This window comes from Allobosea sp. 05L423, assembly GCF_056397745.1.
The window spans coordinates 57,216-114,769 of the sequence record NZ_JBFTOA010000025.1 but is presented as its reverse complement, the minus strand read 5'-3'; the positions used below and the strand labels follow the sequence as shown (position 1 = coordinate 114,769).

52 protein-coding genes and 1 tRNA gene (2 of these 53 cut by a window edge) are annotated in these 57,554 nt (G+C 64.9%); 34 read left to right on the top strand and 19 right to left on the bottom strand.

All coding sequences use genetic code 11. The features are described 5' to 3' along the window. A protein-coding gene (locus AC1DNE_RS28075) for an N-6 DNA methylase (RefSeq protein ID WP_476766899.1) crosses the window boundary here: on the top strand, positions 1–1,344 show its 3' portion. Its footprint begins 225 nt before the window's first position; only the last 1,344 of its 1,569 coding nucleotides appear in the window; its start codon lies beyond the left edge, outside the window; the stop codon is at positions 1,342–1,344. 12 nt (positions 1,345–1,356) lie between these two features. Here the strand turns inward: AC1DNE_RS28075 and AC1DNE_RS28070 are convergent, their stop codons facing one another. From AC1DNE_RS28070 to AC1DNE_RS28055, 4 genes are all read right to left on the bottom strand, one after another. After that, entirely contained in the window at positions 1,357–2,025 is a 669-nt protein-coding gene (locus AC1DNE_RS28070; protein ID WP_476841322.1) for a hypothetical protein, read from the bottom strand. A gap of 3 nt (positions 2,026–2,028) precedes the next feature. Further along, a complete protein-coding gene (locus tag AC1DNE_RS28065; protein ID WP_476841321.1) occupies positions 2,029–3,168 on the bottom strand; it encodes a hypothetical protein in 1,140 nt (379 codons plus the stop codon). Further along, positions 3,165–5,444 carry an ATP-binding protein gene (locus tag AC1DNE_RS28060; RefSeq protein WP_476841320.1) on the bottom strand — a complete coding sequence of 760 codons (2,280 nt, stop codon included), beginning with the start codon at positions 5,442–5,444 and terminating at the stop codon, positions 3,165–3,167. Before AC1DNE_RS28060 ends, AC1DNE_RS28065 begins: the two co-directional genes overlap by 4 nt. 326 nt (positions 5,445–5,770) lie before the next feature. Then, a tRNA-Arg gene (locus AC1DNE_RS28055) sits at positions 5,771–5,847 on the bottom strand. 58 nt (positions 5,848–5,905) lie between these two features. Between AC1DNE_RS28055 and AC1DNE_RS28050 the strand changes: the two genes are divergently transcribed. From AC1DNE_RS28050 to AC1DNE_RS28040, 3 genes are all read left to right on the top strand, one after another. Further along, positions 5,906–6,646 (top strand): hypothetical protein, encoded by a 741-nt coding sequence (locus tag AC1DNE_RS28050; RefSeq protein WP_476766895.1) that lies wholly within the window; start codon positions 5,906–5,908, stop codon positions 6,644–6,646. A 4-nt stretch (positions 6,647–6,650) separates the two neighbouring features. Then, a complete protein-coding gene (locus AC1DNE_RS28045; protein WP_441472289.1) occupies positions 6,651–8,135 on the top strand; it encodes a M48 family metalloprotease in 1,485 nt (494 codons plus the stop codon). Between the two features lie 84 nt (positions 8,136–8,219). Beyond that, complete coding sequence (locus AC1DNE_RS28040) at positions 8,220–9,089, top strand: dienelactone hydrolase family protein (protein ID WP_441472288.1); 870 nt, start codon at positions 8,220–8,222, stop codon at positions 9,087–9,089. Positions 9,090–9,164: 75 nt separating this feature from the next. Here AC1DNE_RS28040 and AC1DNE_RS28035 read toward each other — a convergent pair whose 3' ends face one another. From AC1DNE_RS28035 to AC1DNE_RS28010, 6 genes are all read right to left on the bottom strand, one after another. Then, entirely contained in the window at positions 9,165–9,764 is a 600-nt protein-coding gene (locus tag AC1DNE_RS28035) for a CarD family transcriptional regulator (RefSeq protein ID WP_476766893.1), read from the bottom strand. Positions 9,765–10,139: 375 nt separating this feature from the next. Next, complete coding sequence (gene fdxA / locus AC1DNE_RS28030) at positions 10,140–10,475, bottom strand: ferredoxin FdxA (protein WP_441472286.1); 336 nt, start codon at positions 10,473–10,475, stop codon at positions 10,140–10,142. 169 nt (positions 10,476–10,644) lie between these two features. Then, positions 10,645–10,953, bottom strand: coding sequence for an RNA-binding S4 domain-containing protein (locus AC1DNE_RS28025; protein WP_441472285.1), 309 nt, complete (start codon positions 10,951–10,953; stop codon positions 10,645–10,647). A gap of 24 nt (positions 10,954–10,977) precedes the next feature. Continuing rightward, positions 10,978–14,322 carry a helicase-related protein gene (locus AC1DNE_RS28020; protein WP_476841319.1) on the bottom strand — a complete coding sequence of 1,115 codons (3,345 nt, stop codon included), beginning with the start codon at positions 14,320–14,322 and terminating at the stop codon, positions 10,978–10,980. 280 nt (positions 14,323–14,602) lie between these two features. Continuing rightward, complete coding sequence (locus AC1DNE_RS28015; protein ID WP_441472411.1) at positions 14,603–15,022, bottom strand: MerR family transcriptional regulator; 420 nt, start codon at positions 15,020–15,022, stop codon at positions 14,603–14,605. A gap of 193 nt (positions 15,023–15,215) precedes the next feature. Continuing rightward, entirely contained in the window at positions 15,216–16,187 is a 972-nt protein-coding gene (locus AC1DNE_RS28010; RefSeq protein ID WP_441472283.1) for a KpsF/GutQ family sugar-phosphate isomerase, read from the bottom strand. 259 nt (positions 16,188–16,446) lie between these two features. Here AC1DNE_RS28010 and AC1DNE_RS28005 point away from each other — a divergent pair, with 259 nt between their 5' ends. Further along, complete coding sequence (locus AC1DNE_RS28005) at positions 16,447–17,979, top strand: outer membrane beta-barrel protein (protein WP_476766891.1); 1,533 nt, start codon at positions 16,447–16,449, stop codon at positions 17,977–17,979. Between the two features lie 105 nt (positions 17,980–18,084). Here AC1DNE_RS28005 and AC1DNE_RS28000 read toward each other — a convergent pair whose 3' ends face one another. Then, entirely contained in the window at positions 18,085–19,938 is a 1,854-nt protein-coding gene (locus AC1DNE_RS28000) for a M3 family oligoendopeptidase (protein WP_476766890.1), read from the bottom strand. A 188-nt stretch (positions 19,939–20,126) separates the two neighbouring features. On the opposite strand from AC1DNE_RS28000, the gene AC1DNE_RS27995 reads away from it, so the two are divergent. The 3 genes from AC1DNE_RS27995 (at position 20,127) to AC1DNE_RS27985 (ending at position 25,727) form a co-directional block, all read left to right on the top strand. Then, a complete protein-coding gene (locus AC1DNE_RS27995; protein ID WP_441472280.1) occupies positions 20,127–21,623 on the top strand; it encodes a sigma-54-dependent transcriptional regulator in 1,497 nt (498 codons plus the stop codon). Between the two features lie 218 nt (positions 21,624–21,841). Then, a complete protein-coding gene (locus AC1DNE_RS27990; RefSeq protein ID WP_476766889.1) occupies positions 21,842–23,755 on the top strand; it encodes a L,D-transpeptidase family protein in 1,914 nt (637 codons plus the stop codon). 235 nt (positions 23,756–23,990) lie between these two features. Continuing rightward, on the top strand, positions 23,991–25,727 hold the full coding sequence (locus AC1DNE_RS27985) for a peptidoglycan L,D-endopeptidase MepK (protein ID WP_476766888.1): 1,737 nt from the start codon (positions 23,991–23,993) through the stop codon (positions 25,725–25,727). A gap of 119 nt (positions 25,728–25,846) precedes the next feature. Here the strand turns inward: AC1DNE_RS27985 and AC1DNE_RS27980 are convergent, their stop codons facing one another. Continuing rightward, positions 25,847–26,455, bottom strand: coding sequence for a glutathione S-transferase family protein (locus AC1DNE_RS27980; RefSeq protein WP_441472277.1), 609 nt, complete (start codon positions 26,453–26,455; stop codon positions 25,847–25,849). 78 nt (positions 26,456–26,533) lie between these two features. Beyond that, positions 26,534–27,526: a LysR family transcriptional regulator gene (locus AC1DNE_RS27975; protein WP_441472276.1), complete on the bottom strand. Its 993-nt coding sequence runs from the start codon at positions 27,524–27,526 to the stop codon at positions 26,534–26,536. Positions 27,527–27,640: 114 nt separating this feature from the next. Here AC1DNE_RS27975 and AC1DNE_RS27970 point away from each other — a divergent pair, with 114 nt between their 5' ends. Beyond that, entirely contained in the window at positions 27,641–28,246 is a 606-nt protein-coding gene (locus AC1DNE_RS27970; protein ID WP_441472275.1) for an FMN-dependent NADH-azoreductase, read from the top strand. A gap of 69 nt (positions 28,247–28,315) precedes the next feature. Here AC1DNE_RS27970 and AC1DNE_RS27965 read toward each other — a convergent pair whose 3' ends face one another. Next, positions 28,316–29,647 (bottom strand): aminotransferase-like domain-containing protein, encoded by a 1,332-nt coding sequence (locus AC1DNE_RS27965; RefSeq protein WP_441472274.1) that lies wholly within the window; start codon positions 29,645–29,647, stop codon positions 28,316–28,318. A gap of 97 nt (positions 29,648–29,744) precedes the next feature. Between AC1DNE_RS27965 and AC1DNE_RS27960 the strand changes: the two genes are divergently transcribed. The 11 genes from AC1DNE_RS27960 to AC1DNE_RS27910 all read left to right on the top strand — a co-directional run bounded on the left by AC1DNE_RS27960 (position 29,745) and on the right by AC1DNE_RS27910 (position 38,941). After that, positions 29,745–30,719, top strand: coding sequence for a substrate-binding domain-containing protein (locus AC1DNE_RS27960; protein ID WP_476766887.1), 975 nt, complete (start codon positions 29,745–29,747; stop codon positions 30,717–30,719). Between the two features lie 95 nt (positions 30,720–30,814). Then, complete coding sequence (locus AC1DNE_RS27955; RefSeq protein ID WP_441472410.1) at positions 30,815–31,660, top strand: ABC transporter substrate-binding protein; 846 nt, start codon at positions 30,815–30,817, stop codon at positions 31,658–31,660. 13 nt (positions 31,661–31,673) lie between these two features. Further along, a complete protein-coding gene (locus tag AC1DNE_RS27950) occupies positions 31,674–32,585 on the top strand; it encodes an amino acid ABC transporter permease (protein WP_441472272.1) in 912 nt (303 codons plus the stop codon). Further along, the gene (locus tag AC1DNE_RS27945; protein WP_441472271.1) at positions 32,582–33,382 is read left to right on the top strand and encodes an amino acid ABC transporter ATP-binding protein; all 801 of its coding nucleotides are present in this window, start codon (positions 32,582–32,584) and stop codon (positions 33,380–33,382) included. The genes AC1DNE_RS27950 and AC1DNE_RS27945 overlap by 4 nt, the downstream gene beginning before the upstream one ends. 272 nt (positions 33,383–33,654) lie before the next feature. Next, entirely contained in the window at positions 33,655–34,044 is a 390-nt protein-coding gene (locus AC1DNE_RS27940; protein WP_441472270.1) for a c-type cytochrome, read from the top strand. 149 nt (positions 34,045–34,193) lie between these two features. Then, the gene (locus AC1DNE_RS27935; RefSeq protein WP_476766886.1) at positions 34,194–34,517 is read left to right on the top strand and encodes a hypothetical protein; all 324 of its coding nucleotides are present in this window, start codon (positions 34,194–34,196) and stop codon (positions 34,515–34,517) included. Further along, a complete protein-coding gene (locus AC1DNE_RS27930) occupies positions 34,484–35,299 on the top strand; it encodes a cytochrome c oxidase subunit II (protein ID WP_476766885.1) in 816 nt (271 codons plus the stop codon). The genes AC1DNE_RS27935 and AC1DNE_RS27930 overlap by 34 nt, the downstream gene beginning before the upstream one ends. Before the next feature lie 62 nt (positions 35,300–35,361). Continuing rightward, a complete protein-coding gene (locus tag AC1DNE_RS27925) occupies positions 35,362–37,122 on the top strand; it encodes a cbb3-type cytochrome c oxidase subunit I (RefSeq protein WP_441472267.1) in 1,761 nt (586 codons plus the stop codon). Positions 37,123–37,134: 12 nt separating this feature from the next. Continuing rightward, positions 37,135–37,851 (top strand): cytochrome c oxidase subunit 3, encoded by a 717-nt coding sequence (locus AC1DNE_RS27920; protein ID WP_476766883.1) that lies wholly within the window; start codon positions 37,135–37,137, stop codon positions 37,849–37,851. A 22-nt stretch (positions 37,852–37,873) separates the two neighbouring features. Then, positions 37,874–38,596, top strand: a complete 723-nt coding sequence (locus AC1DNE_RS27915) for a heme-copper oxidase subunit III family protein (RefSeq protein WP_441472265.1) — start codon at positions 37,874–37,876, stop codon at positions 38,594–38,596. Positions 38,597–38,605: 9 nt separating this feature from the next. Then, positions 38,606–38,941: a cytochrome C oxidase subunit IV family protein gene (locus AC1DNE_RS27910; protein WP_476766882.1), complete on the top strand. Its 336-nt coding sequence runs from the start codon at positions 38,606–38,608 to the stop codon at positions 38,939–38,941. Between the two features lie 161 nt (positions 38,942–39,102). On the opposite strand, the gene AC1DNE_RS27905 is transcribed toward AC1DNE_RS27910, so the two are convergent. The 3 genes from AC1DNE_RS27905 to AC1DNE_RS27895 form a co-directional block, all read right to left on the bottom strand. Continuing rightward, positions 39,103–40,104: a D-cysteine desulfhydrase family protein gene (locus AC1DNE_RS27905; protein ID WP_441472263.1), complete on the bottom strand. Its 1,002-nt coding sequence runs from the start codon at positions 40,102–40,104 to the stop codon at positions 39,103–39,105. 213 nt (positions 40,105–40,317) lie between these two features. Beyond that, positions 40,318–41,193: a LysR family transcriptional regulator gene (locus AC1DNE_RS27900; protein WP_441472262.1), complete on the bottom strand. Its 876-nt coding sequence runs from the start codon at positions 41,191–41,193 to the stop codon at positions 40,318–40,320. Next, positions 41,190–42,143 (bottom strand): LysR family transcriptional regulator, encoded by a 954-nt coding sequence (locus AC1DNE_RS27895; protein WP_476766881.1) that lies wholly within the window; start codon positions 42,141–42,143, stop codon positions 41,190–41,192. The genes AC1DNE_RS27900 and AC1DNE_RS27895 overlap by 4 nt, the downstream gene beginning before the upstream one ends. 39 nt (positions 42,144–42,182) lie before the next feature. On the opposite strand from AC1DNE_RS27895, the gene AC1DNE_RS27890 reads away from it, so the two are divergent. The 10 genes from AC1DNE_RS27890 (at position 42,183) to AC1DNE_RS27845 (ending at position 51,225) form a co-directional block, all read left to right on the top strand. Next, positions 42,183–43,709, top strand: a complete 1,527-nt coding sequence (locus AC1DNE_RS27890; protein WP_441472260.1) for an ABC transporter substrate-binding protein — start codon at positions 42,183–42,185, stop codon at positions 43,707–43,709. 37 nt (positions 43,710–43,746) lie between these two features. Further along, positions 43,747–44,682 (top strand): ABC transporter permease, encoded by a 936-nt coding sequence (locus tag AC1DNE_RS27885; RefSeq protein ID WP_441472259.1) that lies wholly within the window; start codon positions 43,747–43,749, stop codon positions 44,680–44,682. A gap of 4 nt (positions 44,683–44,686) precedes the next feature. Then, the gene (locus AC1DNE_RS27880; protein WP_441472258.1) at positions 44,687–45,499 is read left to right on the top strand and encodes an ABC transporter permease; all 813 of its coding nucleotides are present in this window, start codon (positions 44,687–44,689) and stop codon (positions 45,497–45,499) included. A gap of 35 nt (positions 45,500–45,534) precedes the next feature. After that, complete coding sequence (locus tag AC1DNE_RS27875; protein WP_441472257.1) at positions 45,535–46,452, top strand: serine hydrolase; 918 nt, start codon at positions 45,535–45,537, stop codon at positions 46,450–46,452. A 92-nt stretch (positions 46,453–46,544) separates the two neighbouring features. Then, complete coding sequence (locus AC1DNE_RS27870; RefSeq protein ID WP_441472256.1) at positions 46,545–47,309, top strand: ABC transporter permease; 765 nt, start codon at positions 46,545–46,547, stop codon at positions 47,307–47,309. Further along, positions 47,302–48,078, top strand: a complete 777-nt coding sequence (locus tag AC1DNE_RS27865; RefSeq protein WP_441472255.1) for an ABC transporter ATP-binding protein — start codon at positions 47,302–47,304, stop codon at positions 48,076–48,078. Before AC1DNE_RS27870 ends, AC1DNE_RS27865 begins: the two co-directional genes overlap by 8 nt. Then, complete coding sequence (locus AC1DNE_RS27860) at positions 48,075–49,031, top strand: ABC transporter substrate-binding protein (protein ID WP_476766879.1); 957 nt, start codon at positions 48,075–48,077, stop codon at positions 49,029–49,031. The genes AC1DNE_RS27865 and AC1DNE_RS27860 overlap by 4 nt, the downstream gene beginning before the upstream one ends. Before the next feature lie 55 nt (positions 49,032–49,086). Further along, positions 49,087–50,109, top strand: coding sequence for an MsnO8 family LLM class oxidoreductase (locus AC1DNE_RS27855; RefSeq protein WP_441472253.1), 1,023 nt, complete (start codon positions 49,087–49,089; stop codon positions 50,107–50,109). Positions 50,110–50,356: 247 nt separating this feature from the next. Further along, positions 50,357–50,686, top strand: coding sequence for a hypothetical protein (locus tag AC1DNE_RS27850; RefSeq protein WP_441472252.1), 330 nt, complete (start codon positions 50,357–50,359; stop codon positions 50,684–50,686). Positions 50,687–50,742: 56 nt separating this feature from the next. Further along, complete coding sequence (locus AC1DNE_RS27845; protein WP_441472251.1) at positions 50,743–51,225, top strand: hypothetical protein; 483 nt, start codon at positions 50,743–50,745, stop codon at positions 51,223–51,225. A gap of 563 nt (positions 51,226–51,788) precedes the next feature. Here AC1DNE_RS27845 and AC1DNE_RS27840 read toward each other — a convergent pair. After that, positions 51,789–52,562 carry an IclR family transcriptional regulator gene (locus AC1DNE_RS27840; protein WP_476841318.1) on the bottom strand — a complete coding sequence of 258 codons (774 nt, stop codon included), beginning with the start codon at positions 52,560–52,562 and terminating at the stop codon, positions 51,789–51,791. Between the two features lie 144 nt (positions 52,563–52,706). Between AC1DNE_RS27840 and AC1DNE_RS27835 the strand changes: the two genes are divergently transcribed. The 3 genes from AC1DNE_RS27835 (at position 52,707) to AC1DNE_RS27825 (ending at position 55,688) form a co-directional block, all read left to right on the top strand. After that, positions 52,707–53,498 carry a transporter substrate-binding domain-containing protein gene (locus tag AC1DNE_RS27835; RefSeq protein ID WP_476841317.1) on the top strand — a complete coding sequence of 264 codons (792 nt, stop codon included), beginning with the start codon at positions 52,707–52,709 and terminating at the stop codon, positions 53,496–53,498. Between the two features lie 26 nt (positions 53,499–53,524). Beyond that, positions 53,525–54,679, top strand: a complete 1,155-nt coding sequence (locus AC1DNE_RS27830) for a M24 family metallopeptidase (RefSeq protein ID WP_476841316.1) — start codon at positions 53,525–53,527, stop codon at positions 54,677–54,679. A gap of 331 nt (positions 54,680–55,010) precedes the next feature. Next, complete coding sequence (locus AC1DNE_RS27825; protein ID WP_476841315.1) at positions 55,011–55,688, top strand: 3'-5' exonuclease; 678 nt, start codon at positions 55,011–55,013, stop codon at positions 55,686–55,688. A 136-nt stretch (positions 55,689–55,824) separates the two neighbouring features. Here the strand turns inward: AC1DNE_RS27825 and AC1DNE_RS27820 are convergent, their stop codons facing one another. Next, positions 55,825–56,217, bottom strand: a complete 393-nt coding sequence (locus AC1DNE_RS27820) for a hypothetical protein (RefSeq protein ID WP_476841314.1) — start codon at positions 56,215–56,217, stop codon at positions 55,825–55,827. Positions 56,218–56,286: 69 nt separating this feature from the next. Between AC1DNE_RS27820 and AC1DNE_RS27815 the strand changes: the two genes are divergently transcribed. Further along, positions 56,287–57,554 carry the 5' portion of a recombinase family protein gene (locus AC1DNE_RS27815; RefSeq protein ID WP_476841313.1) on the top strand. 304 nt of this gene lie beyond the right edge of the window, so 1,268 of the gene's 1,572 nt are visible here — the first part of the coding sequence; its start codon is at positions 56,287–56,289; its stop codon lies off the right edge, out of view.

Genomic DNA, 57,554 nt, shown 5'->3' with positions numbered 1-57,554 from the left:
CCCGAGGCCACTCGCGAACTCAAAACTTGGCTTCCGAGAGGAAACGAGGTCGTAACCGCCGATTTTCTCTCGATTGATCCTGCCTCTATGGACCGATTGGGCGCTGTTCTGGCAAACCCGCCGTTCATACGGAACCACTCTCTAGACCCACAGCGGCGATCTGAGCTGAGGAAGCGATTTGAGATCGACGGAGCTGCAGGCCTTTGGGTTCATTTCTTGCTGCATGCCTGCTCATTCTTGAAAATCGGAGGGCGGCTTGCGGCAATCGCGCCTGCCTCAGCGACATTCACCCGGTACGGTCAGATCGCAATAGAAAGAATCTGCCGGAAATTCTCACATGTCGAAATCAGGCAGATCATCGATAGGCCGGTATGGGTAAATGGGGCTGACGAGCGCGGAGTAATCATTCTAGCGTCGGGATATGGCGAAGGTTCGTGTTCCGATGCCTCTGTTTCGAAATGGTTATCTCTCGAAAAGCGATCCCCGAGCGCGTTTTTTAGCGGCTCAAGTTATCTGGATATTTTGTCACAAAGCGAGCCTCTGGCGAATTTTGCTAAACTTTCGATTGGCGCCGTTACCGGTTGCAATCGGGTATTCCTATTGAATGAACAAGAAAGATTAGCTGACCAAATAAACCAAGAAGACGTGTGTATCGCGGTATCGCGAGCGCGTCAGGTTCCGGGCCTTACTGTAACTCGCGCAGATTTGCGTGCTCTTGCTGAGTCAGGGGAGAAAACACTTCTTCTTGCGCCTGCAGATGTTAGCAGAGCGCGACCGGGCGTTAGGTCGAGATTGGCCCTCGTCAGTGCTCCCCAACGGCGAAGGACGATCTGGCTTAAGAAGCGAACACCGTGGTGGAAGGTAGATGCAGGCGAAGATTGCGATGCAATTTTTACGTATATGAATGATCGAGGTCCGCGAATAGTTCTGGCGGAGCCGGGGATCAAATGCACCAACACGCTTCACCGTGCGCGCTTTAGGGAGACGACATCTTCTTCCCAAAGAATTGCATGCGTACTGAGCATGATCTCCACGTTTGGGCAATTGGCAGCAGAAAGGGGGGGGCGCTCATATGGCGGCGGGATCTTAAAGTTTGAGCTCGGAAATGCACGTGAGCTGCCAATTTTACTCGCTTCGGGCGAACTTCGTTCGGACGATCTTAAAGCGGCAGATTTGGCGATTAGGAATGGCCGCTTCGACCTCGCCTGCGAGATAGCGGATAAAGTTTTCTTGCCAAGAATTGTTGGGCGGTTTTGGCAAAGCGCCGTAAATGAAATGCGTACCGAGCTACAACGCCTTAGGTTTGAGCGCACAGGGCGCATGCCGCAAAGCGACATCCGTTAAGCTGACCACTTTCTAGTGGTCAGAACCACATAGGCCCGGCCACAAAACACAAGAAACAGCGGGCTCCGTAGTAAGGGATTGATGTATGAAAGAAAAGAAAGGAGCCACAAACGAGGTTTGTGATTTATATAATATCCTCGGATAGCGGACGAAAGCAGCATCTTGCATTAATGATTTACGCTTGAGTCCGTTGAAGTGACCAAGAACAAAGTCAACAAGAAGTATTGGATCAAGAGGGTGATACGGAAACCGAGGTGATTGAAGCTGAAGAACGGTTCCGTATTGTTGACCTTCAAGTTTGTCGCCTCCTACCTGCCAATGGTATTGAGCATGTAGATCTGTTGAGGATTCTTCATGATCGTGACGATCAAAATGAAGCGCAAATTTGTATAATTCCGACTTGGAGTCCAATCCTTCGATTACAACTTGTGCACTACAAGCACGAATAGCATCAAAATCTTCACCGCCTTCTAGTTCTAGAAGCAATTCAATGTCCGCATCGGAAAAATCAACTCCGGTGGGTTTTGAGTGTTGCTCAGACCTGATTGCGATCCGTGCGGCAAATTCGATCCTTAAGCCGCCATTCGGAATTGTATAAACGTTAGTTCGCTCGCCACCCCGAAGAAGATCAGCACGACGCAAAAGTTCCTGAAGCTCGGCCAATGAGTGCTGAACTGTCACTGTCTATCCCTCTACCTTGGGACCGGGACGTGATAGCGCTGCTTGCAGGCGCCCACGGGCATCTTCCGTCAGACGAGGAGAGTTGCGGTTCCGTTTAGCTTGCTCAAAACACCATACAGGCTCATCGAGCCACGGGGCGGTTGGTGCGTTCAAAGGAAAAGCAAATTTTGGGTCAACGGGAAGACGCAATTCGGCATCATTTGATGCCGCCAACAACCAGGGATTCTCGCCCGGGGAGTAAGCACTTGGTCCGTACGGGGTCAGATCGCGAAACCCACGCTCGGCAAGCTTCGCCACGCGCTGCTCACTGGAGAGCTTGAACAGCGGGACCGGGCAAACTTCGGCCCATCGGCTCATTGCGAGGTCATTCCACCAGCGGGGAAATGCCTCGCTTCCGGCCCCCGAATATCGAGCCGGCGCAAAAAATTCACAAACATTCTGCCAACCCGGAGAACGAGGCGCATCGACGCCCAATCTGATCGACAGCAACTCTTCTCCTATCAGAATGCCGGGCGCATCAAGAAATTGTCGAAGCAGGAAGCCAACCGCCTCATGGGTCTTCCGGGTGAGTTCGGTTTCAAGCGCGCCTTTGAAACGCGAGTGCAAACGAGCGTATGTAGCTAAGTCGATCCCTAGCAGGCCCGACGCATGCACCGCGCTGCTATCTGCTCCTTCCACCGCCGCATAAATACCGGGCAACGCTGCTAACATCGCGCGCGCCTGACTCGCGAAATCACCAATAATCTCTTTGTCAAAACCCAAATCAAAAAGGTCGGCGGTGCTATTGTCGCCTGCCAAATAATCTTGAAATACCTGCGCTGCGCAAAGCCGAATTACAGGTCGCGGGCGCTGGCCTTTTTCAGCGCCGAGCGACTGCAGAAGTCGCAGATCTTGAGCGAGGCCTGCTCCAGTTCCAAGAAAGCGCTTGCCGGACGCATCGACTTGATCGCTCAAATTGATATCGAGGATGAAGCCGTCAATTTCACCATCAATATCTGCCTCAGGCGCGAGGAGTCTCTCCCGATTTGGCGGCATAAGGTCTACTTGCAGCTGGCCCGCTTTCTGAAGCAGACTCCGGTAGCGCTCTGCATCCCCCGCATCCCCAATGGCGTCATCTACAAATATGTATCTCGGGGCGGTCACACGTTTTCTCCAGCTGGTAGCTCAACGACCATGTTGGTGGAGTAGCCGAACTGCGTTGCGCCGATTACGACTGTGCCGCCCGCTCCTGTCACAATATCTCTGACAATCGCCAAGCCTAGCCCCGAGCCTATTGTGGTCTCGTCGTCCGACCCAAACGCTCCCCGCGCCGCTGTTGTCGTGACGAAGGGATCAAATAGGGTATTTCGAATCTCATCAGCGATACCATCACCATTGTCGAGGAATTCGATACGAGAGCCGCTGCCGTTAGGGCGCAATCCCAAGCGAATAGCTATGCGACCCGCCCGCCCCGCTCTTTTGATTGCTTTCACTGCGTTTGTCGTGAAATTCAAAAATATCGCGAATAATTCGCTGCGGTGCATAGCCGGGGAATTTATCTCGTTCCCATCATCTTCGATCTCAAGAACGACGCCGTTTCTCTCGAGAATCGTCCTCATAGCCGAATGAAAAGATGTCGCTACTTCATAGAGATCAAGCGGCTGGCGATCCCTCAGCGCGTTCTCCTCGGTCATCGACTTGAAAAGGCCGGTGAAATCACGGGCCTGATCAAGAAGGGTACGTATCGCTCTCGAAGCTTCATCACGTTCGTGCGCTGTGCGATCTGTCTCTAGAAGGACGGCCAAGCTCGCGCGCATGGCGCCGGACAAGGATGAGAACTCATGCGTAAACTGACCGATTGCCAGACCCATGCTAGCTAGGACGCGAAGTAAATCTATCTCTTTTAGTAGCGCATCGCTTTCTGATGCAAGCTTAACGACCAGTTCAGCTGATGTCTCCGCCCTCTTCAATGCAGTAGCAAGAGTAAGCGGAACGTTAGGTTGACCTTTTATTTCTGACTGAACATCTTGTATTGCTTGAGTCAGTTCGCGCGCTATTGTTGAATTCGATGGCTTATTCGCGTCGGTCTCATCCAATATCACGCGCGGCTTTTTACGATCTCGCTTTAGGTCGCGTCGATTTCGCTCAGCGTCGATCTCTCGCACGCCTGTCACTATGGCCGCGTGCATCGTAGCAACGAGCTCGTCTAGAGCTGGGCTCCCAATAAAGCCCTCGCGCGAAGACGTTTCTTCGAATAACCCCGAACTGTCTTCGATAGAGATCGAACCAAGGAAATTGCGATTCCGAACGGGTGCGAGGGTGCGACTACGCTGGGATGAAAGAAGGTCTAGACCCAGCCAGTCATCACCCTCTACGCCATAAGGCAAGACGCGGAACCCATTCCGGTAAACTCGCAATCCGCCGTTTCGAGATAGGTAATTTTGGACTGTCTTGAATACGGTAGCTGGAAAATATTCTTTCTGAAGCAGGTAATAATTCGCGACAAGTTTAACGCGACGAGCGTATTTTAGCTGAGCTGATTCGTTTTCACCAACCCGCAAGGGGCGGTTAGTATGCAGAATATCCAGACGGTGACATAGAAGGCTCCACGTCACCTTTCCTGATTCGTCGATTTCTGCTTCTATGGTGGCATACGCTTGATTGGAGACCTGCGTTCTGATGTCGAAGGTCTTATGTTCTTTTCCGTTTACGCTAAACGTCACTGTGAAATCTGCGCCGGTGTTGACGCCAGACTTTGTTTGATCTCCGAGGTCGATCAGTTCGGCGATGTGCTCAAAAGTGCGTTCAATTGTCGCTTGGGGCCAAGCGTCGCGCAGGCGCTCGATACGCAGCGTAGTGCCGTGCTTCCGAGGCTTTTCGATGGTCTCGATGGGTATTGAGACCGTCGAGAGATTTAGGCCGGGAGCAAATCGATCCCACTCGATTTTCATCCGCAGCGCTCGCTGCATGTCCTCCGTTGCAGTGGTCAGCACAAGTCTCGATCCGAGCCGCTCAACCGCGAAACGACCGACACCTTTACGCCCGGCACGGCGGCGGCGGCACTTGGGGGAGTAAGGATTCTCTAGCTTGTCCGTCGTCGCTAGGCGCATAAAGCCATCAACGAACGCCTGCTGAGTCATCCCAATTCCATCGTCCGCGATTTCGATATAGTCGCCTGCGCCCACTCCGCCTATTCGAACGGCGACTTTGGTTGCGTCAGCGTCGTATGCATTTTTGACTAGCTCTGACAGGGCCGTCTCATGACGGGCCATCAATTCCCGCCCAAGGCGGGCTAGCATGCCGGCATCCACCGAGAAGCGGGCACGCTCAGGATCGAACCTCGCCAAATCGGCGGCTAGCTCTGCAATTCGATCCGAGTCTGGCATTTTAGCGAGCAGTTCGCTCACTAATGCGCGGCGAAGCTCTTCAATATTGCTCACTCGATGCACATTCCGGCAGCCATCCCCGACACGCATTCCATTTAGGTGGCGTTTCTACACGACGTCAATCGAAGGAGACGCTGTCGGATCAGGGAGGTTGACTGCGGTCTATAAGGAGGAAGCGGGGCGCCTCGTATCCAAGCAATTTCACTTCCCGGCGAGGCGAATTCAGTCAAGGTCGCTTAGGGGTTAGGCAGGCTCCCGATGCAGGATATCCGTCCAAATCGGCCCAGCACCAACCATGGCAATTGTTAGGGTAAATGTTGGGGTAGCCATCATTCCCAAATAAAATACCGATTATAAATCAATATCTTATGAGAACTTAATGGCGTCCCGGAAGGGATTCGAACCCCTGACCTACGGTTTAGGAAACCGTTGCTCTATCCTGCTGAGCTACCGGGACGCACGGAACTTCGTGTAGCATAATCGCGATGCGGGTGAAGTCCCTTCTTGCAACTGTCATGATCGCGACCCTGCCCGGCGTGCCGGCCGCGGCAGCGTCGAACTGCACGGCGGCACCGCCGGTGGCAACCGCGGCTGTTCGGCTCGCCGATCTCAACCCTGCCGGCGACCCGGTCCTGAGCGATGGCAGGACGCTGCGCCTGGTCGGGCTGGCGCCGCGCCAGAACGGCGAGGAGGCCGCCCGCTTTCGTGCCGGCCTGGAACCCTTCCGCGATCGCTCGCTCGATCTCGCCATCCTCGGTGAGCCGGACCGCTGGGGGCGCTGGCCATCGAAGCTCTTCGTCCCCGCGGATAGCCCGGGCGGCGAGCCGCAGGAGTTGGTCCTCATCCTCCAGCGCAATGGCGCGGCCCTCCCGCTGCCCGAGCCACTGGCGCCGCCCTGCCGCGCCGCCCCCGTTCAGGCAACGTTAAGTTCCACCCCCTCACCCTCCCGGCCAGTGGCCACCGACGGCCATGATCTCGCCGCTGTAAAGGCGCAGGAAGGACGCTACGTCATGCTGGAAGGCCGGATCGCCTCGGTCGGCGAACGCTCCCAGCGGACCTATCTGAACTTCTCTCGCCGCCCTGGGGAGGCTGCTTCGATCGTCGTCTCGCGGGTCCTGTGGCGGGAATTGAAGGGCGCCGGCTGGACCGCAGCCAGCCTCAGCGGTAAACGCGTGCGCGCCTATGGCGTCCTCTCGGGACGCGACGGCCTCCTGCTGGAGGCGACATCCCGTGCGGCGCTGGAATTGATCGACTGAGGATATGCTGAAGCTCTGGCGGACATCGCTCTCGCGGCATTCGAAGCGGCTGGCGGCCATCGTGCTGCCCGGCCTGCTGCTCGTCGGCTGCCTGGGCGACCAGAGCCCGCTCATGCCGGCGGGCACGAGCTCGAGCGACGAGATCGCCCCGCGCATCAACACCATCCAGCGCGCTTCGGATCAGGAGCATCAGCGCCTGCTCTCCGCCTTCGGCGGCGAATATCGCGCGCCCAAGGCCCGCGCGGCGCTGGACGAGGTCGTCCAGAGGCTCGCGAAGGCCGGCGAGGGCCAGATCGGCCACTATGAGATCACCATCCTGAACTCGCCGGTGGTCAATGCCTTCGCCCTGCCCAATGGCCGGCTCTACGTCACCCGCGGCCTGCTCGTGCTCGCCAACGACACCTCAGAGATCGCGTCGGTGCTGGCGCATGAGATCGCCCATGTCACCGCCCAGCACGCCGTCGAGCGCGCCGAGAAGGAGGCGGAATCGGCGCTGGTGAGCCAGGTCGTCTCACAGGTCCTCAAGGACCCTTCCCAGGGTGCTGCCGTGAAGGCCGGCTCGAAGCTCTCGCTCGCCCGGTTCTCGCGCCAGCAGGAGCTCACCGCCGACCAGATCAGCGTGCGCAACATCGCGCGGGCCGGCTACGATCCCTATGGCGCCAGCCGCTTCCTGGCGACGCTCGGCCGCAACACCGCCTTCCGCAACAGCGGCCAGAACCAGAGCGCCGACGACAAGCGGCTCGACATCCTCTCCAGCCACCCGCAGACGCCCGAGCGCATCGCCGCCGTGACCAATGCGGCGCGCCAGATCGGCGCCCCCGGCATCGGCGAGCACGATGCCAATCGCTGGCTCAACGCGATCGAGGGCCTGGCCTATGGCGACGACCCGCGCGACGGCGTGGTGCGCGGCCGGCGCTACCTCAACAGCACCCTGCGCATCGGCTTCACCGCGCCCGAGGGCTTCAGCCTGGAAGCGGCGCAGGACATGGTGATCGGCGTCAGCGCCAGCGGCTCCCAGGCGCTGCGCTTCGACTCGGTGACGTTGAAGAGCGGCCAGACGCTGGAATCCTACGTCGCCGCCGGCTGGATCGAGGGGGTCGTGACGACCGGCATCGAGAAGATCGAGATCGCCGGGCAGCCGGCCGTGATCGCCCATGGCAAGGGCACGGACTGGATGTTCCGCCTCGCCGCCGTGCAGGTCGGCGAGCGCGTCTACCGCTTCATCCTCGCCGCACGCGGCGCGAGCGACCCCGAGCGGGCGATGCGCGCCATCGCCGACAGTTTCCGCGTCCTGACCCCGGCCGAGGCCCAGGCCGTCCGGCCGATGGTCGTTCGGCTGGTCGCGGCCGAGCCCGGCGACAATGTGGCGAGCATGGCCGAGCGCATGCCGGAACAGGACCGTCCCGGCGAGCTCTTCCAGCTCCTGAACGGGCTCGACCGCAACACCGCGCTGACGCCGGGCCAACGTTACAAGATCGTCGCCGAGTAACTTTCCTTCACGAGGCTGAGAGCCATCGCGCTATTGGCCAATCTGCCGCTATGATCGGCCGCCACCGCCCAAAGGGAGACAGGAATGGCGCTCGATCGCAGGATCGTCGACCTCTACGACGAATACACCCACAAGCCGCTCGACCGACGCATCTTCATGAACCGGTTGCTGGCCATCGCCGGCTCCGCCGCCGCTGCGGAAGCGGCGCTCGCCTTGCTCGAGCCGAACTACGCGCGGGCACAGCAGATCGCGCCGGGCGATGCCCGGATCACGACGTCGCGCCTCGACACCATTGTCGATGGCGTCGCCATCAAAGGCTATCTCGCCACACCGAAGGCCGAGGCAAAGCGCGGCGGGGTGCTCATCATCCATGAGAACCGTGGGCTCAACCCGCACACCGAGGACATCACCCGGCGCATGGCGTTGGAAGGCTTCACCGCGCTCGGCCTCGATTTCCTCACCCCGCTCGGAGGCACGCCGAGCGACGCGGACGCCGCCCGCGCGCTCTTTCCGCAACTATCCACCGACGCCGTCGTCAGACAGGGCCGCGCCGCCCTGAAGTACCTCGCCACCCGCCCGGACGCCAACGGCAAGGTCGGGGCCGTCGGCTTCTGCTGGGGCGGTGGCGCGGTCAACGACCTCGCCGTCTCCGCGCCGGAGCTTGCCGCCGGCGTCGTCTTCTACGGACGCTCGCCCGATCTCGCCAAAGTACCGCTGATCAAGTCCCGCCTCCTGATCCAGCAGGCCGGACGCGATACGCGCCTCGTCCAGATGCTGCCCGACTACGAGAAGGCGCTGAAAGCCGCCGGCATTCACTACGATGCGGTCGTCTATCCGGATGTCGACCACGCCTTCATGAACGACACCAGCGCCGAGCGCTACAACGCGGCGACGGCCAAGCAGGCTTGGGCCCGGACCATCGCTTTCCTCAAGGCGGGAACGGGCACAACCTGAGCCCGCGGGCGAGAGGGCAACAAAAAACCCGGCGGTCGCCCGCCGGGTTTCGCATCCTGGAAGGAAAGACGCCGCTCAGGCAGCCTCTTCCTGCAGGTCTTCGTTGTCGTTCTCGAGCTCCCCGTCGGCGGCGTCGGCCTCGGCCTTGCTGGCGCGGCGCGGCGACTTGGCGAGCTGCCCTTCGATCTTCTTGAGCGCCTCGGTCTCGGTGACGTCGTCGACCACCGCGATCTCACGGGTCATGCGGTCGAGAGCGGCCTCATAAAGCTGGCGCTCGGAGTAGGACTGCTCGGGCTGCGCCTCGGAGCGGTAGAGATCGCGCACGACCTCGGCAATGGCGACGAGATCGCCCGAATTGATCTTGGCTTCGTATTCCTGCGCGCGGCGCGACCACATGGTGCGCTTGATGCGGGCGCGGCCGGTGAGCGTGGTCAGCGCCTTGGCGACGGATTCGGCGTCGGCGAGCTTGCGCAGGCCGACGCTGGCGGCCTTCGCGGTGGGGACTCGCAACGTCATCTTGTCCTTGGCGAAGCTGACCACGAACAGTTCGAGTTTGAAGCCTGCGACTTCCTGTTCCTCGATCGCCGTGATCTGGCCGACGCCATGGGACGGATAGACGACGTACTCGCCCGTCTTGAAACCCTGGCGCACAACAGCTTTCTTCGCAGTGGACATGCCGTTACGACTCCTGACCGGCCCGCTCAACGCGAGCACGAGATGATCTGTCTCCGTCCGGCTGGCCGGAGACTTTCCGCCTGACGCGACGCTGGAAAGGCACCGCTTCACGCTCCCTTAGTCGATCGTTTCATTTCACCCTGGATAAGAACGACAATTAAAATCCGGCACGGAGGCCGGTCATCATGTCGTCCGATCTTTTGGGGGCACCCCATTTGTGGGAATCTCGCAGGGGCATGCGGAACCAATTCGACTAGGGCTAGCTTGTAGCACAAAAAACACGCCGAATCAAAGGTAAACGCCGAGAGGCGTTCTCCCGTGAGGGCATGGCAAAGCCGTGGTTAACGCAGCGCGGGGGGCGCGAGAGGGTCTAAATCAGTCGCCTTCGCCTGGTTCCGCGGAGAACATCTCGAGCTTTCCAGGCACGCCGTCGAACTCCTTTGCGTCCGCCGGCGCCTCCTTCTTCTGGGTGATGTTGGGCCAGCTCGACGCGTATTTCCCATTGAGCTGCAGCCAGCTTTCGAGGCCGGGCTCGGTGTCGGGCTTGATCGCCTCGGCCGGGCATTCCGGCTCGCAGACGCCGCAGTCGATGCACTCGTCCGGATGGATGACGAGCATGTTCTCGCCTTCATAGAAGCAGTCGACCGGGCAGACCTCGACGCAATCCATGTACTTGCACTTGATGCAGTTCTCGGTGACCACATAGGTCATGGGTCGGCCCTTCCAACGCTTCTAAACAACCCCATAAACCCTTGCCCGACGCAGGTTTCAAGGCTGTTTTGGTGATCTTCGGCAGAACGTTTTTTCATTTCGAAGGCGCCGCGGAGACGATTTCCATCCCCAGCCCGATTTCGGCGCCCGCCGATGGCAGGGCGCGGATTTAGTCCTCGCCGTCCGCCTCCGCAAGCGGCGCATCGCCGCTGCCGCCGTCGAGCCGCTCATAGAGCTGCCGCGCGGTCTCGAAAGGGCCGCGCCGCTCGGCGAAGCCCAGAACCCTCACGACCATGGTGGCGTGCGGCAGCGCGAGTGTCAGCACCGCCCCGACCCGAATGCCCTGCGCCGGATTCTCGGCACGCCGCCCCTCGATTCGGACATGACCGTCCTCCACCAGACGCACAGCGGAAGGCCGCGTCCGCGCGAAGCGCGCGAACCAGAGCCATTTGTCGAGGCGTTGGCGATGCTCCTGCAAGCGGTCAGCGCCTCCCCGATCCCGTCAGTTCTTGCTGCCTTCGAGCTGTGCCTTAAGTGCGGCCAGCTTCGCGAAGGGCGAATCCGGGTCCGGCTCGCGATTGGCGGGACGCGGACGCGGCGGCTGCTGGAAGCGCTCATTGCCGCGCTCCTCGCGCCGCGGACCGCCAGGGCGGCCTTCACGCTTGAAGTCCGGCCGCGGGCCACGACCGCCCTCGGGACGCCCCTGCCGCGGCGGCTGGTCATCGCGACGCGGACGCTGATCCTCGCGGCGGGGACGCTCCTGGCGCTGAGCCTGCGCCCCCTCGCCCTCGGCGCGTGCGGCAGCCGGCCGCTGCTGGCCGGGGCGCTGATCCCGACGCTGACCTTCCGGGCGGCCTTCGCGCTGCGGCCGTTCGCCGCGGTGCTGGTCGCCGTCGCGGCGCCCGCGCTGGGCATGCTCAGGCCGGCGCCCGCCCTGATGGCGATGCGGCCGCCAGACCTCGACGAGTTCGGGCTCGGCAGGAGCGGCTTCGGCCACGGAAACTTCGGCCGCGGGAGCATCGATCGCGGGAACCTCGGCAGTCGCCGCCTCGACGGCTTCGACCGCCGCCGGGAGGACCGCGAGCGCATCGGCCGGGACCGGCTCGTGCACCTGCTCCAGCTCGGTCTCGGTCAGGACCGGCGTATCGGCCGTCTCGACAGCCGGCGCTTCGACGGCGGGGGCCTCGCCCTCCGCCAGCGCATCCTCGTTCAGCGCCGCGGCAGGCTCGCTCGTGCCTTCAGCCTCTGCGGGAACCTCCGCAGTCTCGCCCGCGGCGGATGTGGTTTCGGAGGCAGCTTCAGCAGCGGCAACGGGCTGTGCCGGCTCGGTCGCGGCCGGCGGCGGCGCCAGCGGCACGGTGATCGCCGGACCCGGGCGCTTCACCGAGACATAGCCGAGCGAGCGCAGGATCGAGGCGAAATCCTCGCCCGCGCAGCCGACGAGCGAGGTCATCGCGCCAGTGGCGACGAAGCCGTCCTGATCGGCAGCGCCGGCGGGCGGGGTGCCCTGCGTGACGCCCGGACGATAGGCGATCGCCGGGCGAATGAGATCGGCGAGGCGTTCCAGAATGTCGACGCGCACGGCCCGCTCGCCGCAGACGCGGTAGCCCGCCGCGCGATACAGCCCCTTCGGCACGGCCTTGTCGACCGGGAAGGAGGTCCGGCCCGACGCGGCCAGATGGGCGATGTCGTCGAGCCCGGCCGTCTCCGGCCCGCCATGCTTCAGCGCCCAGAGCTGGGCGGCAAGCGCACGCGGCGCCGGCTTCAGCAGCGCCGGCATGTAGATGTGGAAGGCACCGAACCGAATGCCGAGCTGGCGCAGCGCGGCACGGCCCTCCTGATCCAGCGCCTTCATCTCCTCGCCGACCTTGGAGCGCTCGAGCACGCCGAGCGACTCGGCCGTCTGATAGGCGATGCCGCGCGCAATGCCGGTGACGCTCTCGGCCGCCTCGAGAATCTGGATCGCGCCGAGCAGGCGGGTGATGTGATTCTTCAGCCAGAGACTGAGCCGGCCTTCGACCTGCTCACGCGCAGGACCGGACAGATGCTCCTCAACCAGCAGGCGCAGGCGCGGCTCCAGCACCTTCTCGCCGGCAACCAGGCGCGCCACCGGCTCGCCGGTCCAGCGCACCAGCCCGTCATGCGACAGCACGAAGGCATCGTCGCCTGCCAGCACGACGCGCGCCGCTCGCGATTCGATCTCGGCGCCGAGCGCCTTCATCGCCGCCAGGTTCAGAGCCTTGACCTCGGCCCCACCCGCTTTCGGGTCCGCTGTGAAGCGGAAGCCCTGCAGCATTCCCACGTGCTGGCCCTCAACGAGCACGTCGCCCGTCGCGGTGACCTCAGCCTCCAACATCGCATTCTCCCGCAAGCGGCGCATCAGCACGCTGGTGCGCCGATCGACAAATCGGCTAGCGAGACGCTCGTGCAGAGCGTCCGACAGCTTGTCCTCTACAAGACGAGCCATCCCCTGCCAATGCTCTGGATCAGGCAACCAGTCAGGACGATTGGCAACATAGGTCCAAGTCCTCACCTGCGCGATCCTGGCGGAGAGCGTATCGATCTCGCCATCGGTGCGGTCGAGCGAGGCGAGTTGCACCGCATACCAGTCGGCATCGAGCCGGCCATGGCGCATCAGCCTGAGATACAGCGTCGTCGCGAGATCGGCGTGCTGCATCGGCGATATCTTGCGATAATCGGGGAGGCCGCAGACCTCCCAGAGCCGCTCGACCGCAGCACGCCCATGCGCCAGCGACGCGACATCCGGGTCCCTCGCCAGCACCTCCAGCGTCGTCATGTCCTCGGCGATCAGCGCCCTGGTCAGGCCGGGTTCCGAGGGCTGGATGTTGAGCGTGCCGGTGAGGCCGGCGATCGAGCGCAGGTCCAGGTCGGAATTGCGCCACTGCATCTGGCGCACCGGCTCGAAGCGATGATTCTCGATCGCCTCGACCAGTTCCGCGTCGAAGGGCGGGCAGCGCCCGCTGGTGCCGAAGGTGCCGTCGCGCAGATGCCGCCCGGCGCGACCGGCGATCTGGCCGAATTCGGCCGGATTGAGCTTGCGGTAGTGATGCCCGTCGAACTTTCTGTCCGCCGCGAAGGCGATGTGATTGACGTCGAGGTTGAGCCCCATACCGATCGCGTCGGTGGCGACGAGATAATCGACGTCGCCGGACTGGTAGATCTCGACCTGCGCGTTGCGGGTGCGTGGGCTGAGCGCGCCGAGCACGACGGCCGCCCCGCCCTTCTGCCGGCGAATCAGCTCGGCGATGGCGTAGACCTCCTCGACCGAGAAGGCGACGATGGCCGAGCGCGGCGGCAGCCGGGTGATCTTGCGGTCGCCGGCGAAGGTCAGGCTGGACAGGCGCGGGCGCGAGACGACGTTGACGCCGGGGATGAGCTGCTCGATCAGCGGGCGCACCGTGCCCGCGCCGATCAGCATGGTCTCGGCCCGGCCGCGGCGGTTGAGCAGCCGATCGGTGAAGACATGACCGCGGTCGAGGTCGGAAGCGAGCTGGACTTCGTCGATCGCGACAAAATCGACCGCGAGGTCGCGCGGCATCGCCTCGACCGTGCAGACCCAGAAGCGCGGCCGCTCCGGCTTGATCTTCTCCTCACCGGTGACGAGGGCGACAGCCTCGGGGCCGACCTTGTCGACCACGCGCTGGTAGACCTCGCGCGCCAGCAATCGCAGCGGCAGGCCGATCATTCCCGTCGGGTGAGCGACCATGCGCTCGATGGCGAGATGGGTCTTGCCGGTATTGGTGGGGCCGAGCACCGCCGTCACACCATGGGCGCGGGCGGCGGGCGGCAGCGAACGAAACGGAAGCAAGGCGACGGAGCCGATCATCTCGCCCGCCCATGCGGGCGGGAGCGTGGACAGGAATCAGGAACGAGCCTGGCGAGAACGACTCTGGAACGAAGCGAGGCCGAATCGCGGACTCCGGCAGAATCGGGATTTGTTCCCCTTTCGGGGCTGTCCTCCCTTCGGCATGGGCCATCCCGGCATAGCGCGCCCTCCTGCAGAACCGTCGTGGCGGCGGCGCGAAAGGCCGCTCGGCACGATTCCTATTTAAGTCCTTCCGCCCCTGAAACGAGGGGCAATCGACATTTTCGCCCGCTGCCCCGCTTCAATGGCGCGCGTGGCTACACTGCCCATGATCGGCCAGCGCCTCGATGATCGCGCAGTCGCTGGCGGCGACGCCCCCCGAACAGGTGGTCGCGATCCGCTCCAGCTCCTTCTCCAGCGAACGCAATTTCGCGATCTTGTCCCGCACCTCTTCAAGGTGCGAAACCGAGATCGCATGCGCCTCGTCGCAGGCGATGCCGGGCGTATCGGAGAGTCTGAGCAGCGTGCGGATATTGTCGACGGCGAAGCCGAGATCCCGCGCATGCTTGATGAAGGCGAGCCGTTCGGCATGGCGCCGGCCGTAGCGGCGCTGATTGCCCTCGGACCGCTCCGGCGGCGGCAGGAGTCCGACCTGCTCGTAATAGCGGATCGTCTCGACCTTGACCCCGGTGCGTTCCGCCAACGTGCCGATCGGCATCACGCGTTCGAGCCTGTCCGTCACGGCCATGGCGTCACCTCTAAAGCTGTAGTCTCTACAGCTTTAGATAAGTCGCGGCGTGCCCGTGGCAAGAGCATTTCGCGCGAAACGAACCGCACCGTCATTCCCGGGTGGAGCGAAGCGCAGGACCCGAGAATCGCGGACAGGACAAAGCTCCGCAGCCCCCGCGTCAGGACTACGCCACACCCATCGCCAGCAGGTCGTGGACGTGGACCAGCCCGACCGGCCGCTCCTGCTCATCGACCACGATCAGCGCGGTGATCCGCATGCGGTTGACCAGTTCCAGCGCCTCGACGGCGAGCGTATCGAGCCCGATGCGCCGCGGGTTGGCGGTCATGATATCGCGTGCGCGCAGCGAGCCGCCGCCCATCGCCGCCTTGCGGCGCAGATCGCCATCGGTAACGACGCCGGCGAGCTTGCCGTCCAGATCCATCACGACGGCGCAGCCGAAGCTCTTCGCCGAGATCATCGCGATGACGTCCGGCAGCAGCGTGTCGAGCCCGATCAGCGGCAGATCGGCGCCGCGATGCATGATGCTCTCGACGGTCTTGAGCTGGGCGCCGAGCTTGCCGCCGGGGTGATAGACGAAAAAGTCCTGCCGCGAGAAGCCGCGCGCTTCCAGCAGCGCCACCGCCAGCGCGTCGCCGAGCGCGATCTGCATCGTTGTCGAGGTGGTGGGAGCGAGCCCGTTCGGGCAGGCTTCCGTCGCCTTGGGCAGGACCAGCGCGACGTCCGCTTCCTTGCCGAGCGTGCTCTCGGGGTTCGACGTGAAGGCGATCAGGCCGACCCGGAACCGCCGGGTGTAACCGACGAGCGCGGCGAGCTCCGCCGTCTCGCCCGACCATGACAGCGCAATCACCACGTCCTCGGGCTGCACCATGCCGAGGTCGCCATGGCTCGCCTCGGCCGGATGGACGAAATGGGCGGGCGTGCCGGTGGAGGCCAGGGTCGCGGCGAGCTTGCGCCCGACATGGCCGGACTTGCCCATGCCCGAGACGATCACGCGCCCGGTCGCAGCCCGGATCATCGCGACGGCATCGGCAAAGGGCTGGCCGAGCCCGTTGGCGAGCGCGTCATGGAGCGTGTCGAGCCCCGCGCGCTCGGTGGCGACGGTGCGAAGGGCGGAGGCGCGGATATCGGCGATCATGGCCGGCGCTGTAGCACGGGGAGGCCCGCGATTGCCACCGCCGAGGCTAAGCAGACATTCCTTGGCAAGCCACCGAATGGTCTGCTTGGGCCTTTTGTCTTGTCGCAGATTCCTGTCGGAAAATCGTGAGACAGTTTTCCGGAAGCTGCCTGGCCAGGCCGCTTCGTTGACGGGTCCTTAACCCTGTTCGTTCTAACTCCGTTAACCATGCGCGCCCCTCCAGGGCGCGTGAGCTGTTGCCTGGAGCCTGGCGAACCCCGTGTCCGGTCGCACGACGATCCTGCTTCTGTCCGGCACCGCCCTGGCCGGACTCGCGTTCGGCTGGACGACGGCCGTGGCGCAGCGGGCAACCGCGCTCAGGACGGGCACGCCGGCCTATATCGCGCAGCAGCCGGCCCAGCCGGAGACGCCGCCCGCACCGACCTCCGCCGACCCCGATGCCCTGCGCGATCCGGCCGCCCCGGCCCGGAACCAGGGCTCGGCCGTCTCGGCGCGCCAGCCTTCCCGCGCCAGCCAGCCTGTCCAGGCGCCGGCCCTGCGCGGCGTTACGCAGCGCCAATTCCGCCCTCCCCCGCCCGTGGTGGCGACGCTGCCGCAGCCGGCCCCGCCTCTCCCGCCTCCGCCACCCCGGCGCCGCACCGCCGCGGAGGAGGACCCCTATGCCGCGCTGGGGGTGCGTATCGGCTCGGTGACGCTACGGCCGGGCTTCACCAACTCGATCGGCTACGACACCAACCCGCAGCGCATTGCCCCGCCCGGCGTGAAGGGCTCGCCCTTCGCCCGTTACGAGGGCGATCTCGACATCCAGTCCGACTGGAACGTGCATCAGCTCAGCGGCCGGCTGCGCGGCGGCTATTTCCAGTATTTCAGGGATAGCCAGGCCTCGCGCCCCGATGCCGAAGGCAATCTCGACCTGCGCCTGGATGCCACGCGCGACACCCGCATCCTGCTGGAATCGCGTCTGCGGCTCGATACGCAGCGCCCCGGCTCGCCCGATCTCACCTCCGCCGTCGAGGGCCGGCCGCTGGTCTGGCAATATGGCGGCTCGGCCGGCGTCAGCCATGACTTCAACCGGTTGCAGCTGACCCTGCGCGGCTCGGTCGATCGCAGCGACTATGAGAACGCGCAGCTCACCAACGGCGCCATCCTCTCGCAGCAGGACCGCAACCAGACGCAATACGGCCTGCGCCTGCGTGCCGCTTATGAGGTCACGCCGGGCTTCAGGCCGTTCATCCAGGGCGACATCGACCAGCGCGAATTCGACGACAAGGTCGATTCGAGCGGCTATATGCGCTCGTCGAACGGCCTGAGCGGCCGCATCGGCTCGACCTTCGAGATCAGCCGCCAGCTCACGGGCGAGATCTCAGGCGGCTATCAGAACCGCAGCTACGAGGACCCCCGCCTGAAGAACCTGCGCGGCTTCGTCGGCGACGCGGCGGTGCTGTGGTCGCCGACGCCGCTCACGACGGTGACGCTGCGCGGCTCGGCCACGCTCGGCGATACCACCGTCGCCGGCTCCTCGGGCACGACGGTGCGCACGGTGGCGCTCGAAATCGCACACGCACTGCGCCGCAACCTCACGGTCACCGGCTTCACCGGCTTCACCCGCACCGACTATGAGGGGCAGAACCTGCGCGAGGACCAGATGAATGTCGGCGCGCGGATCGAATACAGGCTGACACGCACCTTCGCGATCCGCGCCAGCTTCACCCATGAGCGTCTGAACTCGACGTCGCCGGGCAATGATTACACCGCGAACGTCTCGATGGTCGGACTCAGGGTGCAGTTCTGAACCGCGCCGTCATGCTCGGGCCGGGCCCGAGCATCTCATGACCGGCCGTTCCTGCGGGAAATTCCCTGGTCTGCGCTTCGCTTCGCCCGGGAATGACGTTCCGCCTCACTCCATGCCTTCAAGCTCGATGATCATGCCCTCGATCATCCTGAGGCCGATCTGCCAGAAGCCGGGGTCCTTGGCATCAAGGCCAAAGGGCGCGAGCAGTTCGCCATAGGGCTTGCTGCCGCCGGCCGAGAGCAGCGCGAAGTAGCGCTCCTGGAAGCCTTCCGCGGCGTTCTGGTAGACGCCGTAGAGCGAGTTCACCAGGCAGTCCCCGAAGGCGTAGGCGTAGACGTAGAAAGGCGAATGAATGAAGTGCGGGATGTAGCACCAATACGGCTCGTAGCCCGCCGTCAGCCGGATCGCCGGGCCGAGGCTCTCCGCCTGCACGCTCATCCAGATCTCGCACAGCGTTTCCGGCGTCAGCTCGCCCTCGCGGCGGGCCTGATGGACCTTGCGCTCGAAGGAGTAGAAGGCGATCTGGCGCACAACCGTGTTGATCATGTCCTCGACCTTTGCGGCCAGCATCGCCTTGCGCTGCTTGCGATCGGTGGTCGAATCGAGCAGCCGGCGGAACGTCAGCATCTCGCCGAAGACGCTCGCCGTCTCGGCCAGCGTCAGCGGCGTCGGCGCCATCAGCGCCCCGTTCGGCGCCGCCAGCACCTGATGCACGCCGTGGCCCAGCTCATGCGCCAGCGTCATCACGTCGCGCGGCTTGCCCTGGTAGTTGAGCAGCACATAGGGGTGCGCCGACGGCACGGTGGGATGCGCGAAGGCGCCGGGCGCCTTGCCGGGCCGCGGCGGGGCGTCGATCCAGCGCTCGTCGAAGAAGCGCTGCGCGATCGCCGCCATCCTCGGCGAGAAAGCGCCATAGGCCGAGAGCACCGTGTCGCGCGCCTCACTCCAGGGAATGCTGCGCTGCTCGACCTGCGGCAGAGGCGCATTGCGGTCCCAGAAATCCAGCGCGTCACGGCCGAACCATTTGGCCTTGAGGCGATAGTAGCGATGCGACAGGCGCGGATAGGCCTCCCGCACCGCCGCGACCAGCGCATCGACTACCTCGCGCTCGACCCGGTTGGCGAGATGGCGGGAATCCGCGACATCCTCGAACTTGCGCCAGCGGTCGGAGATTTCCTTGTCCTTGGCGAGGGTGTTGGTGATCAGCGCGAAGGTACGCAGCTCCTTGCGGAACACTGTGCTCAGCGCCTCGGCCGCCTTGCGGCGCACCTCACCATCGCTGTCCTGCAGCTTGTTCAGCGTCAGTTCGAGAGTCAGCTCCTCGCCGTCGACGGTGAAGCGCAGCGAGGCGATCGTCTCGTCGAAGAGCCGGTTCCAGGCGGCCGCGCCCGTCATCGACTTCTCGTGGAACAGCGCCTCGATCTGGTCGTCGAGCTGGTGCGGCTTGTCCCTGGCGAGATCGTCGATCCAGGGCTTCCAATGCGCAAGAGGAGCTTCGCCCGCGACCTTGGCCATGAGCTCGGGCGCGATGCGGTTGAGCTCGAGCTCGAAGAACAGCAACTCGGTGATCGCCGCGTTCACCTTGTCCTGCGTATCGCCATAGAACTTGGCGCGCTGCGGGTCGGTGGTGTCGCCGGAATAGACGAGGCCGGCATAGGCGCCGATCCGCCCGAGCAGATCGCTCAGCCCCTCATAGCGCTGGACCGCCTCGGCGAGCGTCTCGCTGCCGTCCGGCTGGGCGGCGAGGTCGGCCAGCTTGCCGCGATAGCTTTCGGCAAGGGCCTGCGCTTCGGCGAGCGCCCGTTCGAGATCGCTCTTGAGCTCGGGCGAACCGACACCCGGATAGAGGTGGCTGAGATCCCATTCCGGGAGTTCGCCGAGCGTGCTCGCCGGCTTGGCCGCCCCCGCCTTGGCGCCGGAGCGCCGGATCGTCTGCCAGATCGTCTGTTGGAAGCTCATTCGCTCGACACCTCGCCGCACTGACTTGCGCTCCCTCCATAGGCCGGGCTCCGCCCGCGGATCAACGCCGGTGCGCGCCGGGGTTTAAATCCCGCTTAACCCTTCTGGCCGACGATGACCCAGAACGGAACAAGTGATTCCGTCGGCACAAAGCATTTCTTTCATATTGCAGCGTCTTTCGAGGTGTCATGACCGCCACCGTCCTCGTCGTCGACGACGATCCCGTCCAACGCCGCCTGCTCGACGCGATGCTGAAGCGCTTCGGCTACGAGGTGATCGTGGCCGAGGACGGCAAGGCAGCGGTCGCCCTCTTCGGCGGGCCGGACGGCGAACGGGTCGATGCCATCGTGCTGGACTTGCAGATGCCGGGCCTCGACGGCCTGGGCGTGCTGGCCAATCTGCGCGAGCGCGGCATCGAGACCCCCGTCATCGTCCAGACCGCAAATGGATCGATCGAGACCGTCGTCTCGGCGATGCGTGCCGGCGCGACCGATTTCGTGGTGAAGCCGGTAGGTGCCGAGCGCCTGCAGGTCTCGCTCAAGAACGCGCTCAAGCTCGGCGCTCTCGAGCATGAGCTGCGCCACATCAAGCACCGCGCCTTGAACACGCTGGGCTTCCGCGATCTTGCGACCAAGAGCCCCGACATGGGGCGCGTCGTCCGCCTCGCCGAGCGCGCGGCGAAGTCCAACATCCCGGTCCTGATCGAAGGCGAATCCGGCGTCGGCAAGGAAGTTCTGGCCCGCGCCATCCAGGGCTCCAGCGACCGCCGGGGCAAGCCCTTCGTCACGGTCAATTGCGGCGCGATCCCGCATAATCTCGTCGAGTCGATCCTGTTCGGCCATGAGAAGGGCGCCTTCACCGGCGCGACCGAGCGCCATCTCGGCAAGTTCGTCGAAGCCAATGGCGGCACGCTGTTCCTCGACGAGGTCGGCGAATTGCCGCTCGACGCCCAGGTCAAGCTGCTGCGCGCCATCCAGGAGGGCGAGGTCGATCCGGTCGGCGGCAAGAAATCGGTGCGCGTCGACATCAGGCTGGTTTCCGCGACCAACAAGAGCCTGCTGGATCAGGTGAAGCGCGGCGAGTTCCGCGAGGATCTCTATTACCGCCTCAACGTCTTTCCGATCACGCTGCCGCCGCTGCGCCAGCGCCGCGAGGACATTGCCGATCTGGCCCGCGGCTTCCTTGCCCGCTTCGCCGCCGAAGAGGGGCGCAAGCTCAGCGGCATCACCCGGGAGGCCCTCGCGCTGATCAGCAGCTACGACTGGCCGGGCAATGTCCGCCAGCTCGAGAACGCGGTGTTCCGGGCCGTTGTCCTCGCCGATGGCGACGAACTCGACGTCAGCGAATTCCCGCAGATCGCCGCGCAGATGGAAGGCTACGACGTCAGCATTCCGCCGGCGCCGGCCCCGTTCGCCCGCAGCGAGGCGCTGGGCGAGCCGCCGCCGCGCATCATCCAGATGCCGGTGCGCGACCCCAACGCCCTCGATCTCATCTCAGGCTCCGACATGCGCAAGCTCGACGATCTCGAGCGCGAGATCATCACCTTCGCGCTGGCGCATTACCGCGGGCACATGTCCGAGGTTTCGCGCAAGCTCGGCATCGGCCGCTCGACGCTCTATCGCAAGCTCAAGGAATACGGGCTGATCGACAACGAGACCGGCCCCGATGAAACCGACGCGGCCTGAGCCGCACAAGAGCACGCGTCGACCGGATTGCGGAGCAATCTGGTCGGGTTACGCGTTCTCGTGAGAAAGTCGGAGGCGGATTCACCGATGAGGTCGGCTCGACCTGATCGGAGCCGGCTCCAGCCGAATGCAGCGGCGTGTTGCGCCGCCGCATCTTGTCTCAACCAACCGAGTCACGCAGGAATGGCGCGACTTCGGCAGCTATCGGGAAAGCGACCATGCGTCCTCGCCATTGGGCGAAACTGACCTCGGCATCCGCCTTGGCCATCATGATGGGATGCCTCCCGCTCCGTGCCGAAACGCCGATCCAGATCGACGCCACGCTCGGCGTTCCGCTGCCCGAGCAGCCGGAGCTGAAGCTGCTCGATTCGGAGCAACCCGCCTCCCCGCCTGCCCCGCTCGCTCATTCCGGCGCGGCTTCCGAGCCGGATATCGTCACCGGCACGGTTTCGGCCGGCAGCCGCCTGCGCGACCCGGCCAAGCTCGACGCCACCGCCCCGGCGGAGGCCGAGGAGGAGCCGGTCACGCTTGACATCCCGGCGATCGAGATGCCCGCAACCGACCCCGCGCTGGTGCCGGCCTCCAAGGCCGTCGAGCCGGCGCCGCCAGCGCCGCAGACCGGACCGCTGCAGAGCGTCGAGACGCTGGTGCCGCCGCCCGAGATGCCCAAGGTCGTCGTCACCGTGCCGCCCGGCCTGGAGTTCGCGGCGGCCGTGGCCGAGCACCTTCAGGATGCGGTTGCGCTGCATCGGCTGTCCGAGCGCGAGCGCAACGAGATCATCGCAGCCTACCAGGCGAACGAGAACAAGCCGTTCTGGATCGACGGAAAGGGCTGGAACGAGGCGGGCAAGCGCATCGTCGCGCAGCTCGGCCGTGCGGCCGAGGATGGCCTGCGCCCCAGCGACTATCCGCTCCCCGCCTTCGAGGCGAGCGACAAGGCCAAGCTCGCCGAGGCCGATATCCGCCTCTCGGCGCTGGCCGTGCTCTATGCCCGCGATGCGCGCGGCGGCCGCATCGACCCGCGCCGCCTCTCGAAGCTGATCACGCCGACCCTCTACCTGCCCTCGGCCACCGAGGTGCTCTCCGAGCTCGCCGGCGCGACCGATGCCGGCGCCGTGCTCGCCGCCTACAACCCGCCGCATGAGGGCTACCAGCGCCTCAAGGCCAAGCTGGTGGAGATGCGCGAGCATCTCGACGACACGCCGCTGGTGCGCATCCCCGCCGGCCCTCCGCTCAAGCTCGGCATGCGCGACGAGCGCGTCCCGCTGGTGCGCGCGCGTCTCGGCCTCGGCCCGAGCGAGGATCAAGTCTTCGACCGCTCGACCTCGCTGGCGCTGGCCGACTTCCAGAAGAAGGCCGGACTGCCGGCCAACGGCATCCTGAGCGAACGCACGCTGGCGGCGCTGGGCAAGCCGGCCACGGCACGCGGCGAGGAGGACATCGTCGCCCAGATGGAGCGCTGGCGCTGGCTGCCGCCCGATCTCGGCACCGACCACATCATGGTCAACGTGCCGGAGATGCGCGTGCGCGTCATCCGCTCCGGCAAGTTGGTGCACGAGGCCCGCACCATCATCGGCAAGCCGGAATCGGCGACGCCCATCTTCTCGCACAAGATGGACCACGTCATCGTCAACCCGTCCTGGTACGTGCCGCCCTCGATCCTGAAGAAGGAGTTCCTGCCGGGGCTGGCAGCCGATCCCGACTATGCCGCCAAGCGCGGCTACGTCGTCACCCGCACCAAGGGCGGCGGCATCTCGGTGCGCCAGCCGCCGGGCGAGCGCAATGCGCTCGGCTGGATCAAGTTCATGTTCCCGAACGAGCATGCAGTCTATCTGCACGACACGCCGAACCGCCGGCTCTTCGCCGGCGAGCGGCGGGCGCTCAGCCATGGCTGCGTGCGCGTCGAGAACCCGTTTGCACTGGCGGATCAGGTCCTCGGGCCGGAATGGACGCATGAGCGGCTGAAGCGCCTGATCGGCTCGGGAGAACGGCGAATCAACCTGCCGCAGCCGCTGGCGATCCACCTCGTCTACAATACGATCGTGGTCGGCGCCGATGGTCACATCACCCGCTTCGACGACGTCTACGGCTTCCACCGCATGGTCCGGCAGGCGCTCGAACAACGTGGCTAAATTGCGCCCGCCGCAAGGCGGGCACCTTTTTGCCACGATCCGTCTTTAGCCACCTCGTCCCAGTACTTTCTGGCGCAGTGATTGCCGGCTCGCTAACGAGCCGTTAACGCTTCTCCGCAACTGTTCGTTCACGTTCATCGTACCGCTTCGGCGGGGGCACCGAGACGGGTCAGACAGATTGGGCAGGATCAACGCCAAGCTTGCAGGATGGTTGCCGTCCGGCCTGGGGTCAGCCATGCGGCGCGTCCTGACTCTCGGCATGGCCTGCACAGCCTCTATCCTGGCCGTTCGCAGCACGCAGGACGCCGTCGCCAACGGCGATACCCGCACGATCACCATCCGGCACATGCACACCAAGGAGGAGACGACCGTCACCTTCAAGCGTGACGGCCGTTATGATTCCTCGGCGCTGGAGAAGCTGAACTGGGCGCTGCGCGACTGGCGCAGCGACGAGCCGATTCGCATGGATCCGCGCCTGTTCGACGTCGTCTGGGAGACGCAGCGCCAGCTCGGCTCCGACCAGCCCTTCCACGTCGTCTCCGCCTATCGCTCGCCCAACACCAACGCCATGCTGCGCCGACGGTCACGCGCGGTCGCCAAGCACAGCCAGCATATGCTCGGCAAGGCGATGGACTTCTACCTGCCAGACGTCCCAACGGCCCGCATCCGCGAGATCGGCATGCGGCTCCAGCGCGGCGGCGTCGGCTTCTATCCCAACGCCCACACGCCCTTCGTCCATCTAGATGTCGGCTCGGTCCGCTCCTGGCCGCGCATGACGCGCGACCAGCTCGTGCGGCTGTTCCCGGACGAGAAGACCGTCCATATCCCGGCCGACGGCCAGCCCCTTGCCGGCTACGATCTCGCCAGGGCCGAAATCCTGTCAGGGGGTGGGTCCGTCGGCGGCTATGCGGTCGCCGATGCCGACGAGGGCGCGGTCGCGGCCTCCGGCGGCAAGAGCCTGTGGGCCTCGCTCTTCGGCGGCGATGACGAGGAGGCCGATGCCCGGCCGGCCCGTGGCCGCCGCGCTGCGCCGCGCCAGCAGCCGGCCGCCATCGCCTATGCCAGCCCCGGCTATGCCGACAGCAACTCCGGCGATGGCGGCCGTTTCGCCGTCGCCATGGCGCCGGAGCCGACGACGCGGGCGCTCACGCGCGAACGCTCCGAGCGACTCGCTCCGCAGACAGCCGCAGCGCCGCCTCCTGCGCCGGCCACCCCAGCCACGGCTCCGGAGCCAACCGCCCTGCCCACGCCGCCGCAGCAGCGCGCGCCTGAGAGCAGGCCGCAGCTCATGGATGCGCCGCTGCCTCTGGCCCGGCCACGCGGCCTCTCCACGCCGGGAGACGATCCGGTCCAGGTCGCGGCCCTGCCCGCGACCGGCGGCGCACTCGCCTTCGCGCCGCAATCGGGCGCCGCCGCCGACCCGCGTCTCATCCTCGCATCGCTGCCGCCACGGCGGCCTGACGAGATGGTCGCGGCAACCACCCTTGCCCTTGCCGCCAGCCCGGCCGGCAGCCCGACCAACGCACCGTTGCCGCCGATCCGCCCGACGGCGCTCGCCGACGCCGCCCTGCGCGGCAGCGCCACGGATCAGGCGCCCGCCGCGGCAGCGGAAGGCCGCCTCGTCACGGCCGCGCTGCCTCCTGTCCGGCCGCGCGAAGGAGGCGTCACCTTCGTTCCGGCCAGCCAGCGCTCGGTCCCCGTCGCAGCCGAGCCTGAAGAACCTGAGGACATGGATCGCTCCGGCCTGAAATCGCTGTTCGCGACGGTCGCGCGCACCAGCGTATCGCCGGGCAGGCCGGTCAATGTCGCGACTGCGCGCGCCAGAACCGCAGGCCCCTCGGCCGCCCCGATCGCAGGCCCGAGCCCGGCCGCCGCGCTCGGCTTCAGCCATGCCGATTCCGGCGCGCCCAAGCCGGGTGCCTTCAGCGGCCCGGCTGTGCGCCCGCTGCCGACGAGCTTCGTGCAGAACTGAGTGGTCGGGCGCCCGTCATGCTCGGGCTTGCTCCGAGCATCTCGCGACGCGGAACCCCGGTCGGCTTGTGTTCTCGGGCCTCCTGCGCTCGCCTGAGAACCACGCCTTAGGTGGCTCGGCTATTCCCGGTCGATCGGCCAGGCCTTGAAGACGTCGAGCGCCTCGCAGGCCCGCGCCTGCTCGGCCAGCGCCGGCCAGCGCTCCTCCGACGCGAATTCCGGGATCACGAAACGGCAGAAGCCCCAGGCGATCGCCGCGGCGATATCGCTCGGCAGCAGCTCCGGCCCTGCGGTCAGCTCGCCCTCCTTCGCCGCCGTGTCGAGCAGGTCGAGCGCGACGTGCAGCTGGCTGACGATGCGCTCCTGCCAGGGCGCATAGCGCTGCGCCTCCGGGCGCTTGCGCTCGTACTCGATCGACACTGCCTTGTCGGCCGCGACGATGCCGATGCCGGTGAGCGCGAGGTCGCGCCGGCGCGCCACGCCCTCGATCGGGCGCAGCGAGCGGCCCGCGACGTCCTCGAAATGCTGGATGATCAGCAGGGATTCGCTGATGGCGATGCCATCGTCTGTGACCAGCGTCGGCGCCTTGATCAGCGGGTTGATCGCCCGAAACTCGTCCATGTGGCGGAAGACCGAGACCGAGCGGTGCTCGAACGGCACCTCCAGCAAGCTGCCGGTGATCGCCGCACGGCGGACATAGGGGCTATCGAGCATTCCGACGAGCAGCATCGCTTCCTCCTGACAAGAGCGGTGCGACAGTGCAGAAGCCCGCGAAAGAAACCACACGAATTCGCGTGATGCTGCGGATCACGCCGCTTGATGTTCGCGCTTCTTGGCCGGCGTGAGCTGGGCGCTCAGAGGTTCGTCCAGCCTGATGCCGCGCTGATGCGCCTCCATCTGGCAGGGATCCCAGTAAGGGGTGCCACCGAAACGCTCGACAAGCAGGTCGATCAGCACCCGGACCTTGCCGGGGACATAGGCACCCGGTGGGCGCACCACATAGAGCGCCCGCGTCGGCATGGGATAATCGAGCAGTATCGGTTCGACCGCGCCGGACCGGATGGCGTCGGAGGCGATGAAGGTCGGCAACACGGCGAGCCCCAGCCCCGCCACGGCCCAGGATAGCAGCGTGTCGCCATTGTCGGAGCGCATCCGCCCCGGCGGCCGCACCGTGATCCAGCGCTTGCCGGTGCGGAAGACCCAGTCCTGATCATTCGTGCCGCTATAGAGCAGGCAGTCATGGTCGTTGAGATCGGCAGGGATGGCGGGGCGGCCGCGCCGCGTGAGATAGGCCGGGCTGCCGATCACCGTGGCATGGACCGGCGCAACCCGGCGGGCGATCAGGCTTGAATCCTTCAGCGAGCCGATGCGGATCGCCGCATCGAAGCGCTCGCCGATCAGGTCGACATAGCGGTCGCTCGCCTGCACGTCGATCTCGAGCCGCGGGTACATCTGCGCGAGCTCGCCGAGCAGCGGCGCGACATGCTTGGTGCCGAAGGTGAGCGGCATCGAGAGCCGCAGCCGCCCGGCGACGCCGCCCGCCTGCTGCGCCACGGCCTCCCGCGCCTCTTCGAGCTCGGCCAGGATGCGCTCGCTACGCGCCTTGAACTCCAGCCCGGCCTCGGTCGCGCTCACGCCGCGGGTGGTGCGGCTGAGCAGGCGCGTGCCGAGTTCCTCCTCCAGCCGGCTCACCCGGCGGCTGACGATCGACTTCGCCAGGCCGAGGCTCTGCGCCGCCCGGCCGAAGCCACCGGCCTCGACCACGGCGATGAAGCTGCGGATGTCATCGAGCTCCGACATGGGTGTTCCTCAGGGTGCAACAGCTTGGTGCCGATTATGCGAATTCTGGTGCGATCCGTGAACCACTATCTTCTCGGCCATCGAAATCACTCCTGCCGAATAGGAAGCTTCATCATGGCTACCGCCCTCGTCCTCAACAGCAGCGCTTCGGGCGCCGACTCGGTCTCCAGGCAGCTGGTCCAGGCCACGGTCTCCCGGCTGCGCGCCCAGAACCCCGGCGTGCATGTCGTCGAGCGCGACCTCGACGCCAACCCCATTCCGCATCTCAACGCGGAGACCACGGCCGCCGTGCGCGCCGGCATCACCGAGACGGCCGCGCAGCGCGAGGCGCTCGCCCTTTCCAACGCGCTGGTCGAAGAGCTGAAGGCCGCCGACACCATCGTCATCGGCGCGCCGATGTATAATTTCGGCATTCCTTCGACGCTGAAGAGCTGGTTCGACTACGTGCTGCGCGCGGGCGTCACCTTCAGTTACAGCGAAGCCGGCCCCGAGGGTCTGCTCAAGGGCAAGCGCGCCATCGTCGTCGAGAGCCGTGGCGGCCTCTACAGCAGCGGCCCGGCCCAGTCGCTGGATTCGCAGGAGCCGCATCTGCGCACCATGCTCGGCTTCGCCGGCATCACCGAGGTCACCTTCATCCGCGCCGAGAAGCTGGGCTATGGCACCGAGGCTCGCGAAGAGGCGATCCGCAACGCCAACGCCGAACTCGCCCTCGTCGCCTGAGGACGGCACAAGCAAAAGAGCCCCGCATCGGACAGCCGATGCGGGGCTTTCTGTCGTCTGCATCCAGGATCAGTCGCTGCGACGCGCGGCGCGCGCCACCGCGGCGGCGACCCGCTCATGCCCTTCCGCCAGGATCGCCGTAGCCAGCCGGACATGCTCGGTTGGCCGTAGCGAGCACTTGCTGCCGGGCAGAACCGCGATGCCGTGGGCGGCGAGTGTCACCAGGGCATATTGCTCGGACTCGACCGGAATCCAGATGCAGAGCCCATCCGTCTCCGGCATCGCGACGCCGTGCTCTGCCAAATGCCCCAGGAAGGTCCGCCGGCGCTCCGCATAGATCCGGCGCGCGTCGGCGACGCTCCGCATCGTCGCCGCATCCTCGAGCAGCCAGGCCGTGGCGGCCTGCAGCAGCCGGCTCGTCCAGCCGGAGGAGAAGCTGCGGTAGGATTGAATCTGCCGGATGACCTTGTCCGGTGCCGAGAGCACGGCGATCCGCAGATCCGGGCCGAGCGATTTGGAGAAGGAGCGGATGTGGACGACCCGCTCGGGCATGGTCGCGCCCAGGCTGATCGGCGGGTGGATGGAGACATCGCCGACGCCGTCATCCTCGATCACCAGTGTCTCGCTGCCGGCCAGCAGCGTTGCCAGCTCCTGCAGGCGTCGCGCGCTGACGGGCCGGCCTGTGACGGAATGGGTGCGCGGCTGGAACATGAAGGCGGCGGGGCGCCGTGACAATGCGGCTGCGAGCTGGTCTGGCAGAGGCCCCTCCGCATCGCAGCCGATCGGCAGAAGCTCGGCGCCGAGATTCTCGATGATGTCGAGGAGGCGCATCGCCGTAGGGTCCTCGATCGCGACGCAGGAGCCCGGCAGCACCGTCGCATTCAGCACAGAATAGACCGCGTTGTAGCCGCCATTGGTGGCAAGGAAGGCATCCGGCGCATAGGGCCATTGCGGCAGCACCGCCTCTCGCAGCGCCGGCAGGATCGAAGCACGCTCATAGCTGTTGAGGTCCTCGACGCAGGCCGCATGGGCCAGTGCTCCGTGCAGCGACGGCAGCAGGCTGGCGTCGGGGACGGCAAGCGACAGATCGAGCACGCCCGGGCCGAAATGGGCGACGCTGCCCATGCGGGCCGGGCGGGGCGTGGCGCTGTCGCCGCTGACCCAGGCGCCGCCGCGCCCGCGCCCCGAGACGATCTTCTGCCGCTTCAGCTCGCTCCAGGCTTCCGAGATCGTGCCGGGGCTGACGCCGAGCGTGAAGGCAAGGTCGCGCACGGTCGGCATCCGCGTGCCCACGGCCAGCGCACCCGAGCGGATCAGCGCGCTGACCTCCAGCGCAATTCCGCGTGCGGTGCGTTGCGTCAGGCGGCTCGCCAGCCAGGTCGCGTCGGGTTCGGTGCTCATCGATTCGGAAATTAATGTTCAGGAACGTAATATCGATTGATCAGCCAAAGTGAACATTTAATCTGCCTGATATTCAAGGCTTGGAACGAGGTATGCGTTGAAACCTGTCATCCGGCTGGCCCTGCGGGACTGGGACTTCATCACGCCGCTGCTGCTCGGCGACGTCGCCTCCGACCAATTCGAGCTCAAGATCGAGCGGCTCGCGGCCCTGCCGGACGATTTCGCCAGCGACCCGCGCTTCGACGCCTCGGAGATTTCGTTCAGCCGCTACACCACCGGGAAAGCGCGGGGCGAGACCGGCGTCTTCGGCATTCCGAACTTCATCATGCGCGGCTTCCGGCATCGCTGCGTCGTCACGGCGGCGGACAGCCCGCTGACGCGCTTCGAGGATCTGCGCGGCAAGCGCATCGGCATCGCCGGCTGGCAGGATTCCGGGAACACCTGGACGCGCGCAGCCCTGGCCGAGGCCGGGATCGGTATCGAGGATGCGTTCTGGGCGGTCAGCCGCCTCGCGGCGGACCATCCGGTCACCGACCGCGTCGGCCGCTATGCGCGGCCGGGCCGGATCGAGGCGCTGGCCGGCCAGCCGCCGCTGCTCGATCTGCTCGCCGCCGGCGAGATCGACGCCGTGCTGATGCCGTTCATGCCCAAGGGCTTCTTCTCGCAGGGCTCGGCATTCCGCGCCCTGCTGCCGGATGTCCGCGCGGCGGAGGTCGGCTATTTCCGCAAGGTCGGCTTCGTGCCCGGCATGCACATCATCGGGCTCAAGCCGGAGCTTGTGGCGCGCGATCCCTGGCTGCCGCAGGCGCTCAGCGACCTGCTCGACGAGAGCCAGCGCGTCTGGCTGGAGAAGCGCCGCCGCTATGCCGACACCAGCCCCTGGCTGATCGACGAGCTCGTGCGCAGCGGGCATGATCTCCCGACCGAATGGAATGCGAGCGGCCTCGGCCCGAACCGGGCAATGGTCGCGGCCTTCCTGGAACAGCTGCGGATCCAGGAACTCGCCGAGACCGATCTGACGCCGGAGACGCTGTTTCCGGCCGTCGGCGCTGGGGCCGAGCAGGCCGCCTGAGCGCGCGAACCAGTTTGAGAAATAACGAACAGGGGAATGTCGCCATGAAGATGATCGTGAAGCTGGCCGGTGCCGTCGCGTTTTCCGTTGCGCTCATGCAGGGCGCGGCGCTGGCGCAGGACCAGTCGATCCAGATCCCGAAGCAGAAGGTCGACGAGGCTCTGCGCGCCAAGCTGCCGGAGACGATCCGCGCCGCCGGCAAGATGATCTCGGTCAATAACGGCTCCTTCCCCCCCTACGAAATCGTCACCGACACCAACAAGATGATCGGCGCCAGCGCCGATCTGTCCGAGGCGCTCGGCGAGCTGCTCGGCGTCAAGATCGAGCATGCCACGGTCAACGGCCTCGCCTCGTCGCTCAGCGGCATCGCCGCCGGCCGCTTCCAGTTCGCGATGGGCCCGATCGGCGACTTCAAGTCGCGCCAGGAGGCAAACGACTTCGTCGACTATGTCCGCGAATACGTGGTCTTCGCCGTGCAGAAGGGCAATCCGAAGGCCATCAACAGCCTGGAGGACAGCTGCGGCAAGAAGATCGCCGTGATGTCCGCCGGCTCGGCCGAGAAGGTCATCAAGGCGCAGGCCGAGAAATGCGCCGCCGATGGCAAGCCTGTGCTGGAGGTGATGTCCTTCACCGATCAGCCGACCTCGATCCTGTCGGTGCGCTCGCGCCGCGCCGATGCGTTCTTCTCGTCGCAGGCGCCGCTCAGCTATTTTGTTCAGCAGGCGAAGGGCGATCTCGAGCTGGCCGCCATCGGCAAGGCGAACGGCTTCCAGGATCTGTTCCAGGGCGCCGTCGTGCCGAAGGGCTCGCCGCTCGGCGAGGTGCTGGTCGGCGGCATCAAGGCGCTGAAGGCCAACGGCACCTATGCCGCGATCTTCAAGAAATGGGGGCTCGAGAACAACATGATCGACGAGCCCGGCATCAACCGGTCGACGAACTGAGCCTGAGCACAGGATGAGCAACGCAACACAGGCGGCGGGCGAGCGCGAACTGGCGCTGCGCGACGTCGCCACGGCGCATCGCCCGGCCGAATGGGGACGCTGGCTGCTTTGGGCCTTCGTGCTCCTCATCGCAGCCAACTTCGCCTGGATCGTCGCCTGGAACCCGAATTTCGGGTGGCCGGTGGTGGCGCAATGGTTCACCGCGGAGTCGATCCTGCGCGGCCTCACGGTGACACTCGGCCTGACCGTCGTCGCCATGGTGATCGGCGTCGCCATCGGGCTGCTGCTCGCCATAGGCCGGCTTTCGGACGACCGTTTGTTCAGCGGCCTCGCCGGCCTCTACATCTGGTTCTTCCGCGGCACGCCGCTCCTGGTGCAGCTCATCTTCTGGTACAATCTCTCGACGCTGTTCCCCGAGATCTCGATCGCCATCCCCTTCGGGCCGACGCTCGTCAGCTGGCACACCAATGACCTGATCACGCCGATGACGGCGGCGATCGCCGGGCTTTCGCTGAACGAGGCCGCCTATATGGCCGAGATCATCCGCGGCGGCCTCATCTCCGTCGACAAAGGGCAGGTCGAGGCGACCGACGCCTTCGGCATGACGCGGGCACGGGCATTGCGCCGGGTCATCATCCCGCAGGCGATGCGCTCGATCGTGCCGCCCACCGGCAACCAGCTCATCAGCATGATCAAGGCGACCTCGCTGGTCAGCGTCATCGCCATGGCCGATCTGCTCTATTCGGTGCAGGCGGTCTACAACCGCACCTTCGAGGTCATCCCCATGCTGATGGTGGCCGTGATCTGGTATCTCGCGATCACCTCGGTCCTGAATATCGGCCAAGGCTTCATCGAGCGCTACTATGCGCGCGGCGAGCGGGGCGCGACGCAGGCCAAGCCCGTCATCGCGGAGGCGACCCCATGAGCCGCGATGCGATCAAGGCCGGCGCCGCGCCGCTGGTCAGCGCCCGCAATGTCCACAAATCCTTCGGCGCCAACGAGGTGCTGAAGGGCATCGACCTCGATGTCGCGCCGGGAGAAGTCGTGGTGATCCTCGGGCCGTCAGGCTCGGGCAAATCGACCTTCCTGCGCTGCATCAACCATCTCGAGGCGATCGACCGCGGCTCGATCATGGTGGCCGGCGAGCAGATCGGCTACCGGCTCGCCGGGGAGCGGCTGGTCCGGCTGTCGAACCGGGCGATCGCGGCGCAGCGCCGCCAGATCGGCATGGTCTTCCAGCAGTTCAACCTCTACCCGCATATGACGGCGCTGGAGAACATCATCGAGGCGCCCGTCGGCGTGCACGGCCACAGCCGCAAGGAGGCGACCGACTACGCGATGGAGCTGCTCGGCCGCATCGGCCTGACCGAGAAGGCGCATGCCTATCCGCGCCAGCTCTCGGGCGGCCAGCAGCAGCGCGTCGCCATCGCGCGGGCGCTCGCCATCCGGCCGAAGCTGATGCTGTTCGACGAGCCGACTTCGGCGCTCGACCCCGAACTCGTCGGCGAGGTGCTGGCAACGATGCGCGATCTCGCCGTGCAGGGGCTGACGATGATCGTCGTCACCCATGAGATCGGCTTCGCGCGCGAAGCCGCCGACCGTGTCGTCTTCATGGATGGCGGTGTCGTCGTCGAGCAGGGGCCGCCGGGCGAGGTACTCGCCTCTCCCAAGCATAGCCGCACGCGCTTGTTCCTGAGCCGCTTCATTCGCGAGGCGGTTTGACGCGTGACGCCGCGAGAGCGCGAGCAGGCTCGCGCTCTCCAGCGCCTCTCGAGGTCGCGCGCGGCTCTGGCGACCTGATCTGAAACCGTTTCGGATTGCGGCGCCGATCGCCCGCGGGCCGGCGGTTTCGCCAAAGCCGGCAGAGCTCGCCGACAAGACGTCTTCAGACAATTTGGAGCGATCAAGTATTGGCAGTATAAACATATTGCAAAAACGGCGTGGTCGCCGGTCTGGCGGAAGGATCACCTCTGCATCTCGGAGGAGGGTGTCCGATGGCACGTAGGGCCGTGATAGCCTTGTTGATTCTGGCGGGTTGGCCGCATTCGGCCATGGCGGCCGGCGACGCTGCCGCAGGCGAGAAAATCTTCCTGAGATGCCGGGCCTGCCACCAGATCGGCGAGACCGCGAGGAACGCCGTCGGGCCAAAGCTGAATGGCCTCTTCGGCCGCCCGTCGGGCTCGATCGAAGGCTACAGCTATTCGGCCGCCAACAAGAACTCCGGCATCGTGTGGGATGAACCGACGTTCCGGGATTACATCAAGGCGCCTCAGGCCAAGATCCCAGGCACCAAGATGACATTTCCGGGCCTCAAATCCGACCAGGAAATCGACGACGTCGTCGCGTTCCTCAAGCAATTCGATGCTGACGGGAAGAAAAAATAGCCGCTTCGTCCCCCGGCCGCGGCTCCCGTCAAGCTGTTCTGCCGTACGGCGTCGATTGACAACTCCCGTGCGCAGGACGACAACATGACGATGACTTTAGTCCGGCGACTTGACTGCCCCGCGGCCCGGTCGAAAGTGGATGCGCCCGATTGCGGCGCATCGTCGTCCAGGCGAGCCAAGGGTTCGGCGATGACGAGCAGGAAGCAAAAGCTCAGGCCTCCCCATCCGCCCGGCGGAATTCGCGCCCGCCGACTGCCTTGTTCCACCCCCGATCCCGTCGGCCTCGTTCGTTCCAAGCAGGGGATCCGGTCGGCCCCGGCCTGCAGCGTCGTTTTGATGTCGAAGATAAGTTTGTTCGCCTAGCGCCGCGGCGCATTTGCCTGCGCCACAGCGTTGCCTTGCTCCTGTTCATCGCCGCCCTCGGCAAGGATGAAAAGGGATGGGTATCGCGGTCGTCCTGGCTCTGGTCGTGATCGGCTCGGTGGTCTTCCACTTCCTGAGCCCGTGGTGGTGGACGCCGATCGCCTCCAACTGGCGCTATATCGACGACACCATGATCATCACGTTCTGGATCACCGGCGCCGTCTTCACGGCGGTCGTGCTGTTCATGGCCTATTGCGTCTTCCGGTTCCGCCACCGTGAAGGCAGCCGCGCCGCCTACCAGCCGGAAAACAAGCGGCTCGAATGGTGGCTCGCGATCGGCACGGGGATCGGCGTCGCAGCCATGCTCGCGCCCGGCCTCGTCGTCTGGCACCGGTTCGTCACGGTTCCGAAGGATGCGACCGTCGTCGAGGTCGTCGGCCAGCAATGGCAATGGGCCTACCGGCTGCCGGGTGCGGACGGCAAGCTCGGCACCGCCGACATCGCCCAAATCACGCCGGAGAACCCGCTCGGCATCGATCCGAAAGACCCGCACGGGCAGGACGACATCGTGATTCAGGGCGACCAGCTTCATCTGCAGCTCGGCAAGCCGGTCAAGCTGCTGCTGCGCTCGCTCGACGTGGTGCATGATTTCTACGTCCCGGAATTCCGGGCCAAGATGGACATGATCCCGGGCACCGTCACCTATTACTGGCTCACTCCGACCCGGGCGGGCACCTTCGAGGCGCTGTGCTCCGAGCTGTGCAGCACCGGCCACACCTTCATGCGCGGCGGCGTCGTGGTCGAGCCCGAGAGCCAGTATCGCGACTGGCTGCGGCAGCAGAAAACCTTCGCCCAGCTCCAGAGCCCAGCGAGGACGCAGGCGAAGAACTAGGGACGAGACAGGGGCGAGCTCCCGAACGGGGATTTCGTTCTGCGAGGAGTGGAGATGGCGCGATGGTCGACGTGATGCACGGCGTCCCCGAACCGCTACCGGCGGCCGAGATCGACGATGTCGAGCTCTATCATCCGAGGAGCTGGATCACGAAATACGTCTTCTCGCAGGATGCCAAGGTCATCGCCGTCCAGTATTCGACCGTGGCGCTGGCGATCGGGCTGGTCGCCCTGGTCCTGTCCTGGCTGATGCGGCTGCAGCTCGGCTTCCCCGGCGCGCTTCCCTTCATCGACCCGGATCGCTACTACCAGCTCATCACCATGCACGGGATGATCATGGTGATCTATCTGCTGACCGCCCTCTTCCTCGGCGGCTTCGGCAACTATCTCATCCCGCTGATGCTCGGCGCGCGGGATATGGTGTTCCCCTATGTGAACATGCTGAGCTTCTGGATCTATTTCCTCGCCGTGCTCGTGCTCCTCGGCGGCTTCTTCCTGCCGGGCGGACCGACGGGAGCAGGATGGACCCTCTACCCGCCGCAAGCGATCCTCGCCAACACACCCGGCCAGCAATGGGGCATCATCGTGATGCTCTCCTCGCTGATCCTCTTCATCATCGGCTTCACCATGGGTGGGCTGAACTACGTCGTGACGGTGCTGCAAGGGCGCGCCCGGGGCATGACGCTGATGCGCATGCCATTGACGATCTGGGGCATCTTCACGGCGACCGTCATGGCGCTGCTCGCCTTTCCCGCGCTCTTCGTCGGCGCCGTGATGATGCTGCTCGACCGGCTGATCGGCACCAGCTTCTTCATGCCGGCCATCATCGCGATGGGCGAGCCGCTGGCCTACAAGGGCGGCAGCCCGATCCTGTTCCAGCACCTGTTCTGGTTCTTCGGACACCCCGAGGTCTACATCGTGGCGCTGCCGGCCTTCGGCATCGTCTCCGACCTGATCAGCACCCATGCGCGCAAGAACATCTTCGGCTACCGCATGATGGTATGGGCGCTGATAGCGATCGGCGCGCTCAGCTTCGTCGTCTGGGCGCACCACATGTATGTCAGCGGCATGTATCCCGCCTTCGGGTTCTTCTTCGCCACCACGACGCTGATCATCGCGATCCCCACCGCGATCAAGGTCTACAACTGGGTGCTGACACTCTGGCAGGGCGACATCCACTTCACCGTCCCGATGCTGTTCGCGCTCGGCTTCATCGTCACCTTCGTGAATGGCGGGCTCACCGGGCTGTTCCTCGGCAATGTCGTCGTCGACGTGCCGCTCTCGGACACGATGTTCGTCGTCGCCCATTTCCACATGGTGATGGGCGTCGCGCCGATCCTCGTGATCTTCGGGGCGATCTACCACTGGTATCCGAAGGTCACCGGGCGCATGCTCGACGATCGGCTCGGAAAGCTCCATTTCTGGGTCACGTTCCTCGGGGCCTATCTGATCTTCTTCCCGATGCACTACATCGGATTGATGGGCGTACCGCGCCGTTATCACGAGATCGGCGGGATAGCCCTCGTTCCGCCGTCGGCGGCAACGCTGAACGAATTCATCACGGTCGTCGCGCTGATCGTCGGCGCCACCCAACTCGTCTTCCTGTTCAATCTCGTCTGGAGCCTCAGGCATGGCCGGCCCGCGGGCGGCAATCCCTGGCGCGCGACCACGCTGGAATGGCAGACGCCGCAGACGCCGCCCGCCCATGGCAACTGGGGCAAGACCCTGCCCGTGGTCTATCGCTGGCCCTATGACTACAGCGTGCCCGGCGCCGCGGAGGACTTCCTGCCGCAGAACCAGCCGCCGGCTCCGCAGACCGGATGAGGAGATGCCGCCATGGGCGTGGTCCTCGGGTTCATCGTCGTCGTGGCAGCCTTCGCCGGCTGGTGGCTCTCGCGCCAGCGCCTGACGGCAAAGCCCTGGCTCGAAGTCGGCGTGATCGGCGACGCCGCCGAGCCGACCTCGTCCACGACGGCGAAGCTCGGCCTCGGCAGCTTCCTCGTCGTCGCCAGCTCGCTCTTCGCGCTTCTCATCAGCGCCTATTCGATGCGCATGAGCATGGCCGATTGGCGCGCGCTGCCGATGCCGGCGGTGCTCTGGTTCAGCACAGGGCTGCTGATCCTGGCGAGCATCGCCCTGCACATGGCGGTGGTCGCCGCGCGTTGCGACGAACGCGGCGCGCTCCGCTCCAGCCTTCTCGCGGCGGCGGTCTGCTCGCTCGCCTTCCTCTCCGCCCAGGCGCTGGCATGGCACGAGCTTGCCGCAGCCGGCTATTTCGCCGCCGCCAACCCCGCCAGTGCCTTCTTCTATCTGATCACGGCCATTCACGGAGCCCATGTGCTCGGCGGGCTCGTCGCGCTTTGCCGAACCTCCGCCAGAGCCTTCGCCATCCCGAAGGACCTCGCGCCGAAGATCCCACGCGAGCTCACCCTCAGCGTCGAGCTCTGCGCCATCTACTGGCATTTCCTGCTGCTGGTCTGGCTTGTCCTGTTCAGCCTGCTGATGCGCTGGACGGACGACCTCATCGAGATCTGCCGGGGATTGCTGACCTAGAGCTCCTGATGAGGAGGGGCCGATGAATGAGATTGCGCCGACTGCCGTGAACGCAGACATCGTCCGCCCCGCCGGCTGGCGCGGCATCGCGGCCGATTGGTCGTCCGATCAGCGGGCCTTCAAGAACGTCTCCTGGGGGAAGGCCATGATGTGGGTCTTCCTCCTCAGCGACACCTTCATCTTCGGCACCTTCCTCATCTCCTACATGACGGTCAGAGCGTCGACGGTGGTGCCCTGGCCCAATCCGAGCGAGGTCTTCGCGCTCGAGATCGGCGGCCACCATCTTCCGTTGATCCTGATCGCGATCATGACCTTCGTCCTGATCAGCAGCAGCGGCACGATGGCGATGGCGGTCAATTTCGGTTATCGCCGCGACCGCAGGAAGACGGCGATCCTGATGCTCGCGACCGCCGTGCTCGGCGCGGCCTTCGTCGGCATGCAGGCTTTCGAATGGTCGAAGCTGATCGCGGAAGGCGTCCGCCCGTGGGGGAACCCCTGGGGTGCGGAGCAGTTCGGTTCCAGCTTCTTCATGATCACCGGCTTCCACGGCACTCATGTCACGATCGGCGTGATCTTCCTGATCATCATCGCCCGCAAGGTCTGGCGCGGCGATTTCGACCAAGGCCGGCACGGCTTCTTCACGAGCCGGAAGGGTCGCTACGAGATCGTCGAGATCACCGGCCTCTACTGGCACTTCGTCGATCTCGTCTGGGTTTTCATCTTCGCCCTGTTTTATCTCTGGTGAGGTGGCGACATGACACAACCGGCGGCTCATAACGACGCGCAACAGCACCCGATCAAGCTCTACCTCGTGGTCTGGGCCTGGCTGTTCATCCTCAGCACCTGCTCTTACCTGGTCGACTATTTCGGCCTCGTCGGCTACCTGCGCTGGTCGCTGATCCTGCTCTTCATGATGTTGAAGGCGGGCCTGATCGTCGCGGTCTTCATGCATATGGCCTGGGAGCGGCTGGCACTGACCTATGCGATCCTCACCCCGCCGCTGGCGCTCCTCGTCTTCGTCGGAATCATGCTGTTCGAGTCGCACTACACGCTCTTCAGCCGGCTGACCTTCTTCGCGACCGGCTCATGAGGCGCCAGTTTCGGAACGCGGGCCGAGCCGCGCGCGCCATCGGCGTGCCCGGCACAATCCGAACTTGCTATCTCTTCCCGTCGGAGAACGGCACGCCGAAGTCCCCCGATACGCGTGGCGTATCGCGCTTCCCGTACGGCCGGGGGAGTGCGGCGCCAGGTCTAGCGCTGAAACACTTCCGGATAAGCAAAGAGACCGGGCGCGCCGCCCGTGTGCCAGAAAACGACTGTTTCGTCGGGGCCGATGGCGCCTGTCCTTACAAGCGAAAGGAGTCCGGCCATCGCCTTTCCGGTATAGACCGGGTCGAGGAGAATTCCCTCCTCGCGGGCAACCAACTGGACGGCCTCGATCATCTCGGCGGTGGGCTGGCCATATCCCGGCCCAACCCGGGAATCATCGATCTCCAGAGCGGACACGGCGCTCCTCTGGCGATCCTCCAGACCGAAAATATCCTGAACCAGCCCGGAGACGATGGCCCCAGCCTGCTCGGCTGAGCGCGAGACGCTGATGCCGTGCACGCGCCAGGGCAACCCGGCCTGCTCCACGCCGGCAAGGATGCCGGCATGGGTGCCGCCGCTTCCCGTCGGCAGAACGATGCGGTCGATGCGGCAGCCTTCATCCTTCGCCTGGGCCGCCAACTCCAGAAGCGCATCGCGATAGGCGAGGCTTCCAAGCGCATTCGAGCCGCCGACCGGGATGAAGTAGGGCCTCCGTCCTTGCGCCGTTAGCCCTGCCATCGCCTCCGCAGCGATCGCAGAACCGTCTTCGCTCGCGGCGAGGAGACGAATCTCCGCGCCAAAGATTCCGTCGAGCAGCCAATTCCCGTTGGTTCGATAGGCTTCGCTGCGATTTGCGACCGAGTCGGTCAGCAGCAGCAGGCAGCCGAGACCATTCCGTGCGGCCGCCGCCGCGGTCTGACGGGCATGATTCGACTGGATCGCGCCCATGGTCACCAGCATGTCGGCGCCGTGCTTCAGAGCGTCGGCCACCAGATATTCGAGCTTGCGGACCTTGTTTCCGCCTCCGGCAAAGCCGGTGCAGTCGTCACGCTTGATCCAGATCGACGGCGCCCGGCCATTGCCGCCGAGCGCGCTCGCAAGGCGGGGCAATCGCTCGAAGGGCGTCGGCAGCATCGCAAGCCGGATAGTGTCGTGGCGGTTCATTCGAGCAAGCTCCGGCATCTGGACGGCGTCAGCGATACCATACCGCTGGAATGGAGATTGGCTGGGCCCGCTGCCGCATGCCGGATGTGCGTCTTCGACGCAGCGGCGCGGCCCTGGCGAAAGTTCAGGCGTCGGCGTGCTTCGCCAGGCCTCGCCTTGATCGTCCTTCTGGACCGCAAGCGCGCGATCGGGGGACCGAAATCGCCGAGATGATCACCCTTGCCGGATGATTTCCACGAAGCGGGCGGCCAGCCGCGAAAGTGGTCTGCTGCGCACCGTCATCAGGCAAATCGTGGTGGGGATCTCAGGCTGGAGCGAAAGCTGCGCCAGCCCATCGAAGCGTTGCGCCTGCGTCAGCAGGCTGTCGATCAGCGTGACATCGCCTGGTTCGGCCAACAGATGCGCCGCCGAGATGCTGTAGGGAACCGTTATGAACGGCGCATAGTCGAGCCCTTCCCGCTCATAGGCTTGAGCGATCAGCCAGCCGAGCGGCGACTTCTCGCGATCGAAGCAGATCATCCTCCGCGTCTTGAGTTCGTGCAGGCGGACGCTGCCTTGCCCGGCGAGGGGATCGTCCTCGCGCACCAGTGCGATGATCGAGCCGCCGACGAGCGGCGTCAGCGCGATATCGTCGGTGACGCGAGGGGAAAACATCAGGCCGATGTCGGCCGTTCCCTGCGAGAGCTCGGTCGGCGCATCGCCCATGATCAGCTCGACGCGCGCCTGCGGGTATTCGTCGGTCAGGCGGCGCAGGGCGCGGGCGATGATGCCATGACCGATGCTCGGCGTGGAGGCGATGCGCAGCGGCATTTCCCGGCCGGCGCGCAATCGCCCCGCAGCATCCCGCAAGGCACGCCATTCCTGATCGACCGTGTCGAGTGCCGTCATGAGGGCGCTGGCTGCGGGCCGCAGGCTCAGCCGGCCTTCGCGGCGCTCGAAGACCTCGACGCCGAGGCTCGCCTCGCTGCGCGCGATGATCTTGCTGATGGCGGATTGCGTCAGATTCAGCTGGCGCGCGGCCTCGACCGTGGTGCCGAAGCGGTGCACCGCACGGAGCACGGCGGCGTGGGCTGGCGTGAACGGTCTCATGGCGCCGGGCGCTCCTGAAGCTGCGCGAGGAGCAGCCGGGCGGCGCGATCGAGGAGAGATCCGCGCCGGTGATGGGCATAGGCCGTGACCAACGGGCTCTGCTCCAGCGGCAAGGCGGCGAGGCCTTCGACCAGATTGCTGCTGATGACGAAGCCGTCGACCAGCGCGATGCCGACGCCCTCGCGGGCGAGATGGCAGGCGGTGTCGGTATGGCGGACGGTGATCGCGACGCGATCGGCCAATCCTGCGCCGACCAGCGCGTCCTGGAAGCTGTCGGAGGCGCTCACGCCGTCGGGACCGTAGCTGATCAGGCGCTCGCCCTCGATATCGTCCCGCGACAGCGCCGCACGCCCGGCATGCGGATGCGTCCGCGACAGCACGCAGACGAGCGGGCTGCGTCCCAAGGCGACGTCCTCGATATCCTCGGTCGCCATCGGGCCGTAGGAGATGCCGAGATCGGCCTCGCCGGCGCCGAGATGCTCGCGCACATGGTCGAACATGATCTCCACGGCGGCGGCCTCGCCGAGCTTGCGCCGCGTCGAGGTGATCGCCGGCGGCAGGATGCTGTGCGCCAGTCCCGGCACGGTCGCCACCCTCAGCCTGTCGGCCATGCCGACGCGGATCATGTCCGCTTCGTGCCGCGCGCGGCGCAGCACGTTGAAGAGCGGTTGGGCTTGCCTGACCAGAGACTGCGCTTCCGGCGTCGGCACCAGCCGGCCCTGGATGGTCGTGGCGAGGCTGAGCCCGAATTCGTCCTCCGCCTGCCGCAAGGTCTTGATGACGGCGGACTGGCTGATGCCGAGGCCCTGGGCCGCCTCGCCCGTTCCGCCGAGCCTCACGAAGGTGTCGACCGCCAGCAGCGAGCCCAGCTTCATAGCGTATTCCAGATGGTTGATGATCTTGCCGAAGGTTTCATTGGAAGGACTAGTTGTCGTTATGGAAGGATGCAAGCCGCCGCCGCAATGCGGCCAATGAATCAGGGGATCGGTATGACCAAGCTTCGCTCGTTGCTCTCGGCTGGCGCGCTCGCGCTCGCACTCGGCGCCCCCGCTCTGGTAACGGCGCCTTCCACCGCTTTGGCCAAGGGGACGCTGCGGCTCGCGCAGACACAGGACCTCGTCTCGCTCGATCCGATCGCGACCAGCGACAACGCCTCGATCTACGCGCAGCTGCTCATCTTCGACACGCTGCTGCGGCCGAGCAAGGACGCCACGAAGCTCGAGCCCGGCCTCGCCGAGAGCTGGAAGGTCAGCGACGACGGCATGACCTACAGCTTCAAGCTGCGTGAGGCGAAGTTCTCGGATGGCACGCCGGTCACGGCCGCCGACGTCGCCTTCTCCCTGAAGCGCGCCGGCAGCGACGCTTCGAGCTGGAAGCGCTTCTTCTCCGGCATCGAGACGATCGAGACGCCGGATGACCGCACCGTCGTGCTCAAGCTCAAGAAGGTGTTCACGCCGCTCCTCAACAACCTCGCCCTGTTTTCCTCGGCGATCCTGCCGCAGAAGGCCTTCGAGGCCGCCGGCGACAAGTTCTTCGAGAAGCCGGTCGGCAGCGGCCCCTTCACGGTCGCGGCCTGGAACAAGGGCCAGGGCCTGTCGCTGAAAAAGAATGCGAACTACTGGCAGGCCGGCAAGCCCGACCTCGACGGTGCCGAGCTGATGGTCATCCCGGAAGGCAACAGCCGCGTGCTGAAGCTGCAGGCCGGCGAAGTCGACGCCGCGATCGACATTCCGCTGAACCAGCTCCAGGGCCTCGGGCGCGACAGCAAGATCAAGACAGCGGTGGCAAACGTCTTCCGCACCGATTTCGTGCTGATGAACACCAGGAAGAAGCCGTTCGACGACATTCGCGTCCGGCAGGCGCTGAACTACGCCATCGACAAGGAGGGGCTGCTCAAGGCGCTCCTCTACGGCACGGGCAAGGTCTCGAACTCGCCGATGCCGCCGATGGCCTATGCCGATCCGGGCCTGAAGCCCTATGCGCATGACGTCGCCAAGGCCAAGGCGCTGCTGGCGGAAGCCGGCTACAAGGACGGCTTCAAGACCTCGCTGCTCGTCGATTCCAGCAAGCCGCTGCATCGCCAGCTCGGCCAGGCCCTGCAGGCGGCGCTGAAGCAGATCGGCGTCACCGCCGATATCCGCCTCGTCGAGGGCGGCACGCACTGGACCACCACGAAGGCCGGCGACTACGAGATGGCCGTCGCCTATGCGACCAGCGACACGATCGATCCGGACCAGCTCGTCGGCTTCCTGCTCGTCAATCCGGAGCGTGCCAATGCCTATCACACCGAGTGGAAGAACGAGCGCCTGAACGAACTCTACGAGAAGGAGCGCGTGACCGCGGACGGGCCGGAGCGCGGCAAGATGTTCCAGGAGATCGTCAAGCTCGCCCATGAGGGCGCACCGTCGGTCTTCCTGTTCTATCCCGGAACCTCCTACGCCTATCGCAGCAATGTCGAAGGCTTCGAGGTGCTCCCGACCTCGAATTTCCGCCTCGAGGACGTCAAGCTGAAGTGATGCAGGGGCGCCTTGGCGCCCCTCGTCCCGCCCCGCCATGCTGATCTACATCATCAAGCGTCTCGCGCAGCTGGTGCCGGTCCTGTTCGGCATCACGCTGGCCTGTTTCCTCCTGCTGCGTGCGCTTCCGGGCGACCCCGCGACATTGCTTCTCGGCGCCCGCGGTGGGCCGGAGGAAATCGCGCTGATGAAGCAGCGACTCGGCCTCGATCTGCCGCTGTGGCGGCAGTATCTGCTCTTCCTCGCCGATATCGGCTCGGGCAGCCTCGGCCGCTCGGTGGTGCATGCCCGGCCGGTGATGCAGCTCGTGTTGGAGCGGCTGCCGGCGACATTATGGCTCGTCGCCTACTCGACGACGCTCGCCATCGCGATGACCGTGCCGCTGGCGCTCTGGTCGGCGCTGCGGCGCGGCGGGCCGGTCGATATCGCGATCAAGCTCGCCTTCACGATCGTCATCGCGATGCCGTCCTTCTGGCTCGGGCTGATCTTCGTCATCCTCTTCGCGATCTGGCTGCCGCTGTTTCCGACCTCGGGCTATGGCGAGGATTTCCTCTCCCGGCTGCACCACACCACGCTGCCGGCGCTGGTCATCGCGCTCGCTACAGCCTCGCTGACGATCCGCAGCCTGCGCAGCGCCATTCTGGCAGTGCTCGGCTCAGACTATGTCACCACGGCGCGGGCCAAGGGCGCGGGCACCGGCCGGCTGATGGGCATTCATGTGCTGCCCAATGCCCTGATCAGCTCGATCTCGGTGCTGGGCGCCCATACCAGCTGGGTGATCGGCGGCACGGTGGTGATCGAGACCGTCTTCGCCTTGCCGGGTCTGGGTTCATTGTTCGTCGAGTCGATCTTCGCCCGCGACTATCCGCTGATCCAGGGGCTCACCATCGTCTTCGCCGTCCTCGTCGTGCTGATCAATCTGGCGACCGATCTCGCCTATGCGCTCGCCGATCCGCGCATCAGGCTGGAGTGAGCCGATGGACCGCCTCCGCTCCAATCCGAGCCTCGCCATCGGGCTCGCCATGCTGGTCCTGCTCGCCGCCTTCGTCGCGCTCGGCCAGATCTGGACGCCGCAGGATCCCTTCGGGGTCGATTACGGCAACACGCTGCAGCCACCATCCCTGGCCAACTGGTTCGGGACGGACGATCTCGGCCGCGACGTCGCCTCGCGCGTGCTCGCCGGCGGCTATGTCGACCTGAAGGTCGCGTTGATCTGCGTCGTCGCGCCGGCCCTCCTCGGCGCGGTGGTCGGCGCGATCTCCGGCTTCGTCGGCGGGCGCGTCGACACCTTCATCATGCGCGTCACCGACATCTTCTGGGCCTTTCCCTTCTACGTCCTCGTCATCGCCATCGTCGGCGTGCTGGGGCCGGGCGAGACCAATCTCTACCTTGCCTTCCTCCTGGTGAACTGGATCTCCTTCGCCCGCATCGTGCGCGGCGAAGTGCTGGTGCTGCGCAATCTCGAATTCGTGCAGGCCGCGCGCAGCCTCGGCTGCACGACGCCGCGGATCATCACCGCCCATATCCTGCCGAACGCGGTCAACCCCGCGATCGTCTACGCCATGGCGGACGTGGTGCTGACGATCCTTGCCGTGACCTCCCTCAGCTTCCTCGGTCTTGGCATCCAGCCGCCGACGCCGGAATGGGGGCTGATGATCTCGGACGGCCGGCAGTTCCTGTTCGACGCCTGGTGGATCGCGACCTTTCCCGGCCTCGCGATCATCTACACCGGCGTCACCTTCGCCCTGATCGGCGAAGGCCTCGACACCGCGCTTCGGCCCAAGGGCTGATCCCCCCTTTCCGACCCGCCTCCGACAGGTGCGCCATGAGCTTTTTCGACGAGGATGAAAACCTGCAGCGCATCGGCGCGCTGTTGACCGCAAAGGCCGCGGCCGCATTCCGCGAACGGAGCGTGCCGGAGGAGCAGTTCGGCTTCGTGCTGCTGCAACCCGCAGGCCCGGGCGGCCGGCCGCGCGGCGCAGCGCTGCGCCCGGATTGGCGCAGCTACCCCTGCTCGCTGGTCAAGGTCTTCTTCCTCGTCGCGGCGCAGGCCGCGCTGGAAGCGGGGCAGCTCACCGAGCATGAGGAACTGGAGCGCGCCATGCGCGACATGATCCTCTGGTCCTCGAACAGCGCGACGAACTACGTCATCGATCTGCTTTCGGGAACGACCGGCGACACGCTGCTCTCCGCCGCCGAGATGGCCGCCTGGGGCGAGCGGCGCGAAGCGGTCAACCGCTTCTTCGCGCGGCTGGAGTGGCCGGAGCTCGCCGGCATCAACCTCAACCAGAAGCTGATGGACGATCTGCGCTATGGCCGCGAGAAGATCGGCCTCGACCGTTCGCCGGGCGGACACAATGCCCTCACGCCCATCGCCATGGCCCGGCTGATGCACGAGACCTTCCATGGCTCGGCGCTGAGCGAAACAACGCGTCGAACGGTCGGACCATTGCTCGCGCGCGACCTCACGAGCCCCTTCGCGAAGCGCGGGGCCTATCAGGTCTCGGGATATCTCGCCGGCGGCATGCCGGATGGCACGCAGATCTGGTCGAAGGCCGGGCGCACGCGCTGGCTCGGCGACGAGCGCGCCGATTTCCGGCGCCATGACGCCCTGCGCGCAATCCTGCCCGGTGGACAGGAGTTCATCCTGACCGTTTTCACGCAGGGGGAAGCGATCGCAGAGGATGATGGCTTCCTGCCTTCGCTCGGCGAGATCGCGGCCAGCGGGCTCAATGAAGGCTAATATTTAGAATAATTCTACTTTTACATCGAACACTTGCTATTATCCTCAAGTAGATTACAGCGCGCAGCACCTTGCAATTGCGGCCGCGCCGGATGCCACGCCTTCAGACATTGGCAGTATTCTTCATTACGCTGGCGATCTGGCACGTCGGGAGCGCGTCCGGCTGGATCAACTCCTTCTTGCTGCCGGCGCCGGGCACCGTCTGCGAGACGTTGATCGAGCTGGCCGGTTCCGGCGTCCTCGCCAAGCACACGCTGATCAGCGTGCAGCGCGTCGCCGTCGGCTACGCGCTGGCGATTGCGGCGGCCGTGCCCTTCGCCCTGCTGTTCAGCCTGAGCAGAACGTTGCGTCGCACAATCGAGCCGCTTCTGGAATTCCTGCGCCAGATTCCGCCGCTGGCGATGATGCCGCTGCTGATCCTGTGGCTCGGCATCGGCGAGGCGCAGAAGATCGGGATCATCGTGCTGTCCTGCTTCTTCCCGATCTTCCTCGGGGTGCGCGGCGGCATTGCGGCCGTCGACCGGAAGCTGATCGATGTCGGCACGGTCTACGGCTTCACCCCCGCCGAGAACCTGCTGCGGATCGTCCTGCCTTCTGCGCTGCCCGCGATCGTCGTCGGACTGCGCATCGGGCTCGGCTATAGCTGGCGCGCCCTTGTCGGCGCCGAGCTCATCGCCTCCTCGGCGGGCCTCGGCTACATGATCGTCGACGCGGAAAATCTCGCCCGCACCGATATCGTGCTGGCCGGCATCCTCGTGATCGGCGTGCTCGGCCTGGCGAGCGATCAGTTGCTCCGCTCCGTCATCCGCCGCAAGGCGCCCTGGCTCGCCGGCGATCTGGAGATGGCGCGTGCTTGAGGCGCATCACCTCGGCAAGAGCTATCGCCTCGGCGACGTCGAGGTTGCCGCTCTCGCCGATGTCAGCCTTGCCTTTCCGCGCGGCTCGATCACGACCGTGGTCGGGCGCAGCGGCTGCGGCAAGACGACCCTGCTGCGCATTCTCGCCGGCCTCGAACAGCCGAGCAGGGGCGAGCTCCGGCGCATGGATGGCGGCCCGTCGCAGACCGGCGTCGTCTTCCAGGAAGCCCGGCTGATGCCGTGGCTCGACACGCTCGGGAACGTCGCCTTCGGCCTGCGCAGGCGGGTTCCGGCCGGGATCGCCGAGGAGCGCAGCCGGGCGGCTCTCGAAACCGTTGGCCTTTCGGCCTTCACCGACGCCATGCCGAGCCAGCTTTCCGGCGGCATGGCCCAGCGCGTCGCCATCGCGCGGGCGCTCGTCACCGAGCCGGACCTGCTGCTGCTCGACGAGCCCTTTGCGGCGCTCGACGCCTTCACCCGTCGCGCCATGCAGAATGAGCTGATCGCGATCTGGCAGAAGAAGCATCCGACCATCGTTTTCGTCACCCATGACGTCGAGGAGGCGGTGCTGCTCGGCCAGCGCGTGCTCGAACTCGAGGGCGGCCGTGTCGTCGGCCACGAGCCGATCGACCTGCCTTTCCCGCGTGACCCGACGGCAGCAGCGGTCAACGATCACCGCCGGCGCATCCTCGCCAATCTGACCGCACCGGCGCGGGACCACGATTCCAGAGTGGCTTCCCCCGCCATCGACAAGGAGCCATCTTCGTGAAACGCCTCGCTTCCCTGGGCCTCGCGCTCACGCTGCTGCTCGGCCCCGCCTCGGCCGCGGACAAGCCGAAGACGGTCCGCGTGACCTATGTGACCGCGCCCTTCAACGTGCCTTCCATCGTGATGCGCGAGAAAGGCTATCTCGACGAGGCCTTCGCCAAGTTCGGCATCAAGGTCGAAAATCCCGAGATCACCTCGGGCGCTCAGCAGACCCAGGCCCTCGCAGCCGGTGAGATCGACATCGCCAGCGTGCTCGGCGGCACATCGGCGATCCTGGCCCGCGCCAACGGGGTCGACCTGAAGGTGGTCGCGGCCTACGCACGCTCCCCCAAGGCTTATTTCCTGATGACCCGCGCGGATGGCCCCGCCAAGCTCGCGGACCTCAGGGGCAAGAAGATCGCGGGGCCGAAAGGCACGGTGCTGAACCAGCTCCTCGTCGCGGCGCTCGCCTCGCAAAAACTGACGCTGAACGACGTCGAATACATCAACATGGATCTGCCGGCCGCTCGTGCCGCCCTCCTCGCCGGCCAAGTCGATGTCGCGACGCTCGCCGGCGCCAACGTCACGCTGGTTGAACGGGCGGGCGGCAAGGCGCTGACGAGCGGCGAGGGGCTGATCAAGCCGACGACAGTGATCGGCGCCCGCACCGCCTTCGCCGAGCAGCATCCCGATCTGCTGGCGGCCTATTTCGACGCACATCGCAAGGCACTCGATTTCATGGCTAAGAATCCCGAGGAAGCGCTGGCGATCGCAGCCAAGGAGCAGAAGATCTCGATCGAGGATGCTCGGGCGCAAATGCCGCTCTACGACTTCAAGCCTGCGGTGACCGAGGCCGACATCGCCAATCTGTCGGACGATCAGGACTTCATGGTCCAGGCGGGCATGCTGCCCAAGGCCAAGGCGATTGATATCAAGGCGAGCCTCGTCGCCCCCTCTGCCTTCACTCTGAAATAAATCCGCGCGGCACCGGCCGGCTCAGGCCGGTGCCGTCGCCTGCCGGTTCGACATCATGCGTCTTTCGATTCTCGATCCCCTCGTCCTGCCGAAAGGCGGCTCCTCCGGCGATGCCCTGCGGACGGCTGTCGGCATGGCGCAGGCCGCTGAGAAGCTCGGCTTCACGCGCTACTGGATCGTCGAGCATCACGACGTCGCCTTCGAGGCCAATCCCGCGCCGGAGGTCTTCGCCGCGGCACTGGCCGGCGCGACGTCGCGGATCAGGATCGGGGTCGGCGGCGTGCTGCTGAACCATTACAGCCCCTACAAGATCGCCGAGGCGATGCGCACCCTGAACGCGCTGTTTCCCGGCCGCATCGATGTCGGCATCGGCCGCGCCACGGCGGGACCTGTCGCCGACCGGGCACTGCAGCGTCTGCGCGATGTCGCGCTTCCTGACGACCATGCCGCTCAGGTCGAGGAATTGATCGGCTGGCTCGGCAACGACCTGCCGGCCAGCTCGCCGTTCCACGGCATAAGGATCATGCCGGACGAGCCTGCCGGCCCGCTGCCCTGGATCCTGGCGGTCAGCGAGGAAAGCGCCCGGCGCGCGGCGACGCTGGGCCTCGGCCTCGCCTGCAGCGCCTTCCACAAGCCCGAACAGGCCCCGCACGCAGCCGCGGCCTATGCCGAGCGCTTCACCCCTTCGCGCTACGCCGCAGGCATGAGCGCGCCGCAAGCCTTCATCGCAGTGCGCGTCATCGTCGGCGAGACCGAGGAAGAGGCAGAGCGGCTCGCCATGCCGGTGCGTGCGGTGTTCAAGCTCCGGCGGTCGCCGGAACGGATCATGGTGTCGCATCTGCCCGATCTCGATGAAGCGATCGCCGTCATGGGCGGAATGGTCCCCGCCGAGACCGCGGACTGGCCCGCCTATGTCGTCGGCACGCCAGAGCGCGTGAAGGCGACGCTTTCGCGCATGGCTGCCGAGACGGGCATCGATGAATTCATGATCCAGGACTTCTTGGCCGATCCGCGGCTGCGCTTGCGAAACTACGAGCTTCTGGCTCGCGCTTTTGCGCCGAGCCGCTTGCAGTCATAGGCAAGTCGTCCGTAACATCGCTTCGGGGGATCGGATGTCGAAGTGCTTGCGGTCGATGGGAGCGCTCTTGGCCTTGTGCCTCGCGACGAGCCTCGCCGCAGCCGAACCGCCGCAGACCTGGGAGCTATGGGTCGCCCGCCCCAGCGGGCCTGGCCTGCTGACCAGCTGTCCACTGCCGAAAGGAATGCCATGGCCACCACCTTCAACGGTCGTGCCCGTGGAAGCGCCTCTGCGGCTGGATCAGCCTTTGACCATCACCTGGCAGGGCGGCCACCTCGAGCAATCGAATCGCGAAGGCGGAACCGGCGCCCCGGCGGGCAGCATGTGGAATCCGTTCGATTCCTGCTTCGTGCTGGCGGTGCGCGGCGTAGTCGTCGCGGCCGGGGCGGTCGTTCCGCGTCATTCGGCCCGGCTTTTCAGATCTGACACGCTCGTGCTCCAGAGCGACAGGCTCGACCAGCCGCTCGCCTTTTCGCTGCTGCCCACCTTCCCAGCCGAGATAGGTCAACCTGCTCCGCCGGAATGGCGCCAGATGCTGATGCCGATCAGCAAACCAACGGGGGCAGCGTCGCGATGAGGCGGGCGGGTGTCAGGCCGATCTTGCGCTGTATCGCAGGGGTTTTGGGGATCTGGGTGGCGCTGATCCAGCTTTCCACCTTTGCTCAGGCGAGCGGTGTCAAGACAATCGGCCCCTGGGCCGTGGTAACCCACGACAAGGAGGATGGCCGCAAGGACGTTGCCGCCATCGTTTCCGGCAAGGGCTCGCCCTTCGGCCTAGCGATTCGCTGCATCGACGCCAATCTATCCGTAGCGCTTGTCCCACTGAACGATGAGAGGCTTTTCGGTGCTGCACGGCGCAGCGCGGCTCTGTCACTGCAGCCCAATGCCCGGACGCCGAGTGCCCTAGATGGCGTGGTCGGCGACGATCATGCGATCCACGTGCCGTCTCCGGCGCCGCTGGTGAAGCTGGTCCTCGCTACGGCGCGGCTGGTCATTTCCGCTCCGGCCTCGAATGGAAACACCGTTTCCGCTACTTTCGATCTCACGGGGAGCCGGCGCGCGCTCGCCGATCTCGTGGAGCACTGCCCCGGTGGAGACCCGTCGCCAGGTCGTTAACCGACGGATGGGGCAGCAGCCTTGTCTCTGAGGTCACAGGTTACTTGTCGGGCAGAAGCGTCACAGTGCACCGTCGTTCGAGGGCGTAGACGAACGTGCGTAGCGCTGATTGCGAGCAGCGCGAAGTGGTCGATGCCGCCCGACACGATTCGAACGTGTGACCTTTGCCTGTTCGGGCATTTGCTCCTTCGCAAAATCCCGCATTGCCGAAGCCGCGGGGATCGGCTATCCAGCCTTCACGGTTTGCGCCCGTAGCTCAGCTGGATAGAGCGTTGCCCTCCGAAGCTGGATTTGCGTGCAATGCGCGCCGAAAAATCCCATTATTTTCCAACGATTTGTCCCCGCGAAATCCCAAGCGATCCGCCATCACGATCGATTTCGGCACGACCGCGCCACGCCCCCCTCGATATGTGCGTGTCGCAAGGCCCGAAAATGATCTGAGCAAAATATCGGCGAAGCCAACCACCTCGCCGCGCTGGCGCGTCTGGCTTACGCCCGATTGCGTCATGCTGCTGTGTTTTAGCTATCAACGGCCGCTTTTTGGATATCGATCCCCGTTCGGCTTAGACGAGTTCGGCCGAGATCGCGTCACAGGTTACGAGCAGTTTTGCTAGCGCATCTGAGTGCCGCGGCTTTTCCGTGAGCCTATTGAGATAAGTCACGACCAGACTTGCTACGCACCTCTGTTGTCGGTCGATAATAGGTGCGCTTATGTCTGTAATTCCGGGCACATCGTGACTATCTGCCATGAGGTAACCTCGAGCAGCGGTTTCATCCAGACGCGTGGAAATTATCGCCTGCTCACGCTCCGTTGCAATGCCCGCCATATCGAAACTCCGCTGGCGGGCCAGGGGGGCCTGAAACGCGAGTATCACCTCTCCTGAAGTCGCATAGAATGCGGGACGTCTATACCCGAGCTTGAGGGTGAGGCTGATGTCGCCAGGACCGGACGCATTGGCGACGACCACAGTTTGTCCCTCACTCAAGACGACGAGATGGACCGATTGCGCGATCACCTCGCTCAACTGTTCCATCGCCGGAACCGCAATCTCCATCAGCCTTCGTGCGCGTGGTGTGCGGATGCCGAGATCAAACAGCCGATGGCTCAAAGTAAGCTCTTCCGACACCGGATCGCGATCCAAATAGCCGCGATCCATCAGCACGCAAAGCATGCGGAAAATCTCGCCTTTGGAGCGTCCGAGCTTGTCAGCGATTGCTCGGGTGGAGAGTGGCTCACCGGCGGCAGCCAACAGTTCGATGATTTCCAGACCTTTCTCAAGCGCCGGCGCTGGATAGTTCCGTCCGCGGCCCGCGGGTTTGATTGGATCATCAGTCATGAAATACCGCTCGATTTATTAGCGAAGCTTGACTGCATATACGAAGTCAGTAGCATTCCGCTAGGTCACCTTCGATTGAGCACGAGCGGGGCATGACCGCGGGAAATCCGGGAAGCTGGACGTAATTTGAGGGAGCGCAGGATCATGATCGGTTTCCGAGCCGCAATAGCTGCCGTCTTTGTCGCGTCGATAGGACTGCTGGCCAGCCCATCAGCAAACGCCGACAAACTTAGCGATATCATCTCCAAGGGCGTTGTCCGCATTGCAGTATTTGCCGATGTGCCACCGTTTGGCTCGACAAACGCGAACCGCGAGCTCGAAGGCTTCGACATCGATATGGCGAAGCTCGTTGCCACCGCGCTTGGCGTGAAACTCGAACTCGTGCCGGTCCCCGCTGCGAGCCGCATCCCGTTCCTGCTGACCGACAAAGCCGACATGAATATCGCGGCCATGTCGATTACCGCCGAGAGGGCCCGGCAAGTCATGTTCAGCGCGCCCTATGCTGACACTTCCCTCGCCGTCTATGGCGCCAAGTCCCTAGTCGTGACGTCCGGCGCGGATCTGGGTAAAAACCGTATCGCGGTCGCTAAGGGCACGACAGAGGATCTCGTGCTCTCGGCGCTCGCACCGAAGGCCGACATTATGCGGACCGAAGACAACGCGACGGCGGTGCAAGCCTTTCTGTCCGGCCACGCTCAATTACTGGCGGCCAACAGTGTCGTTGTCGTGGAACTTGCCAAGCGAAACCCGTCGCAGGAATTCGACTTCAAGTTCGCATTGCGCCGCGCTCCGGCTCACATCACGATTCGCCGTGGTGAGCATGACCTCGTTCGCTGGCTCGACACCTTGATCTTCCAGAGCACGCTGAACGGTGATCTCGACGCCTTGCATCAGAAGTGGCTTGGAGGGCCGATGCGACCTCTACCGGCCCTCTGAGTTAGGCTCGAGCTGCCGAGGTAAATATGTCCAAGCATGATTTCACGACCGACGAATTCGCGACGCGGCGGTCGGCAGTGTCTGCGGCTATGGCGGAGAGCGGGCTGGACTGGCTGATCCTGTTCCACCCGGTCTCGATCCGTTGGCTGACCGGCTCTGACGCCAAGAGCTATCAGGAATTCCAGTGCCTCTTCGTGCCATCGCATGGCGAACTAACTATTGTGGCTCGTGAAGGCGAGCGCAACGAGATCCGCGATGACGCCTTGATCGATCGAATAGAGACCTTCGGCGGCGGCGAGAACGAAGACGCTATCGCGCTCTTCGCACGGCTTGCCGACGAGCTAGGCTTGCTTCGCGGACGTTGCGGCATCGAAGTGCCTGCATATTACCTGCATCCGCATCAATACGATCGGGTTAGACAGGTCCTCGGACTTTGTCTGGTGCAGGAAACAACCAATCTGGTGCACAACCTATCCCTTGTTAAGTCATCGACAGAAATCGGCTATATCCGGCGCGCAGCGGCGATCGCTGACGATGCGATGACGGCTTTCGTGAACGGCCTCCGGCCAGGGCGCAGTGAGCTCAACGTCGCCGGGGACGTGTATGCCGCGCTGTTCGCCAATGGCAGCGGCCTTTCGGCGAGTCCCATCAACCTCGTTTCGGGTGAGCGCTCCTGCTATAGTCATGGCGCGCCAACCGAACGTGCCTTGACGGTCGGCGACTTTGGCAGCGTCGAATATGGGGCAACTTTCCGGCGCTACACAGCGACAATAGGTCGACAATTCTGTCTCGGGAAGCCGACACGGCGCATGGTGGAGCTGCTTGAAATCGCCCGCCGTGCTTGCGACGCTTCCATCGCCGAGATCCGCGACGGCGCCCCTGCAGTCGCGCCGCATGAAGCTGCCAAGCGGGTCATTTGCGAAGCGGGATTGGAACACGGGCGCGTTCATACCACAGGATATGGTCTGGCACCGGGCTTTCCACCAAGTTGGGGCGAGCCTGTTCATATGATCGGAGACAGTGAATACATTTTGCGTTCGGGTATGGTTTTGAGCGTCGAGCCACCAGTATTTTTGGGAGATGAGCAGCTTGGCGCACGAATTATTGACAATGTTCTCGTGACGAAAGACAACTGCGAATTGCTATCGCGCTTTTCGCGAGATCTGATTATCGTAGGTTAAGCTTAAGACTATCATTTACTATTTGTTTTACTAAAAAATATACGACTCATATAGCGCTATTTCAAGAAAAACATGCCATTAAAAGCAATCAGCCGCGAGATCAATTCGATACTGATCTTAGTATTGACTAAAGAAATACCGAAATATACCAAATTCATGACAGGACGCACTGCGTATTGCCTCTCTAAACTTGCACAACTCGGTTCGGCACGACCGCGCCACGCGTAGGTTGATCACCGGCTCGAACGTGCGAGAAAAATCGCCGCGGTCGATCATCGCTGGGTGATATCCTTGCTTTCGAATCGACGACGTAGGCACGGAGAGTCCGACCTTGAATAGCATTCCAAGCGGACGCTTTGTCGTGCTCGATTTCGAGACCACCGGACTAAGCCCGGCGATGGGCGCGCGAGTGATCGAGGTGTCGGCTCGCGAAGTGGTGGACGGTCGGGCGGATCACGAATTCCTCACATTCGTCGATCCAGGCGTCCGCGTGCCCGCCGAAATCACGCAGATCACCGGCATAACCACCGCAATGCTGAACGGCGCACCAACCTCAGCTGTTGCCATGTGTCAGTTAGCGTCTTTCATCGGAACCTCGCCCATCGTTTGCCACAACGCGGGTTTCGATCGAAAGTTTTACGAGCACGAGGCAAGTGATTTCCTTGAAGGGCGACCGGTTCGCGCTCTTTGCACTCTCCTACTGGCTCGACGCATATTTCCAGGCCGGGCAAGTTATCGACTGGGCAGCCTTATCGGCGAAATGGGCATTGTGCCTTCCGGACGCCTGCACAGAGCGAGTGCGGATACGTTTGTGACCACGCATCTCTTCGAGCGAATTTGCGCCAACGTGCGCTCTCGCTGTTGCCCCGAGCATTTCGATCACGAGATGTTGCACCGACTGCAACGTGTTCGGGTCGCGGGAGCGTATGAATGGCTGGCGACGTTAGGCAGTCCTGATTCTGCATCGCACCGTAATTTTGGATCGGCGGTAGCGTCGCGCAGAACATGAGCTTGGTAAACTAACCCAAGTGAGCTCGTGCTCCTGGACGATCGTTGGCTTCGACGCAGCCTGGATGGATACTCCCGCCTCACTTCGATCCCGATAAGCGTCGGCGCGTTCGCTTACCCGATAGTTATGCCCCGCCCTATCCCAGTGATTTTCCATCCGGGCCTTGGGTCCCTCTCTCCAACTGGACGGCCCTGACAGCTTCTAGCGCGACCAACGCTGCGGCGACCTTGGCGCGCGCCTCCTCAATGTCGGCCATGACCAGGCAGTCGCTCCGGTGGATGGCCGCCAAGAAAGCCGCGAGGACGGCGGGGCAGTTCGCTGCCAGTCCCAGGAAGTGATCCCCGCTCGGCGCGCGCTCGCCGGAGAGCCAGTTCTTCACGGTCCGGTCGTTCGCGCCGGTCCAGAGCGCCACCGTCTTGATCTTGGACGACTGGCCCTTGAGCGAAGTCCGCAGGGCTGTCGCCACCAAGCGGGCGAATGACGGCGCACGACGCCTGGGCAAGATGTTACCCGTCTGAGGAAAGGACATTCCACCACCTCCACGCTGTAATGCCGGGCGAAACGCGCCGGCACGGCGCAGAGTGTGGAGCGTATGCGTTTGAGCGGGCGAGACGGGCCTTCGCGGGTGAGGACAGCCGGCGGGGATCGGTCGAACCGCGCCGCTGCCTACGTGCGGATGTCGACCGACCACCAACGCTATTCGACCGAGAACCAGCTCGACACGATCAAGCGGTTCGCTGAGGCCCGCGACATTGAGATCGTCCGGATCTACGAGGATGCGGGCAAAAGCGGTCTGAACCTGGAGGGGCGCGACGCCTTTCAGCGACTTCTCGCCGACGTGGAACGTGGGGCGGCCGACTTCGGCACGATCCTGGTCTACGACGTGAGCCGCTGGGGCCGCTTCCAAAACGCCGACCACGGCGCGCACCTCGAATTCCTTTGCTCACGCGCGGACATTGTCGTCCATTACTGCGCCGAGCAGTTCGAGAACGACGGGAGCATCGGCTCCAACCTACTGAAGACCGTCAAGCGGGTTATGGCCGGAGAATATAGCCGGGAGCTGTCGGTCAAGGTCTTCGCCGGCCAGTGCCGCCTAGTCGAGAAGGGGTATCGTCAGGGCGGGATGGCCGGCTACGGCCTACGGCGGCTCCTGATCGACGAGAACGGCGAACCCAAGTCCGAGCTCTCTATCGGCGAGCGCAAGAGCCTCCAGACCGATCGCGTGATCCTGATCCCCGGTCCACCCGAGGAGGTGGAAGTGGTCCGACGCATCTATCGCCTCTTCGTCGATCTCGGCGTGCAGGAGGCCCAGATCGCGGCCCGCCTGAACCTTGAGGGAATCGTCACGGACCTAGGGCGCCCCTGGACGCGCGGCACCGTCCATCAGGTCCTGACCAATCCGAAATATATCGGCGACAACGTATTCAACCGGGTCAGCTTCAAGCTGAAGATGCGGCGGGTCGTGAACACGCAGGAGCACTGGGTCCGCGCCCGCGGCGTGTTCACTGCCATCGTCGACGTCGCCACTTTCGAGCGCGCGGTCAGGATCGTAGAAGACCGCAGCCGAAGGATGAGCAACGACGAGCTCATCGACCTGCTACGGTCGCTGCTGGAGGCTCAGGGGTCGCTGTCCAGCCTCGTCATCGACGAGCGTGAGGACATGCCGTCGAGCAGCGTCTATAGGAGCCGCTTCGGCAGCCTGCTGCGCGCCTATCACCTCGTCGGCTACAGCCCGCGCCGGGACTACCGCTACATCGAGATCAACCGGCGCCTGCGGGCGATGCACCCGGATGTCGTTGCCATGGTGATCGACGGCTTGCGTCTCGCTGGCGGCGAGGTTCTCGTCGATCCCGAGACGGGTTTGAT

Excerpts from the sequence above, each read along its gene's own strand:
- AC1DNE_RS27915 (WP_441472265.1), top strand. The coding sequence starts at position 37,874 with ATGAATGAGATTGCGCCGACTGCCGTGAACGCAGACATCGTCCGCCCC.
- AC1DNE_RS27905 (WP_441472263.1), bottom strand. The coding sequence starts at position 40,104 with ATGAACCGCCACGACACTATCCGGCTTGCGATGCTGCCGACGCCCTTC.
- AC1DNE_RS27990 (WP_476766889.1), top strand. The coding sequence starts at position 21,842 with ATGCGTCCTCGCCATTGGGCGAAACTGACCTCGGCATCCGCCTTGGCC.
- fdxA (WP_441472286.1), bottom strand. The coding sequence starts at position 10,475 with ATGACCTATGTGGTCACCGAGAACTGCATCAAGTGCAAGTACATGGAT.
- AC1DNE_RS27835 (WP_476841317.1), top strand. The coding sequence starts at position 52,707 with ATGATCGGTTTCCGAGCCGCAATAGCTGCCGTCTTTGTCGCGTCGATA.
- AC1DNE_RS27955 (WP_441472410.1), top strand. The coding sequence starts at position 30,815 with ATGCAGGGCGCGGCGCTGGCGCAGGACCAGTCGATCCAGATCCCGAAG.
- AC1DNE_RS27925 (WP_441472267.1), top strand. The coding sequence starts at position 35,362 with ATGGTCGACGTGATGCACGGCGTCCCCGAACCGCTACCGGCGGCCGAG.
- AC1DNE_RS27855 (WP_441472253.1), top strand. The coding sequence starts at position 49,087 with ATGCGTCTTTCGATTCTCGATCCCCTCGTCCTGCCGAAAGGCGGCTCC.
- AC1DNE_RS28010 (WP_441472283.1), bottom strand. The coding sequence starts at position 16,187 with ATGATCGCCGATATCCGCGCCTCCGCCCTTCGCACCGTCGCCACCGAG.
- AC1DNE_RS27900 (WP_441472262.1), bottom strand. The coding sequence starts at position 41,193 with ATGAGACCGTTCACGCCAGCCCACGCCGCCGTGCTCCGTGCGGTGCAC.
- AC1DNE_RS27890 (WP_441472260.1), top strand. The coding sequence starts at position 42,183 with ATGACCAAGCTTCGCTCGTTGCTCTCGGCTGGCGCGCTCGCGCTCGCA.
- AC1DNE_RS27985 (WP_476766888.1), top strand. The coding sequence starts at position 23,991 with ATGCGGCGCGTCCTGACTCTCGGCATGGCCTGCACAGCCTCTATCCTG.
- AC1DNE_RS28035 (WP_476766893.1), bottom strand. The coding sequence starts at position 9,764 with ATGTCCACTGCGAAGAAAGCTGTTGTGCGCCAGGGTTTCAAGACGGGC.
- AC1DNE_RS27945 (WP_441472271.1), top strand. The coding sequence starts at position 32,582 with ATGAGCCGCGATGCGATCAAGGCCGGCGCCGCGCCGCTGGTCAGCGCC.
- AC1DNE_RS28045 (WP_441472289.1), top strand. The coding sequence starts at position 6,651 with ATGCTGAAGCTCTGGCGGACATCGCTCTCGCGGCATTCGAAGCGGCTG.
- AC1DNE_RS27950 (WP_441472272.1), top strand. The coding sequence starts at position 31,674 with ATGAGCAACGCAACACAGGCGGCGGGCGAGCGCGAACTGGCGCTGCGC.
- AC1DNE_RS27840 (WP_476841318.1), bottom strand. The coding sequence starts at position 52,562 with ATGACTGATGATCCAATCAAACCCGCGGGCCGCGGACGGAACTATCCA.
- AC1DNE_RS27995 (WP_441472280.1), top strand. The coding sequence starts at position 20,127 with ATGACCGCCACCGTCCTCGTCGTCGACGACGATCCCGTCCAACGCCGC.
- AC1DNE_RS28000 (WP_476766890.1), bottom strand. The coding sequence starts at position 19,938 with ATGAGCTTCCAACAGACGATCTGGCAGACGATCCGGCGCTCCGGCGCC.
- AC1DNE_RS27910 (WP_476766882.1), top strand. The coding sequence starts at position 38,606 with ATGACACAACCGGCGGCTCATAACGACGCGCAACAGCACCCGATCAAG.
- AC1DNE_RS27980 (WP_441472277.1), bottom strand. The coding sequence starts at position 26,455 with ATGCTGCTCGTCGGAATGCTCGATAGCCCCTATGTCCGCCGTGCGGCG.
- AC1DNE_RS27820 (WP_476841314.1), bottom strand. The coding sequence starts at position 56,217 with ATGTCCTTTCCTCAGACGGGTAACATCTTGCCCAGGCGTCGTGCGCCG.
- AC1DNE_RS27930 (WP_476766885.1), top strand. The coding sequence starts at position 34,484 with ATGGGTATCGCGGTCGTCCTGGCTCTGGTCGTGATCGGCTCGGTGGTC.
- AC1DNE_RS27970 (WP_441472275.1), top strand. The coding sequence starts at position 27,641 with ATGGCTACCGCCCTCGTCCTCAACAGCAGCGCTTCGGGCGCCGACTCG.
- AC1DNE_RS27940 (WP_441472270.1), top strand. The coding sequence starts at position 33,655 with ATGGCACGTAGGGCCGTGATAGCCTTGTTGATTCTGGCGGGTTGGCCG.
- AC1DNE_RS28050 (WP_476766895.1), top strand. The coding sequence starts at position 5,906 with ATGATCGCGACCCTGCCCGGCGTGCCGGCCGCGGCAGCGTCGAACTGC.
- AC1DNE_RS28020 (WP_476841319.1), bottom strand. The coding sequence starts at position 14,322 with ATGATCGGCTCCGTCGCCTTGCTTCCGTTTCGTTCGCTGCCGCCCGCC.
- AC1DNE_RS27870 (WP_441472256.1), top strand. The coding sequence starts at position 46,545 with ATGCCACGCCTTCAGACATTGGCAGTATTCTTCATTACGCTGGCGATC.
- AC1DNE_RS28040 (WP_441472288.1), top strand. The coding sequence starts at position 8,220 with ATGGCGCTCGATCGCAGGATCGTCGACCTCTACGACGAATACACCCAC.
- AC1DNE_RS27875 (WP_441472257.1), top strand. The coding sequence starts at position 45,535 with ATGAGCTTTTTCGACGAGGATGAAAACCTGCAGCGCATCGGCGCGCTG.
- AC1DNE_RS27885 (WP_441472259.1), top strand. The coding sequence starts at position 43,747 with ATGCTGATCTACATCATCAAGCGTCTCGCGCAGCTGGTGCCGGTCCTG.
- AC1DNE_RS27830 (WP_476841316.1), top strand. The coding sequence starts at position 53,525 with ATGTCCAAGCATGATTTCACGACCGACGAATTCGCGACGCGGCGGTCG.
- AC1DNE_RS27920 (WP_476766883.1), top strand. The coding sequence starts at position 37,135 with ATGGGCGTGGTCCTCGGGTTCATCGTCGTCGTGGCAGCCTTCGCCGGC.
- AC1DNE_RS27880 (WP_441472258.1), top strand. The coding sequence starts at position 44,687 with ATGGACCGCCTCCGCTCCAATCCGAGCCTCGCCATCGGGCTCGCCATG.
- AC1DNE_RS27975 (WP_441472276.1), bottom strand. The coding sequence starts at position 27,526 with ATGTCGGAGCTCGATGACATCCGCAGCTTCATCGCCGTGGTCGAGGCC.
- AC1DNE_RS27965 (WP_441472274.1), bottom strand. The coding sequence starts at position 29,647 with ATGAGCACCGAACCCGACGCGACCTGGCTGGCGAGCCGCCTGACGCAA.